A 53,437-nucleotide genomic window follows, 5' to 3' on the forward strand; every position below is an offset into this window, starting at 1 on the left:
CAGGTGGCCCGCCAGGCCCTGACCGGCGGGCCGGCGGGCGCGAAGCTGCCGTACGTCGACTGCAAGGGCTGGGTCGACGAGCTCGAGGTGCTGGTCGCCGAGATCAGCGGGCGTGACCTCAGCGAGTTCGGCGACAGCGAGACCGTGGTGGACGACGGTGAGGTGTCGGGTGTGGAGCGGATCGCGCCGGAGACCGTCGCCGCGCTCGCCGACGTGGACGACGCGCGGCTGCGCGCGTACGCCGAGGACGAGCTGCTGGAGGAGTGGGAGACCGGCCGCATCACCGCGCTGCGGGACCTGGCCCGGGAGGCGAGGCGGCTCGGCCATCAGCTGTATCGGTGGTCGTGCGTCTGAGCGCCGCGAACAGTTCCTCGCGCAGGGCGGGCGGCAGTTTGCGGCCCATGCGCGCCGGGCTCACCAGGGCCTGGTCGTCGTTGTCCACGCCCGCGCGGTCGGCGAGGTGGTTCAGCGCGAAGCGGGCCTCCTCGCGGTGCCGCTCGTCCGGCCAGCCGTCGACCAGGGGCAGCACCGCTTGCACCCGGTCGGCGATCCGGTCGAGGAGCGCGTAGCCGGGCGGTCCGGGAAAGCGCTGAGCCCGCAGGTCGATGTGGAGGAAGGCGACGTGCTCGAGCTCGGCGGCGGTGAAGTCGTTGCCCGTGAACGCGTTGCGCTCCCGGCCCAGCGCGTCGTGATCGCCATCCGGGCGGCCCCAGAAGTTCACGTTGTGCACCCGGCCGGTGAAGACGCAGTCGACGAACTCGGCCTCGAAGGTGGCCGTCTGGTCCCGTAAGCGGGACCGGTCGAACCGGCATCCCTCGAATCGGACGTTGCCGAAGTACGTCTGCGCCGGGAAGCGGGTGCGGCCGAACGTGCAGTTCCGGTAGACGGTCTGCGGCCAGGAGAGGCCGTCCCAGGGCCGGCCGTCGAGACCGGTGCCGGTGCTGCCCAGCAGGGGCCGCTCGAAGGCGACGCCGGAGAAGTCGCACCCCTCGAACTCGGTGCCGTATGCCAGGAAACCGGTGAAGCGGAGGCCGGAGAAGTCCACGTTCGACAGCCGGGCCCGGTCGAAGATCACGCCGCGGGAGTCGCCGGGGAAGCGCTGGTCGCGGAGCTCGCCGCGGATGACCTGGTCGTTCATGATGGCCGGCCCGGGGGGAGGCGGAGGCCGGCGAGGAGGAGGGCGACCAGGCGGCGGGCGTCGTAGCGGGGGTCCTTGCCGGCGCCGATGCACAGGTTGCCGACGCCGCGCATCAGCTCCAGGGCTCCGATGTCGGTGCGGATCTCGCCGGCTCGGGCGGCGGCCGCGAGCAGGTCGGCGCAGACCGGGACGAGCCGGTCGAGGAAGTAGGCGTGCAGGGCGGCGAACGTGGTGTCGTCGGACTGCAGCGCCTCGGCGAGGCCGTGCTTGGTGACCAGGAAGTCGACGAACAGGTCGATCCAGCGGGTCAGCGCGGTGTGCGGGGAGTCGCTGCCGGCGAGCAGGGCGGGGCCCGCCTCGGCGCAGGCTTCGACCTGGTGGCGGTAGACGGCGACGATGAGCTCGGCCCGCGTGGGGAAGTGGCGGTAGATCGTGCCGACGCCCACCCCGGCCCGGGCCGCGATGTCGCGTACGGGCACGTCGACGCCGGAGGCGATGAACGCCTCGGCGGCCGCCTCCAGGAGCGTCTGCTCGTTGCGCCGGGCGTCGGCCCGTTTGCGGGGGGCTGTCGACTTCGATCCGTTGCCTGTGCCGGCCACTGCGCTGCTGCCTCCATCACCCGTCTTGCTAAACGGAACGCTGATCCGTATATTCATAAGCGGAACGCCGATCCGCTTGGCTCATGATGCCAGATCAGGCGCTCTTTCGCCAGGCCACACCCGTGCCGGCGACCTTCAGCCTCCCCAGGAGAGACCCATGTCCCGACCCGTTCCCGTCCTCTCGCTGCGCCCCGTGCCGCTGCCCGCCCCGCATCGGGGCGACGACCTGCACGTACGGGTGTCGGCCCCGGTGACCGGCGGCGATCTGCCCGTGATCGTGTTCTCGCACGGCTTCGGCGAGTCGCTGGACGGATACGCCCCGCTCGCCGACCACTGGGCGGCGCACGGCTTCGTCGTCGTCCAGCCCACCCACCTCGACTCGCGGAGGCTCGGCCTGACGCCGGACGACCCGCGCCAGCCGGAGATCTGGCGCCTGCGCGTCGGGGACCTGCAGCTCGTCCTCGACCGGCTCGACGTCCTCGAAGCCGCCGTCCCCGGCCTCGCGGGCCGCCTCGACCACGGCCGCGTCGCCGTCGCCGGCCACTCCTGGGGCGCCCAGAGCGCCAGCATGCTGCTGGGCGCCCGGGTCCTCGACGCCGGCGGCGTCCCGGGCGAGGACCTGACCGACCCCAGGGTCAAGGCCGGGGTGCTGCTCGCCCTGCCGGGCACCGGCGGCGCCGACCTGACGCCGTTCGCCGCCGAGCACTTCCCGTTCATGAACCCGGACTTCACCGGGATGACCACGCCTGCCCTGGTGGTCGCGGGCGACAAGGACCAGTCGGCGCTGACCGTACGGGGACCGGAGTGGTTCACCGACGCCTACGCGCTGAGCCCGGCGCCCAAGAGCCTGCTCACCCTGCACGGGGCGGAGCACTCGCTGGGCGGGATCTCCGGATACGCCGTCACCGAGACGACCGACGAGAACCCGGAACGGGTCGCCCTGATCCAGCGGCTCACCACGGCCTACCTGCGCGGCGCGCTGCACCCGGGCGACCCCGCCTGGCAGGCGGCGAGCGCGGGCCCGCTCGGCCGGATCACCTCCAAGTGACGGGAGCCCCCGCCGCCATGACCAGTTTCGGGATCATGACCGCGCCCATGCAGGTCGGCTACGACGACGTCCTGCGGGTCTGGCGGGAGGCCGACGCCGTCCCGGAGATCGAGCACGCGTGGCTGTTCGACCACCTGCTGCCGATCGGCGGCCCCCTGACCGGGCCCGCCTTCGAGGGCTGGACGCTGCTCGCGGCGCTCGCCGCGCAGACCCGGCGGCTGCGCGTGGGCGTGCTGGTGACCAGCAACCGCTTCCGGCCGCCCGCGATGCTGGCCAAGATCGCCGCGACGGTCGACGTCGTCTCGGGCGGGCGGCTCGACTTCGGCCTCGGCGCGGGCTCGCGTCCCTCCCACCCGCTGGCCCGGCGCGAGTACGAGGCGCACGGCCTGCCGTTCCACGACTTCGCCCACTCGATGGAGAGCCTCGCCGAGGCGTGCGCCGTCATCCGGCGGCTGTGGACCGAACCGGAGCCGTTCGACTTCGACGGCCGCCACGTCCGGCTCACGGGAGCCTTCTGCAACCCCAAGCCGGTCCAGCGGCCCGGCCCGCCGATCGTGCTCGGCGGGCGCTCGTCCGCGCTGCTGCGCGTGGCCGCCGAGCACGCCGACGTGTGGAACGTCCCGGGCGGCGACCTCGGCGACGCCGTCCGGCGCGGCGCGCTGCTGGACCGCTACTGCGCCGAGCTGGGCCGCGACCCGGCCTCGATCACCCGCTCGATCCACCTGCCGGTCTCCTACGACCGGCCCGGGGAGACCCGGGAGGCGATCGGCGAGGCGGTCGCCGCCGGGTTCGGGCACGTCGTGCTGGGGCTGCCCGCCCCGTACCCGGACGGCGTCGCGCGGTGGGTCGCCGACGAGCTCGTCACCGCGACGACCGGCCGCGTCTAACCGGCGAGTAGCCGACAAGGGCGGCGACCGCGTCGCCGAACGGCGCGCGTTCCCGGCGAGATGCCCGACGGATGGCGGATGTCCCGGCGGGCGACGGCGGTGAGGATGGGCCGCATGGATCCCGACTCGCCGCCGCCCCGCCCGGACGGGCGGCAAGCACGCTCCGGCCCGACGATCACCCCGATCGACCTCTACGCCTCCGCCGTCCACCTCGGACAGGGCGGTGAGATCCACACCGGCGATCCGGACGCGGACCCCGGCCGGGACTGGTGGCGCCTCACCGCCACCTACGCCAGGTCCGGCGACGACCGACTCGGCCGCTGGACCGTCCACCCCGAGGCCGAGACCGTCGTCTCCTGCCTCATCGGGAAGATCCGCCTGTACGTGCGCCCGGAACGGCCGGGGGAGTGCGAGGAGGTGGTCAGGCTGGTGGCCGGCACGGCCGCCATCGTCCCGCGCGGGCGGCGGCACCGCGTCGAGCCCGACATCCCCAGCGACGTCCTGACCGTCACGCTCCCGCATGGCAGTCTGTGGGAGAACCAGACCGGACCGGTCGCGAAGGGGTGACGAGCGCGGCATGCGGGTGACGATGGCGACCGACCCCCACGCGGGCCGCGCGAACGAGGACTTCACCGGCGCCGTCCCGGCCGCGGCGGTGCTGGTCGACGGCGCGGGCATCCCCGGCGCCGGACCGCTCTGCCGCCACGGCGTCGCCTGGTACGCCGCCCGGCTGGGCGGCGGCCTGCTCACCCTGCTCTGGCACGCGCCGGGGCGCGGCCTGGCGGACCTGCTCGGCGAGGCCATCGAGCAGGTGACCGGCGAGCACCGCGACACCTGCGACGTCACCTCCCCGATCAGCCCGTCGGCGGCCGTGGCCGTCCTGCGCCTGACCGGCGGCCGGGCCGAGCACCTGGTGCTCGGTGACGCGACCGTCGTGCTCGACCGCGCCGGCAGCGCGCCGCTCGTCGTCACCGACCCGCGCGAGGTGGTCATCAGCAGCCGGTACGAGGCCGCGCTGCGTGACGTCCCCGAGGGGAGCGACGAACACCGGCGCATCCTGGGCGACCTGCGCGCCCACCGCAACCGGCCGGGCGGCTTCTGGGTGGCCAAGGACGACCCCCGGGCGGCGGCCGAGGCGGTCACCGGCTCCTGCCCGGTCGCCGGGCTGACCGGCGCGGCGCTGCTCAGCAACGGCGCGAGCCGCATCGTGGACCGCTTCGCCCTCGCCGGCTGGCCGGAGGTCATGGCCGCCCTCGCGGCGGACGGCCCCGGCGCGATCATCGGCCGCGTACGGCAGGCCGAGGCGCGCCACGCCGTGGCGGCCGACGACGCGACCATCGCCTACTGCACCGCCCTGGACGCCCCCTGACCGCCACCCGTACACGAAGGCCCTGGGGGAAGCGTCGGCCCACAGTGGCAGACGGCTAGGAGCAGGCTCCCACAGCCCGACCCTTCTTGGTGCTGAGGAAACCCGGCGGAAGGGCAGGGAGGCTGGGAAGCATGATCGCCAAGACCTTGGGGCTGGCCCTCGCCGCGGCCCTGCTGCCCGCTGCCCCTCCCCCTCCGACCGGCCTGCATGAGTGCGCGACCGCGACCACCCGCTGCGACGGCAGCATCGAGGTCCCCCTCAATTGGGAGAGCCCCTCCTCCGAACGCATCTCCGTGGCCTTCACCTTCATCCCGGCCAAGAACGCCGACGGCACGGTGGCGGCCAACCGCGGGGGGCCACAGCCGGCTCTGCCGGAAATACCCACGATCCAGCAAGTCCTCGGGCCCGTCCTGGACCGGAAGAACCTGCTGGTCATGGATCCGCGCGGGATGGGAAAGTCCTCGCCGCTGCTGTGCCCGGGAGCCGACCCCTTCAAGCCGGCGACGATCGCCGCCTGCGCCAGGAGCGTGGGCCCGCGGGGCGCCTACTTCACCGCCGACCAGGCCTCACACGACCTCGACGCGGTACGGCGAGCGCTCGGCCTGGGAAAGATGAGCTACTTCGGCAATTCCTACGGCACCCTGTACGCCCAGGCGTACGCGGCCAGGTACCCGGACAGCCTGGACGCCGTCTTCCTGGACAGCTCCATGGTCATCGGCGGCGACGGCTACGTGGACCGGAGGTTCGACGCCCGGCTCGACTACCTCGATCTCGTCTGCGGGCGGTCGAAGGCATGCGACGCGCTGCCGGGCGAAGCCTCCGGCACATGGACGAGGCTGGTGGACCGCCTGCGCAAGCGGCCCGACCCGGAGGTGACGCTGCACCAGGCACTCACCCTGCGCGAGCCGGCCGAAGCGGTGCTCGGCCGGGAGAACGTCGCAGCCGCACACGCCTACCTCAACGGCGACCCGGCCCCCCTGCGCCGCCTGGCCCGGCTGACCCCCAATGCCATCCCGCCGTTCGACCCGCCGTGGCTTGCGGGGCATGTGGCCTTCCGCTGCGGCGACGGCTCGTTCCCCTTCGACCGGCTGGCGTCGGCAGCCGAGCGTCAAGCGCAGGCCGAGCGGCACTACGAGCGGGAGCGCCCGATGGCGCCCTTCAGGCCCACCGACGTCTTCGCCACCGATGCGATCGCCGCCCAGGAGTGGTGCGTCAACTGGCCGACTCCGCGCCACAGCCCGCCGCTCCCGCGAGGAAAGGCGCTGCCCAGCCTGCCCATCCTGGTCGTGGCAGGGGACTTCGACGTCGAACGCCCCGCCGAGGTGGCGCGTTCGCTCCGGGTCTTCCCGAACGCGACCGTGATCCGTATCCCGTTCGGGATTCACGCGCAGTCCTTCCTCCCGTCGCCGATGGGTGAGTGCATACGCGGAATGCTGCGTACCTTCCTGACCACCAAGCGGGTGGTCGACCAGAAGTGCGCCGGTGAGAACTACCGCGCCGTCGGCGCCTTCCCGCGGGAGCTCAGGGACGTGGCACCGCACCCGGCAGGCGAACTCAGCCCGAGCCGGCGGCGGATCCTCGCGGCCGCCTTCGCCACCGCCGCCGACGCCACCGCCCGCCGCAATCCGCACGCCTTCTACTACTTCGGGCGGCCGAGCGAGCCGGGCCTGCGCGGCGGCCAGGTCACCTTCGGCCAGGACATCACCCTCGACGGCGTGCGGTTCGTACGCGACCTGAAGGTCAGCGGCCGGGTCGCCCTCACCCCGGACGGCCACGCGAACGCCACCCTCACGGCCGAGACCGGCGGACGCACGCACGAGGTGACGCTGTCCTGGACGGCGTTCTCCACACGGCAATCCGTATCCGGCACCTTCGACGGCGCCCCCTTCGAGTAGGGCCCGCACCGGTCACGCCCGGCCGGACCTCACATCCCGCGCCGCCGTCCCGTCAGGTGAGAGACAGCCTGGAACGGCAAGGAGACGCACATGGAAGCCAGATTCGACTACCTCGGCAACCCGGTCGGGGCGAAGTTCGCCAAGTACATCGTCGCGGCGGGCAAGGCCGCGCTCGAGTCGTCGCTGCCCGCCACGACGCAGGAGCTGGTCAAGATCCGCGTCAGCCAGATCAACGGCTGCGCGTTCTGCGTCGACATGCACACCAAGGAGGCGACGGCCGCGGGGGAGAGCCCGGTGCGGCTCCACCTCGTGGCGGCCTGGCGGGAGGCGACGGTGTTCACCGACGCCGAGCGCGCCGCGCTGGAGCTGGCCGAGCAGGGCACCCGCATCGCCGACGCGGCCGGCGGGGTCGGCGACGACGTCTGGGCGAACGCCGCCAAGCACTACGACGAGGACCAGCTCGCGGCCCTGGTGTCGCTGATCGCCCTGATGAACGCCTTCAACCGGATGAACGTGATCGTCCAACAGCCCGCCGGCGACTACCAGCCGGGCCAGTTCGGTCACGCCTAGCCCGTCAGGCGTCGAGCAGCCGCCAGGCGGTGAGGGCGAGGCTGGCCCTGGTCAGCCCGGTCGGCTCGGTGAGGTCGATGCCCAGGGTCCGGCCGAGCTGCTCGATGCGGCGGGCGACGCTGCTGTGGTGCAGGTGCAGCAGGTCGGCGGCGCGGCGCAGGGAGCCGGTGGCGCAGTAGGCGTCCAGCGTCTCCAGGTCCTCCGGGGTCTCGGCCACGCGGATGATCGCGCTCACGTCGGCGTTGCCGCGGGCGGCGTCCCGGGAGATCTCGGCCAGCAGCGCCAGCGCGCCCAGGTCGTCGTGGTGGACGACGGGCCGGCGCGGCGTGGTGAAGCGCAGGGCGGTGCGGGCCTGCTGCCAGGACCGGTCGAGGCTCTCGGTGCCGCCGATGCCCGCGCGCACGCCCTCGGGGACCCGGGCCGGGTTGACGGTGGTGGCCAGGATGACGCCCACGTCGGCCAGCGGCGCGGCCTTGACCGGGCGGGCCGGGCAGATCGCGCCGCCGACCTTGTCCAGCGGGAGGTGCGAGCGCACGGCGAGCACGTGCACGGGCTGCCCGGCGGCGAACCCCAGCAGGCGCAGCGCCCTGGCCCTGGCGGCCTCGTCGCTGTCGGGGCTGATCGCCAGCTCGACGAGCGCCGGGTCGGCCATCGTGGTGCGGGCCGGGCCGTACCTCTCGACGACGGCCATGACCGCGATGCCGAGCCGGTCGAGCAGCAGGTCGTCGAGCGAGCCCGGCAGGCCGGGCGGGCCGGGACGCTCCAGCCACACCGCGCCGATCTCCTCCTCGTCGAGGACGAGCGGCGAGGTGATGGACGCGGGGGCGGGCGGGCCGGACGCCGGCCTGCCGTCGGGGCCGAAGCGGATCACCCGGCCCGTGTCGTGCAGCCGGATGCCGACCACGCACTCGGCCAGGCCGGCCGAGGCGCGGGCGAGCGCGGGGAGATCCACCCGGCGGCGCATCAGCGTGTCGTAGAACATGACGACCCGGATCGCCCCTCCGGCTTCCGCGTCGAGCTGCGACAGTCGTACGGCCAGTGCCTCCATGCCCCAAGCGTATGCGCCGATCGGCGGGCGATTCGGAGGAGATGCCCGACAGATGGCGGATGAGGGCAGGGGTCACCGGCTGTGAGGATGACGGCATGGATCCGGAACTTGAAGCGTTCATCCCGTTGATTCCCGACGCTGACCTGACCGACCCGGTCGCAGAGCGCGGGAAGCTCGCCGCGCTGGCCGCGTCGGTGCCGCCGCCGGACACCTCGGAGATGGAGATCGAGGACCTCGCGGTGCCCGCCGATCCTGACGTGCCGGTGCGGATCTACCGTCCCCGCCATGCCGAGGGCGCCGTCCTCTGGATGCACGGCGGCGGCTGGGTCATGGGCAGCGTGGACACCGAGCATCCGTGGGCGGCCCGGCTCGCGGACGCCTCCGGCGCGGTGGTGATCTCGGTGGGCTACCGGCTGGCGCCGGAGAATCCGTTCCCGGCGGCGCTGGACGACGTGTACGCGGTGCTGAAGTGGACGGCCGAGCACGCGGCCGAGCTGGGCGTCGACCCGGACCGGATCGCGGTCGGCGGGCACAGCGCCGGCGGCGGGCTCGCGGCCGGGGTGGCGCTGCGCTCGCGTGACGAGCAGGGGCCGCCGATCCGGTTCCAGCTTCTCAACCAGCCGGGGCTCGACGACCGGCAGCAGACGTGGTCGCAGCGCAACTTCACCGACACGCCCTGGATGAACCGCGACAAGGTCGCCATCGCGTGGCGGCACTACCTGGGCTCCGCCCCCGCCACCCCGTACGCGGCCCCGGCCCGGGCGGACGACCTGTCCGGCCTGCCGCCCGCCTACATCGCCAGCGCCGAGCTGTGCCCGAACCGCGACGAGAACATCGAGTACGCCTCGCGCCTGCTCCAGGCGGGCGTCTCGGTCGAGCTGCACCAGTGGTCGGGCACCTTCCACGGGTCCCAGGCGATCGTGTCGGCCGAGGTGTCGCAGCGGCAGATCGCCGAGCTGGGCGCCGCGCTGCGCCGCGCGCTGGCCGGCTGACCCGCTGGAAGCGTACGAGGACGGGAGAAAGATGACGATCACCGGTCTCGCCCGGGAGAGCGAGCGGCCGGAGCCGCTGCTGCGCCCGCACGCGGGGAGCTTCGCCGCCGTCGTCCTGTTGCAGGTCGTCGGCGCCGTCGCGGGGCTGGCGCCGCTGCTGGCGGTCGCCGAGCTGGGCCGGGTCCTGCTGTCGCCGGGCCCGGTCGACAGCGGTCACGTGTGGTTCGTGGTGTTCGCGGGGGCGGCCGGCCTGTTCGTGCGGCTGCTGTTCACGGCCGCCTCGTCCGGGCTCGGGCACGTCCTGGACGGCCGGGTGCAGCTCACGCTGCGCCGCAGGCTGGCCGAGCGGCTGGGCCGGGTGCCGATCGGCTGGTTCTCCCGCCGCCGCACCGGCGAGCTGGCGAAGGTCGTGGGCGAGGACGTGGCCGCCGTGCACCCGTTCATCGCGCACGCCCCGGGCGAGCTGGTCTCCGCGTTCGTGGTGCCGCTGGTGTCGCTGGTCTACCTGTTCACCGTCGACTGGCGGCTGACGCTGATCACGCTGATCCCGGTGGTGCTGGCGATAGCGCTGGTGCCGCTGCTGATGCTGCCCGCGCGCACCCGCGAGCAGGAGGAGTACGACGCGGCGATGGGCCGGATCGCGAACTCCGTCGTGGAGTTCGTGCAGGGGATCGCGGTGGTCAAGGCGTTCGGCGGGGCCGAGCGCGCGCACCGCAGGTTCCTGACGGCCGCCGACGACTTCGTCGCCACCTTCAACCGGTGGGTGCGCGGCATGTCCGCGGTCGCCGCCGGGATGCAGGTGGCGCTGTCGCCGCCGTTCGTGCTGCTGGTCGTGCTGACCGGCGGCGCGGCGCTGATCGCGTCCGGGAGCATGGCGCCGGCGGATCTGCTGCCGTTCCTGCTGCTCGGGCTGGGGCTGACCGCGCCGGTCGCGGCGCTCGGCCACGGCTTCGACGACCTCCAGGCCGCCGGGCGGGCGGTCGCCAGGATCAGGGACGTGCTCGGCGTGCCGCCGCTGCCGGAGCCCGCCCGCCCGGTCGTGCCGCAGGGGCACCGGGTGGAGCTGCGGGACGTGCGGTTCGGGTACGAGGACGGGCGGGAGGTGCTGCGCGGCGTCGACCTGGTGCTGGAGCCCGGCACGGTCACCGCGGTCGTCGGGCCGTCGGGCAGCGGGAAGTCCACGCTGGTGCGGCTGCTGCCGCGCTTCTTCGACCCGGCGCACGGCGCCGTGCTGCTCGGCGGGGCCGATCTGCGCGACATCGGCAGCCGGGAGCTCTACCGGCGGGTCTCGTTCGTCTTCCAGGACGTCCGCCTGCTGCGCGCCTCGGTCGCGGACAACATCGCGCTGGCGGTGCCGGAGGCCGCGCACGAGGACGTGGTCCGCGCCGCCCGGCTGGCCGGCATCCACGAGCGCGTCCTGGAGCTGCCGCGCGGCTACGACACGGTGCTCGGCGAGGAGGCCGAGCTGTCGGGCGGCGAGGCGCAGCGGATCTCGATCGCCCGCGCGCTGCTGGCCGACGCGCCCGTGCTGGTGCTCGACGAGGCGACGGCCTTCGCCGACCCGCAGACCGAGCAGGCGGTGCGCCGGGCGCTGGCCGGGACGGCGGGCAAGCGCACGGTGCTGGTCATCGCCCACCGGCTGGAGACCGTCGCCGACGCCGACACCGTCGTGATGCTGGAGGACGGCGTGATCGTCGAGCGGGGCAGCCCGGCCGAGCTGCTGGCGAGCGGCGGCAGGTTCGCCGCGTTCTGGCAGGCCAACCGCACCGGCCCCCACCCCGCCGGACCCGACCTCGTCGGACCCGGCCTCATCGGACAAGGAGACGAGCCCGCATGATCCGCATGCTGCTGCGCGTGCTGGGACCCGAGTACGCGCGGGCGATGCGCCGCACGGTCGCCCTGATGACGATCACCGCGGTGGTCGAGGGGCTGTCCTACGCGCTGCTGGTGCCGGTGCTGGCGGCCCTGCTCGGCGGCTCGCCCTCGGACGCCTGGCTGTGGCTGGCCGCGTTCGGCGCCGCGGTCGCGGCCTACGCCGGACTGCGTTACACCAGCGACCTGGCCGGCATGCGCGTCGGGACGACGATGCTGCGCGGCATGTACCACCGGCTGGGCGAGCACCTGGCCAGGCTGCCGATCGGCTGGTACGGCGCGGGCCGCGTCGGCGAGGTGTCGGTCCTGGCCAGCCGGGGCCTGCTGCAGGCGATGGGGGTGTCGGCGCACCTGCTGGCGCCGTTCGTCTCGGCCCTGGTGACGCCGGTGACGATCGTGGTGGTGATCCTGGCGTTCAACTGGCAGCTCGGGCTGGCGGCGCTGGCCGCGGCCCCGGTCGTGGCGGCCATCCAGGCGTGGACGGCGCGTTCGACCGCCGCCGCCGACGCCGACCGGCACGAGCGTGACAAGGAGGCCGCCGGCCGCGTCATCGAGTACCTCCAGGCCCAGCCGGTGCTGCGGACCGGCGGCCGGACCGGCGAGCGTTTCGAGGCGCTCGACGCCGCGCTGCGCGAGGTGCAGGGGGCCTCGCGGCGCACCGTGCTGGCGACGCTGCCCGGCGCGGTCGGGCTGACGCTGACCGTGCAGGCGATCTTCACGGCGGTGCTGGTCCTCGGCGCGTACCTGGCGCTGGGCGGGGGTGTCGGCGCGGCCGAGGTCCTGACGATCCTGGTGCTGGCCGCGCGCTGCGCCGACCCGCTGCTGTCGCTGTCGGACATCGGCGGCAAGCTGCGCGGCGCGCGGGCCGAGCTGGTCAGGCTCGACGCGGTGCTGCGTACGGAGCCGCTGCCGGAGCCCGCCGAGCCGGTGCTGCCCGAACGCCACGACCTGGAGTTCGACGCCGTCACCTTCCGGCACGGCGGCCGTACGGTGATCGACGGCCTGTCGCTGAAGGTGCCGCAGGGGCAGCGGCTCGCGGTCGTGGGCCCGTCGGGGGCGGGCAAGAGCACGCTGCTGCAGCTTCTCGCCCGGTTCCACGACGTGGACGCGGGCGCGGTGCGCCTGGGCGGCGTGGACGTGCGCGAGGTCAGCACCGAGGCGCTGATGGCGCGGATCGCCATCGTCTTCCAGGACGTCTACCTCTTCGACGGCACGATCGAGGAGAACGTCCGGCTCGGCCGTCCCGGTGCGAGCGAGGCCGAGGTGCGGGCGGCGGCGACGGCGGCGCGGCTGGACGAGGTGATCGAGCGGCTGCCCGGCGGCTGGGCGGCGCACGTCGGCGAGGGCGGCGCGCTGCTGTCGGGCGGCGAGCGCCAGCGGGTGTCGATCGCGCGGGCGCTGCTCAAGGACGCGCCCGTGGTGCTGCTGGACGAGGTGACCTCGGCGCTGGACCCGGTGAACGAGGCGGCCGTGCACGAGGGGATCGAGCGCCTGATGGCGGGCCGGACGGTGGTGATGGTGGCGCACCGGATGCGGACCGTCCAGCGCGCCGACCGGGTCGCCTTCCTGGACGGCGGCCGCGTCGTGGAGGAGGGCGGCCACGACGAGCTGCTGGGCCGGGGCGGCCGGTACGCGGCCTTCTGGGAGATCGCCGCCGCCCTGCCCGGCCCCGCGCGGGGCTAGCCGGTCACAGGCCCGCGCGGGCGATGATCGCCTCCACGACCTCGCTCTTGGCGTCGGCGTAGTTCTGCACGTACTTCCAGGTGCGCCGGGCGAGGTCGCGCTTGGTGCGGGCGTACAGGTCGCGGTCGTCGTCGTGCTCGCGCAGCCAGTCGCGGAAGCCGAGCATGCGGCGCGTCTCGGGGCAGTCGTCGGGCAGCACGTGCAGGTTGACCGGCATCTCACTCTCGTGCAGCTTCAGCACGCGGTGCTCGAACCAGTCGGGTTCGCGGATCGTCAGAACGTAGCCGATCGACTCCAGCGGCGGGACGTACGCGGCCTCGTCCGCCGGGTCGGCCACGATCAGCAGCAGGTCGAGGATGGGCTTGGCGGGCAGGCCGGGCACCGAGGTGGAGCCGACGTGCTCCAGCAGCAGGACGGTGTCGCCGAGTGCGGCGCGGATCGCCGCGGCGGTCCGCGCGTAGCGGGCCGGCCAGGCGGGGTCGGGGTCGTCCAGCTGGATCGTCGCGTTGTGCAGGGCCGGGGTCGTGACGTGGGCGCGGGCGATGTCCTCGTCGGACTGCGCCCCCTCGGGCGGAAGATCGTTCACGGGGGTCCATTCTTCCGCTCCTCGGCCCGGATCCGATCCCGGACAAAAATGGAGTGCACTCCAAGTTTGGAGTTCGGTTAAACTTCCTCGGCATGACCGAAGGGTTGCGGGAGCGCAAGAAGCGGCAGACGCGGCAGCGGATCTCCGAGGTGGCGATCGGCCTGTTCGTGGCGCGCGGCTTCGACCACGTGACGGTCGCCGACGTCGCGGCGGCGGCCGAGGTGTCGGTCAACACCGTCTACAACTACTTCCCGGTCAAGGAGGACCTGGTGCTGCCGCCCGACCAGGCGTCGCCGCGGCGGCTGGCCGACATCGTGCGCGAGCGGCCCCCGGGCACGGACGCGGCCGGGGCGATTCTCGGCCGACTGCGCCAGGAGGTGCGTGACCGTGACCGCAAGCTGGGCCTGACGGGCGGGTTCGGGCGCGTCTTCGAGATGATGCGGGCCGCGCCGACGCTCACCGCGCGGCTGGAGGACCTCGGCCGCCGGATGACCGACGAGCTGGCCGCCACGCTGGCCGAGGAGACCGGCGCCGCGCCGGGCGACCCGCTGCCGCGCGTGGTGGCCTGGCAGCTCGGGTCGTTCCACGCGATGGTCTTCGCCGAGATCGGACGGCGCACGGCCGGGGGAGAGGGCCCCGACGCGATCGCCGGGGCGGTGCTGGAGCTGCTGGACGCGATCGAGGACGTGCTCGGCGAGCGCGTCCTCGGTTACGCCGTGAGAAAGGACTGATCCATGTTCCGGGTGACGATCTCCGGGAAGTTCGGCGAGCTGGACGAGGCCGGCCGGGCCGCCGTGCTGGGGGCGGCCGACCTCGCCTTCACCGAGGCGGGCACGTTCAGCCATGACGCCGGGCTGACGGCGTTCACGTTCCGCTGCCAGGTGCCCGCCGGGCCGGACGACGGCGAGCCGGAGGCGGTCGCGGCCGCCGTGGCCGCCCTCGACGCGTACGCGGTGCCGTACCGGGTGCTGCGGGTGGCCGCGACCGACATGCGCGACATCAAGGTGCGCCGCCGCTGAGGCGTCCGGCCGGCGCCCGTGCTCAGGCGGTCACCTTCTCGATGAAGGCCGCCAGGTTGCCGCGGGTGCGGGCGATCTTCTCGGTCACGGTCAGCGTCTCGTCGAAGTCGCCGCCCACCGCCTGCTTCCTGCCCCGCGTGTAGAGGGAGCAGGCGAGGTCGCCGCAGAGATACTGGCCGACCGTGTTGCCCAGGCGGCCGGCCTCGCCGGTGCGGCGGGCGGTCATCAGCGCCACGTTGCCGCCGGCGAGGGTGGTCAGGCAGAGCGAGCACATGCTGCGGGAGGTGAAGCCGCGCCCGGTGGCGGGGGTGGCCCGCAGCGCGATGCCGACGAGGCCGCCGTCGTCGCGTTCGGCGACGAGATAGCCGCGGTCGGGGGCGCCGGGATCTCGCCAGCCGAGGAAGTCGAGGTCGTCCCACGGCTGTTCGGCCAGGTCGCGGGGGATGCCGAGGCGCTGGGCCTCGCCCTTGGAGCAGTTGACGAACGACCTGCGGATGTCGCGTTCGGTGATGAATTTCATGGCTTCCAGGCTAATACAATTAGGCAAATCGTTAATTTGTTTAGTTGACGGAGGACGCATGGCTCGCGCGATCATCACCGCCGAACGGCTCGCCCTGGCGGCGGCGGAGGTGGCCGACGAGATCGGCTTCGAGCACGTGACCGGGTCGGCGGTCGCGCGCAGGCTGGGCGTCAAGGAGCCGAGCCTGTACGCGCACATCGCCAACGCCCGCGAGCTGAAGGTGCGGGTGGCGCTGCTGGCGCTGGAGGAACTGGCCGCGCGGGCCGCCGGCGCGCTCGCCGGGCGGGCGGGCAGGGACGCGCTGGTGGCGTTCGCCGACGCCTACCGCCGTTACGCCAGGGAGCATCCGGGCCGCTACGCCGCCGCCCGGTTCGAGCTCGACCCCGAGACCGCGGCGCGCAGCGCGGGGCCCCGGCACTCGGAGATGATCCGGGCGCTGCTGCGCGGCTACGACCTGCCGGAGCCGGACCAGACCGACGCGGTGCGCTTCCTGGGCGGGGCGATCCACGGCTACGTGAGCCTGGAGCTGGCGGGTGGGTTCCAGCACACGCCAAGGGATGCCGACGCCTCCTGGGCCTGGGCGCTGGACACGCTCGACCTCGCGCTGAGGTGCCGGTCCACCGGCTAATCAAGTTTGACTAATGAAGGAGGCCGCGGCTACGCTCCGTCCGATTAGTCAAACTTGACTAGCAAAGGAGGGGACGTGCCTGCGATCGTCGCGGAAGGGCTGCGGAAGACGTACGGCGAGAAGAAGGCCCTCGACGGACTGACCATGACCGTGCCGAGCGGCACCGTGCACGGGGTGCTCGGCCCCAACGGGGCCGGCAAGACCACGTTCGTCCGCACGCTGGCCACGCTGCTGCGCGTGGAGGAGGGCAGGGCGCGCGTCGCCGGGATCGACGTGGCCGAGCGCCCGGCCGAGGTGCGGCGGCGGATCGGGCTGCTCGGGCAGAGCGCGGCGGTGGACGAGGACCTGTCCGGGCGGCAGAACCTCGAGCTGTTCGGCCGCCTTTACCACCTGGGGGCGCGCCGGGCGGCGGCGCGGGCGGCCGAGCTGCTGGAGCGGTTCGGGCTGGCCGACACCGGCCGCAAACCCGTCCAGGCCTACAGCGGCGGCATGCGGCGCCGCCTGGACCTGGCGGCCTCGCTCATCGTCGAGCCGAGCGTGCTGTTCCTGGACGAGCCGACCACCGGCCTCGACCCGCGCGGCAGGACCGAGGTGTGGAATGCGGTCCGCTCACTGGTCGGCGGCGGCACCACCGTGCTGCTGACCACCCAGTACCTGGAGGAGGCCGACCAGCTCGCCGACCGGATCTCGGTCATCGACCACGGCCGGGTGATCGCCGACGGCACCGCCGACGAGCTCAAGGCCAAGGTCGGCGGCGACCGCGTCGACGTGGTCGTGCACGACGCCGCCCTGCTGCCGGCCGTCGCCGGCGTCCTGGCCGGGGTGCCCGGCGCGGGCGCGGTCGAGCTCGACGAGGACCGGCGCAGGGCCAGCGCGCCGGTCGCCGACCGGATGGCGGCCCTCAGCCACCTGGTGCGGGCCCTGCACGAGGCCGGCATCGAGGCCGAGGACCTGGCGGTGCGCCGCCCCACGCTGGACGAGGTGTTCATGCATCTGACGGGAGAGCGCTCATGAGCCTGCGCTGGTGGCTGATCGACTCCTGGACCATGACGCGGCGCGAGCTGGCCCGCTGGGCGCGCCACCCGTGGGGGGCGGTGATCTCGCTGACCTTCCCGGTGATGATGCTGGTGATGTTCGCCTTCTTCATCGGCGGCGGCATGCAGGTCGCGGGCGGCGGCGACTACAAGGAGTTCCTGGTCCCGGGCATGCTCGTGCTGACCATGGCCTTCGGGCTCGAGAGCACGATGACCGCGATCGCCCAGGACCTCGGCAAGGGCGTCCTCGACCGCTTCCGGTCGATGCCCATGGCGCCGTCGGCGGTGCTGGTCGGCCGGGGCGTCGCCGACATGCTCGAGTCGATCGCCGGCCTGGCCGTCATGATCGGCGCCGGCCTGGCCATCGGCTGGCGCTGGCACGGCACGCCCTCCCAGGCGGTCGCCGCGATCGGGCTGCTGCTCCTGCTGCGGTTCGCGATGCTGTGGTGCGGCATCTGGCTCGGGCTGATCGTCGGCAGGCCGGACCTGGTCATGGCCGTGCAGATCCTGGTGTGGCCGGTCGCGTTCAGCTCCAGCGCGTTCGCCTCGCCGGAGACCATGCCCGGCTGGCTCGGCACCATCGCCGACTGGAACCCGATGACGGCCAGCGCCACCGCGGTGCGCGACCTGTTCGGCAACCCGGGCGTGGCCAGCACCTCGTGGGCCGCCGAGAACGCCCACCTGCTGGCCGTGCTGTGGCCGCTCGTCCTGCTGGCGATCGCCTGCCCGATGGCGGCGGCCCGCTTCCGCGGCCTCAGCAGGTGACCTCGCCGGGGCCCTCCTGCGAGAGGGTCCCGGCGAACGGGTCGCCCTCCTCCCCGGCGAAGGCGTACGCGCCGCCCTCGACGCGGGCGATCAGGTCACCGGTCCAGCGCACGCCGTCGTCGGCGGCGGTCACCCACAGGTGCATGATCTCGCCGATGTGCCCGTGCTGGCCGGGGCCGTCCTCGGGCGTGTAGTGGGCCGTGACGGAGCCGCGCCACTCCTCCAGTGCGGCGATCCGCTGCCGCAGCAGCGCGACGACCTCCTCCCGGGGCAGGTCGACCATGAACCCGACCCCGGCGGCCAGCAGGTCGCTCTCGCCGGGCGTGGTCAGCGACCGGCGCAGCAGCGAGAAGTATTCGGCGGCGCCCTTCTCGGTCACCTCGTACTCGGTGCGGGGCGGCCCGCCAGCGGTGCTGGGCGCCGTCTCGTACGCGTGCAGCAGCCCCTGCTTGGCCATCTGCTTGAGCGCGTGGTAGATGGAGCCCGGTTTCGTGTGGGCCCACCGGTCGGCCCCCCAGAACTCCAGGTCGTTGCGCACCTGATAGCCGTGGGCGCGCCCGCGCAGCCGCACCGCGCCCAGCACCAGCAGCCGGATCGCCGACATCGCCGCACCCTCCTCTAATCAACTTTGACTAGTCTAGAGGGTCGCGGGCCCGGCGCAGGAAGGCGCGTTCGGCCTCGTTGCCCGTGCCGGCGAGCGCCGCGTCGTACTCCCGTGCCGCCTCCGCGTCCCGGCCCAGGCGGCGCAGCAGGTCGGCCCGTACGGCGTGGAAGACGTGGTAGCCGTCCAGGTCCAGGTCGTCCACCAGGGCGAGCGCCGCCCCGGGCCCGGCGACCTCGGCCACCGCGACGGCCCGGTTGAGCGCCACGACGGGGCTCGGCGCGAGCGCCATGAGCTGGTCGTACAGCGCCACCACCTGCCGCCAGTCCGTCGGCGGCTCGCTGTGCACGGCGTTGATCGCCGCCTGGATCTGGTACGGCCCCGGCCGCCCCCGGCGCAGGCACCGCCGGACCAGTTCCCGGCCCTCGGCCGCCAGGGCGCGGTCCCACAGACGGGGATCCTGGTCGGCGAGGCGGACCGGCGTCCCGCCGGGCGCGGTGCGGGCCGGGCGGCGCGACTCCAGCAGCAGCATGAGCGCCAGCAGCCCGATCGCCTCCGGCTCGTCCGGCATGAGCCCGGCCAGCAGCCGGCCGAGCCGGATCGCCTCGGCGCACAGCTCCTCGCGCACCAGCCGGTCGCCGGACCGGGGCAGGTAGCCCTCGTTGAAGATCAGGTAGATGACGGCCAGCACGGGCTCCAGCCGTTCGGGCAGGTCGGCCTCGCGCGGGATCCGGTACGGGATCCGCGCGTCACGGATCTTGCCCTTGGCGCGGACCAGGCGCTGGGCCATCGTCGGCTCCGGCACCAGGAACGCCCGGGCGATCTCGGCCGTGCTGAGCCCGCCCAGCAGCCGCAGCGTGAGCGCGACCTGGGCGGGCCTGGCCAGCGCGGGATGGCAGCAGGTGAAGATCAGCCGGAGCCGGTCGTCGGGCACGGGTCCCTCCTCCGCCGGCGCGTCACCGGCGTGCAGCAGCGCGGCCTGGGCGTGCTTGTCCTGCCGCGCGGCCTCGCGGCGCAGCCGGTCGACCGCGCGGTTGCGGGCCGTGGTGATGATCCATCCGGCCGGGCTCGGCGGCGTCCCTTCGGCGGGCCAGCGCCGCACCGCGACCGTGAAGGCGTCCTGGACCGCGTCCTCGGCGATGTCGATGTCGCCGAAGACGCGGACCAGGACGGCGACCGCGCGCCCGTACTCCTGGGCGAACACCCGCTCCACGCTCACTGGAACGGACGCACCTCGACCGGCAGCGTGGTGACGGCGGCGAGCCGGCGCCCCCAGGCGAGGGCGGCGTCCAGGTCGGGCGCCTGGATGACGGTGAACCCGCCGAGGTGCTCCTTGCCCTCGGTGTAGGGGCCGTCGGTCATGAGCACGTCGCCGCTCTTGGGCCGCAGCACGGTGGCGGTGCCCGGCGGGTGCAGCCCGGCGGCGAACACCCACGCCCCGGCAGCGCGCATCTCGTCGTTCAGTGCCTCGAGGTCGCGGACGATCGGCTCCAGGACCTCCGGCGGGGGCGGGTCGCCGTCGGGCTGGTAGATGCTGAGCAGGTACTTCTGCATGTTGTCCTCCTTCACCCCTTATACGAATGACTCCTGCCCGGATCGACACCCCGCGCCGGGTCAGCGCAGGAAAGCCGCGACGACCTCGGCGAACCGGCCGGGGTCGTCCACCCACGGGTAGTGGCCGGCCCCGGCCTGGACGACGTGCGAGGCGGCGGGGAACAGGCGGGCGTACTCGGCCGTCGCCCGCGGGGGGCTGTTCAGGTCGTGCTCGCCGGCCAGCACCAGCACCGGGCCGCGCCGGGCGGCGAGCGCGGCCCGGGTGCGCGGCGGGTCGAAGGCGCCCTCGGCCGCGAAGGCGGCGGCGATCGCCGGGTCGGGCGGCCGGGAGGCGGGGTGCTCGCGCGCGGCGGCGTCCCAGCGGCCCCACAGGAAGGGCGTGATGGCGTCGCGGTCGCCGCCCCGGCCCTCGATGATCGCCTCCAGGGCGGCGAACGCGGCGGGGAACCACGGCTCGGCCTTCCTGCGCAGGGCGAGCTCGCGCCGCGTCGCGCCGGTGACGGTGATGCCGGCGGCGGCGCAGCCGGGGGTGATCAGGGCCAGCCTGCCGACGTTCGCGGGGTGGCGGGCCGCGTAGGTCACGGCGACGTTGGCGCCGCCGGAGTGGCCGAGCAGGTCGAGCCGGTCGAGCCCGAGGTGCTCGCGCAGGGCCTCGAGGTCGTCGCTCTGGCGGTCGCAGCGGTAGGAGGCGGGGTCGGCGGGCCTGGCGGAGCGGCCGGTGCCGCGCGGGTCCAGCAGGACGAGCCGCCGGTGCGCGGACAGGCCGCCGAGGTCGCCGAGGTAGCCGGCGTCCGTGGGGCCTCCCGGGACGCAGACGAGCGGGTCGCCGGTCCCGGAGGTGCGGTAGGCCAGCCGGGTGCCGTCCGGCGCGGTGAAAGTGGGCATGACCCAGGACTCTGACGCATATAACCGATTTATACAACCAGGTTATGATCTGTGGCATGACGCTGACCGAGGAGCAGGCCGGGCGGATGATCGCCGACATGAACGACGTCATCCGCGCGGGCGACGACATGCGCAGGCTCCGCGCCGAGATGATCGTGACCCTCGCCGGCCTCGGCTGGACCCAGGACCGGATCGCCCAGCTCACCGGCATGAGCCAGCCCGCCGTGAGCAAGCACGTCACCAAGCTGCGGGCCGCCGAGCCGCGTCCGCCGCTGGACCTGACGCTCGACCAGCACGACGTCCCCTGGCTCGAAGGCCGCCTGTGGGGCCTGGCCGAGCACATCGCCGAGACGTGCGACGGCGCCCGCTGCGCCCGTCACGTCCACGCCGTCGCGCGCGGCAGGAAGCGCTTCACCCCCCAGCACGTCGACGAGCTGCGCCGCCTCGTGGAGGAGGACCTGCGCCTGCACCGGGAGCGGCTGCCCGCGGGCTGCCGGGCCGCCTACGACCGGATCAGCCGCGGCCTCGACCTGCCCGCGCGCGTCACCGCCCCCGCCCCCGCGTCGGTGCGGCGCGCGCTGGCCCGGGAGGTGCAGCGCAGCCGGCTGCGCGGCGAACCCTGAGCCAACGGCCGGCGAACATCCGCGATCACCCCTTGGCCGGCCCGGCCGCGTGTTCCATCGTCCTTGCTGAGCGAACGTCCTGCATCGGAAGAGAGGGAACATGCGCATCGCACGGGCACTTCTCGCGATCGGAACGGCGGCCGTCCTCACGGCCGGAGCCACCACGGCGGCCCGGGCCGCCGACTACCCGCAAACGCGCTACGACGTCCAGTACGGCAACTCCTACGTCAAGGGCAACCTCATCTGGTACAACCGCTCGGTCCGGGTCGGCGGCGAGCTGCGGGCCGCCTCCGGCTGCCGCGACGTCGTCTACACCGCCTACGTGAACGACACGATCGTGTCGCGCGAGGTCAGGAGCGCCTGCAACGGCACCGTCGGGCACGGCTTCACCCTGGAGGCCGACGTCCGGGGCGGTGCCACCGCGGTCTTCGTCGACCTGTGGGAGAACGGCCAGCTGCGCGCCTGGTCCATCTGCGGACGCGGCGGCTGCAGCTGACCTTCGTCTCCTGGTGTGGTCAGCCGCGGGGCCGCAGCAGCCCCGCGCGGGCCTGGATCTCGGCCGTGGCCGCGTCCAGGCCCTCCGCCAGCGTGGTGTTGCCCTCGTAGGTGACCCCGGCCGGGACGGCGTCGCTGCCGGCGGGGTCGGCGTCCCAGAAGTTGCCCCGGTAGACGACGTTCTCCAGCGGCGGCGACACCTGCAGCACGGCGGTGCTGTCGGCGCCGGTGACGACGTTCTCCTCGACGGTGACCCAGGCGGCGCCGTAGTCGGTGTAGAGGCCGAAGTTGTACGGGGTGCGGGTGTCCTTGACGACGTTGCCCCGGATCTGGGCGCCGTCGTCGTGCGAGCTGCCCTGCGGGCCGGACAGGTAGAGGCCGCCGCCGTCGGCCAGGACGCTCATCGTGCCGGTGGTGAGGTTGCGCAGGAGCCGGGTGCCGCGGCCCGGCCCGGCGACGATGCCGCAGTGCGGGACCTCGCGGACGTGGTTGTGGGCGACGGTGCAGCGTTCGGTGCCGAGCAGGGCGATGCCGGGGGAGCCGGAGTGGTCGAGGCCGATGTGCTGTACCAGGTTGTCCTCGATGAGGGTGTCGTGGCCGCCGGTGACGTTGACGGCGGAGGCGGACAGGGTGTCGAAGTCGCAGCCGCGCACGACGTGCCGTTCGCCGCCGGTCAGGCCGAGCGCGGTGGCGCCCAGCCGGGTGAAGCGGCACCGCTCGAAGCGGACGTCGGCGCCGCCGTCGACGGTCACGCAGGCGGGGATCGTCGCCGAGCGGGACGGCACCGTGACCCACGCCTGCCCCTCGACGAGCACGACCTTCTCGACCGGGCCGCCGTCGTAGTGGCCGTTGCCGTGGTAGTGCAGGAAGCCTTCCGGGCCGCTGGGCCGCAGCCAGGTGGCGTCGGCGAAGGTCAGGCCGCGGAAGGTGACGTCGCGGGAGCCGGTGACGCGCAGCAGGGTCTCCAGGGCGGGGGCGACGATCCTGGGCCGCTCGCCGGGGCGGGGCAGGTAGCGCAGCACGTGGTGGCCGGGGCGGGAGCGGTCGAGGACGAACGTGCCGGGCTCGGTGAGGAAGGCGGCGTCGTTCTCGATCCTGGTGGGCAGCGCGGGGCCTTCCTGGGTGTGCTCCTCCCAGGTGAAGTTGTACAGCTCGACGGCGCGGGCGAAGGCGGGCTGCGCCATCGTGACGTGGGTGCGTTCGCCGTCGGAGGTGACTTCGGCGACGCCGATGCGGGCCTCGGTCCACGGGTAGACGCCCCGGTAGACGAACTCGACGTCGGCGGGGCTGTGCCAGTCGAGCGGGCTGTCCGTGACGTAACCCGTGACGGTTCTGGTGGCGTCGCCGGGCAGGGCGTCGATGCCGGCGCGTTCGGCCCGGCGGAGGACGCCTCCGGTCTCGACGTAGAGCTGCCGGGTGTCGAGGTCGCCGACGTCGGCCGTCCAGACGCCGCCGGCCACCTGGCCGGTGATCTCCCGGCCGCCGCTGATGACGGCCTGCTCCTGCTCGGCGGTGCCGTAGCCGTGGGCCTGGACGGTCAGGCGGGCGTCGTCCTCGGTGAGTTCGAGCGGGGCGGCGAGGGTGTGGGTGCCGGCGCGCAGGCAGATGACGACGTCGCCGGTGAGCTCACGGGCCGCGCCGACGGCCCGGCCGAGGGTGGCGAAGGGACGCTCCAGTGTGCCGGGGGCGGCGTCGTCGCCGTGCGGGGAAACGTACAGGATTTCGTTGTTTATGGCGTACACGGGTATATACCCTAAACCATGAGCGAAGCAGTTGATCCGGACCGCGGGGTGGAGCTCCTGTGGGACGAGGGGCCGGGGGCCGGGCTGAGCCTGGGCCGGATCGTCCGCGCCGCCGTCGAGGTCGCCGACGCCGAAGGGCTGGCCGGGCTGTCGATGCGCAAGGTCGCCGAGCGCCTCGGCTTCACCACCATGTCCCTCTACCGGCACGTCCCCGGCCGCGCCCACCTGGTGGACCTGATGCGCGACGCGGTGATGGCCGGGCTGCCGGCGCCCGAGGGGGAGGGCTGGCGGGCCCGGCTGGAGTCGTGCGCCCGGCAGGGCTGGGAGCTGCGCAGACGCCATCCGTGGCTGGCGGAGATCCGGGGCAGCAGGCACGTGCCCGGGCCCAACGCGGTGGCCTACTACGAGGCGATGCTGAGCACGGTCGCCGGCACCGGACTCACCCCGGCCGAGATGATCGCCGCGGTCGGGCTGGTGGGCCGGTTCGTGGACGCCGAGGCGCTGGTGCTGGCCGAGACCGCGCACGCCGAGCGCAGCAGCGGCGTGAGCGAGGAGGAGTGGTGGGGCTCGCGCGACACGCTCTTCGCCCGGCTGGACCGCTATCCGACGCTCACCCGGCTGTGGGAGGAGGGCGGCTACGACCACCCGGAGGACCCGTTCGAGTTCGGGCTGGCCCGGTTGCTCGACGGCATCGAGCTGCTCATCACCGCCAGACGTGACGAAAGGCGTGACGAAACCCGGTGTCAGGTGTGCGGTGAACCGGTGGAGCAGCCGGAATCGGGGCGGCCGCGCGCGTACTGCTCCCGGGCCTGCCGCCAGCGCGCCTACCGGCAGCGCAAGAGCGGCGCCTAACCCACGTACCGCAGCTCCGCCGGCGGGGGCGGCAGCGGCCCCGCGTGCCCGGCCTCCCACGACTGCAGGAAGTAGGCGACGAGCCGCCGCGACGCCGCCGCGGCCGCGTCCCCTGCCCCGGCGACCACCGCGCCGTTGGCCATGAGCAGCAGCATGAGATCCGCCAGGACGAAATCGGCGCGCAGCCGGCCGGCGGCCTTGGCCCGCCGGATGAGCTCGGCCAGCTCGTCCTCGGCCTCGGCGCGCTTGCGCTCCAGGTCGAACGCGCCCGGGAAGGCCGTCAGGAACGCGGCGGTGAACCCCCGGTCGACGACCTGCATCGCGCACACCTTCTCCACGGCCGTGCGGAAGCCGCGCCACGGGTCGTCGTCGGCCAGCGCCTCGCTCAGCGCCCCCACACACATCGCGAGCTGGTCGGCGAACACCTCGGTCACCAGCGACTCCCGCGTGGGGAAACGCCGGTAGAGCGTGGCCGTGCCGACCCCCGCCCGGCGGGCGATCGCCGCCATCGGCACGTCGATGCCGCGCGTGGCGAACAGGTGGCGGGCGGCCCGCAGGATCCGGCCGCGGTTGCGCGAGGCGTCGGCGCGCAACATCCGAGACGAACCGTCGGACATGTCTCTCACATTACCCGTAAGTGGGCGGTAGCGTCCGGTTAGCTGGCTAGCCTCCCAGCCATGACGAACATGCGCGCCGCTCTTTTCGACCGTTACGGGCCCCCCGAGGTGCTCTACGAGGGCACGCTGCCCCGCCCCGAGCCCGGCCCCGGCGAGGTGCTGGTGCGGGTGCACGCCGCCAGCGTCAACGGCGGCGAGTCGTACGGCCGGGCCGGGCGGGTCAGGCTGGTGACCGACACGATCGAGCGCGGATTCCCCAAACGTGTCGGGCTCGACTTCGCCGGCGAGGTCGCCGCCCTCGGCCCCGGCGTCTCCGGGCTCGCACCGGGCACCCGCGTGTGGGGCGGGCTGCCGCGCACCTTCGGCAGCGCCGCCGAGTACGTCGCCGTCCGCCCCCGGCAGCTCGCGCTCGCGCCCGCCGGGCTGGACCTGGTCGAGGCCGCCGCCCTGCCCGGCGTGGGCACGACCGCGATCACCGCGCTGCGCGACAAGGCACGCCTGCGGGCGGGGGAGCGGCTGCTGGTCCGGGGCGGGAGCGGCGGGGTCGGCAGCGTCGCCGTCCAGCTCGGCCGGGCGCTCGGCGCGCACGTCACCGCGCTCGCCGGGACCCGCAGCCTGGATCTCGTCCGCGAGCTCGGCGCCGACGAGGCCCTGGACTACGCCACCACCGAGCCCGCCGCGCTCGGCCCCTTCGACGTGATCCTCGACACCGTCGGCACCCGCCTGCCCGACTTCCGGCGGCTGCTCGCGCCGGGCGGGCGGATGGTGGCCATCGCCTTCGACATCGACCGCCCGCTCGCGTCGCTGGCCGCGATCGCCGCCTCGACCGTGTACGGGCCGCGCCGGATGCGGTTCTTCAGCGGCAACCCCAAGCACCGGCTGTTCGCCGATCTCACCCGCTACGTGGAGAGCGGGGCGATCCGCCCGGTCGTGGACACGGTCTTCCCGCTCTCCGGCATCGCGGCCGCCCACCGGGCCCTGGAGACGGGCGGCGTACGCGGCAAGATCGTCATCCGCGTCGTGTGACCTGCCGGGCGGCCCGGCCCCAGGACCCCGGCCCCCTTGCCGCGCGCAGGGTGGTCGCGCAGGAACGCGGTGACCAGCTCGCGGTACTCCTCCGGCCGGTCGAGGGGGATGGCGTGGCCGGCACCCTCGACGGCGCGGAAGACGGCGCCGGGCAGCACGGCCGCGTACTCGCGGGCGACCGCGGGCGCCAGGTAGTCGCACGAGCCGCGCAGCACCAGCACGGGCGCGGTGACCCGGCGCAGCGCGGGCCGGGGGTCGGCGACCTGGCGGGCGTCGCGGCCGGTCATGACGTTGGCCCAGAACCCCACCCCCGGCGGCCTTTCCCGCACCGGCTGCCCCGGGCAGCCCGCCCGCAGGTCGAGGCCGCCGACGAGGGAGCCGAACTCGCCGTCCATCGTCTCGTCCGGCAGCAGCGCGCGGGCGGTGCGCGGCCCGGCGACCTCGACGAGCGCGGCGGCCAGCAGCAGGCGCGGGTGGTGCTCCCACAGCAGCCGGTTCTGGTCGCGTAGCCCGCTCTCCGTCATGTGCCGGTTGCCGGGGTACGCCGGAGCCCAGATCGGTCCCGGCGAGGCCACGATCGCGGCGGCGGCCCGGTCCGGGTGCGCGGCCAGGTAGGCGGCGACGAGCGTGCCGCCCCAGGAGGCTCCGACCAGCACGACGCGCTCGGCGCCGATCGCGGCCCGGACGGCGTCCAGATCGGCGACGTGCCGGGCGACCGTGTAGCCGCGTGCGTCGGGCAGGCGGCTGGACAGGCCCGCGCCCACCTGGTGGTAGGCGTACACGTCGAAGCCCTCGGCGGCGAGCGCGAGCGCCGGGAGCGGCCGGTCGGGGTCCGGCGCGCCGGGCCCGCCGTGCACGAGGATCGCCGGGATGCCCGTGGGCTCGCCCCGGGCCGGGGTGCGGGTGTAGGCGATGCGCGAGCCGGTCGGCAGGTCCCAGTAGCGGGTGCCGGGCGCGGCCGCGATCGGCCGGTCCGGCGGCCCGCCGGACAGCAGGCCCGCGACGGGGACGGCGACGGCCGCCAGTTCCACGACGGCGACCGCGATCGGCGCCCAGCGCCGCACCCGCGGGCCCGCGACCCGGCGCAGCGCGGCCCGGCACAGCCACCAGGTGACGCCCGCCAGCGCCAGTGCGGCCGCTGTCACCGCCACGTACCGGTTGCCGCTCGCCTCGGCGGCGGCCCACAGCGCGCCCAGCCCCGCCACCAGGCCGAGCAGGACCGCCACGACCAGGAGCAGCCCGGCCACCGCCCGCGCCCCCGCGCCCGTCCGCCTGCTGCCGGCTAAGTCCCCGGAATCGTCCATGTCACGGCAACGTCTGATCATGCGGCTTTTCTCCGTCACCGGGCGCCGGCGAGGAAGGCTCCGCGTCCCGGGCCCAGGCGGGGCCTCCTGGGAGAGGCCGGTGCAGGATCGCCCGCGCGCGGGTAAGAGCTCGTCGGAGGGGAGGCGGCACGGTGCTGAGCGACGGCGAGCGCATGCTGGGCGGGCTCCTGCGTGCCAGCCACACGGCCACCCTGGAGGACACCGTCCCCCTGATCGCCGGCCACGCGGCCCTGTCCGGCTTCACCCACACCAAGGTGTACGTGAGCGACCTGCGGCAGCTGACGCTGGTGCCGCTGCCGGGCCAGGTGGACGCCCGGGGCGTGCCGCTGACGCCGGTGTCGATCGACACCACGATGCCGGGGCGGTCCTTCCGCGACGTGGAGGTCGTGCGGGCCAAGGCCGAGGACGAACCGGCGGCCGTGCAGCTGTGGGTGCCGCTGATCGACGGCACCGAGCGGATCGGCGTGCTCGGCGCCACGGTCCAGACCGTGGACGAGACCGTCGAGTGGCGGGCCAGGCAGCTCGCCTCGCTGGTCGCGCTCATCCTGGTGAGCAAGCGGGGCTCCAGCGACTCGTGGGCGGCGCTGGTGCGCGGCGAGCCGATGCTGCTGTCGGCCGAGGTGCTGTGGAACCTGCTGCCGCACGGCAGCTTCGCCAACGACCGGGTGGTGTTCAGCGCCGCGCTGGAGCCGGCCTACGAGGTGGGCGGCGACGCCTACGACTACGGCATCGCGGGCGACAACCTGCATGTGTCGATCTTCGACGCGATGGGGCACGACCTGTCGGCGACGCTGACGGCGACGATGGCGATCGGCGCCTGCCGCAACAGCCGGCTCGCCGGCAAGGATTTGCTGGCCACCAGCGAGGGGATCGACGCGGCGATCGGCGAGCAGTTCGGCCGCACCCGGTTCGCCACCGGCATCCTGGCCGACCTGGACATGGACACCGGCGAGCTCACCTGGATCAACCGCGGCCACCATCCGCCGCTGGTGGTGCGGGACGGCCGGCTGGTCGCCAGCCTCGACAGCGAGCTGCCGTCGCCGCCGATGGGGTTCGGGCTGGGCCTGTCGTCGGGGCTGGAGCGCTATCAGCTGCAGCGCGGCGACCGGCTGCTCCTCTACACCGACGGGATCATCGAGGCGCAGAACCCCGCCGGGGAGCAGTTCGGGCTGGAGCGGTTCGTGGACTTCATCGTGCGCCACGAGGCGGGCGGGCTGTCGGCTCCCGAGACGCTGCGCCGCCTGATCAACTCGATCCTGGACCACCAGCGCGGCCGGCTCCAGGACGACGCCACGGTGGTGACGGTCGAGTGGCAGGCCGACCGGCAGGCCACGATGACCATCTGAGCGCCACGGCCCGCTGGACTTTGCCCCTGGGGGAAGGTCCAGCATGTCCGATGTGGAACTACTGACGATCGGCGCGTTCGCGCGTGCCGTGCGCCTGTCGCCGAAGGCGTTGCGGCTGTACGACGAGCTCGGGCTGCTGCGGCCCGCCCTGGTCGACGGGGAGTCGGGATACCGCTTCTACGATCCGGCCCAGGTGGAGCGGGCCCGGCTGATCGCCTGGCTGCGGCGGCTGGGCATGCCGCTGGCCCGCATCCGCGAGGTGTGCGACCTGGAGCCCGGCGCCGCCGCCGAGGCGGTCGCCGATCACTGGGCGCGGGTGGAGGCCGAGACGGCGGCCCGGGGCAGGCTGGCGACGTTCCTCGTCGACCACCTGTCCGGCGGGGGCGCCGCCGCCGACCACACCGTGGGCGTCCGTTACGCGGCCAGGACCGCGTCCGGGCTGGTGCGCACCAGCAACGAGGACGCCGCCTACGCGGGCGCCCGCCTGCTGGCGGTGGCCGACGGGGTGCGCGGGCCGGGCGGCGAGCTGGCCAGCGCGGCGGCGATCGAGGCGCTCAAGCCGCTGGAGACGCTGGCCGTACCGGAAGGGGACCTGCTCGGCGCGCTCGCCGACGCGGTCGCCAGGGCCGGTGAGGCGATCAAGGAGCTCGCCGGCCCGGGTGAGGCGTCCGCGCGCGGGCCGGCGACCACGCTGACGGCGCTGCTGCGGTCGGGGTCGCGGCTGGCGCTGGTGCACGTCGGCGACACGCGCGCGTACGTGCTGCGCGGCGGCGAGATGTTCCGGATCACCCACGATCACACGCTGGTGCAGGCGATGGTCGACGAGGGCAGGCTGACGCCGGAGGAGGCGGCCTCGCACCCGAGCCGGTCGATGCTGGCCCGCGCGCTGACGGGGGAGGGCGGGACGGAGCCGGACCTGTCGCTGCACGCGGCCGAGGCCGGGGACCGCTACCTGCTGTGCTCCGACGGGCTGTCGGCCGTGGTCGCGCCCGATTCCCTGCACGCGGCGCTGGCGGGCGCCGACGGCCCGGAGGCGGCCCTGGACGCGCTGCTCGCCCTGGCGTACGCGGCGGGCGCGCCCGACAACATCGCGTGCGTCGTGGCCGACGTGGTGGCGTTGTGAGCCGCTTCGCGCTGGACCGCCGGCCGCTGGCCGTCCCGGCGTTCCGGCGGCTGTGGACGGCCTCGGCGGTGTGCGCGGTCGGCGGGTCGTTCAGCGTGGTGGCGGTGCCGGCGCAGCTGTTCGCGATGACGGGCTCGTCGGCGGCGGTGGGCGCGGCGGCCGGGGTGTCGTTCGGCGCGCTGGTGACGGCGTCACTGTGGGCGGGGGCTCGGGCTGATGTGATGGACCGGCGGCGGCTGCTGCTGGCGGCGCACTGCGGACTGGCGCTGACGTACGCGGGGCTGTGGGCGCAGCAGGCCGCCGGGCTGAGGTCGGTCGCGGTGCTGCTGGCGCTGGTGGCCTGCCAGGGCGCCACGTTCGGGACGATCATGGTGACGACGGGCGCGGTGGTGCCCCGGCTGGTGCCCGCCGGGCTGCTGGCCGCCGCGAACAGCCTGAGCTCGCTGGCCCGCTACTCCGGCTCGGTGATCGGGCCGCTGCTGGCGGGCGTGCTGATCCCGGTGACGGGGCTGGGCTCGCTCTACCTGTTCGACGCGCTCGCGCTGCTGGCGGTGGTGTGGGCGGTGTTCCGGCTGCCGCCGATCCCGGCTCCGGAGGGCGGCAGGGGCTCCACGCCCGCCCAGGTGCTGGCCGGGTTCCGCTACCTGGCGGGCAACCGGGTGCTGGTGGCGGTGCTGGCGGTGGACCTGGCCGCGATGGTGTTCGGGATGCCGTCGGCGGTCCTGCCCGAGCTGGCCGGCACGGTGCACGGCGGCCCGGCGGGCGGCGGCGTGGAGCTGGGGCTGCTCTACGCGGCCTACCCGGCGGGGGTGTTCGCGGCGGGGCTGCTGTCGGGGACGTTCACCCGGGCGCGGCGGCAGGGCGCGCTGATGGCGTGGGCCGCCGCCGTGTGGGGGGTGACGGTGGTGCTGCTCGGCCTGGCCGGGCAGCTGTGGCAGGCGCTGGCGGCGCTGCTGCTCGGCGGCGCCGCCAACTTCCTGCTCAGCACGTTCCGCAACGCCATCACCCAGGCGCACACCGACGACGCCGTGCGCGGCCGGGTCCAGGGCTCGCTCACGGTCGTGCTCGTCGGCGGCCCGCAGATCGGCAACCTGCTGCACGGGACCGCCGCGGCCGCGTACGGGCCGCAGGTGACGATCTGCGCCGGCGGGCTGCTCACGGTCGCGGCGGTGGCCCTGATCGCGCGGGCCGCGCCGGGGCTGCGGCGTTACGCGGGCTGATCAGCCGCCGTTCAGCACGGGGACGAGGTGTTCCTCCTCGTAGTCGAGGTGGGCCTCCAGCTCGGCGGTGAGGCGCGCGACCTCGGCGAGCACGTCGCCGCCGCCGCTCGCCACGACTTTCTGCAGCTCGTCCACGAGCTCCTGGATGACGCGGTGCTCCTCGCGGAGCCGGGCCAGCACGGGGGCGAGGTCGGGGCGGGCGCCGTCGAGGTGCGGGAACATACGGGTGTCCTCCATCGTGTGATGGAAGTGCAGTCCCTGGCACAGGTTGAGGCAGTTGATGCGCAGTTGCGCGCCCAGGCCGGCGCCCGACTCGGCCACCTCCTCGCGGATCAGCGCGAGCTCGCGGCGGAAGGCGTCGTGGACGACCTTGAGGAAGTCGCCGCCGCGCAGGTCGGGCGGGCCGCCGGCGGTCTGGGTGAGGGCGACGACGGGCAGCGTGCGCCCGGACTTCGTCTCGTAGTCGGCCCAGGCGGGGTCGGCCTCGACGGCGCGGGCGAAGATCTCGTCGCGCTCGGCGCCGTCCAGGACGACCGCGGTGGCCTCGTACGTGAACGCGCCGTCCTCGACGGTGACGCGCGGGTCGGCCAGGATGTTGTGGAACCAGGCGGGGTGGCGGGGCGAGCCGCCGGCCGAGGCGATGACGAAGATCCGGCTGTTGCCCTCGTCGGCGAGGTAGCCGAGCGGGGTGGTGTGGCGGGCGCCGCTCCTGGCCCCGGTGGTGGTGAGCAGGATGAGGCGGGCCCCTTCGAAGGGCGGGCCGACCCTGCCGTTGCTGGCGCGGAACTGGTCGATGATGGACTGGTTGAAGCCGTTGGGCATGCTGAAGCTCTCTGTCAGGCGTGCGGGAATGCCGGTGATGAGGGGGCGCGCGGGCGCGGTCGGATCAGGCGCTGCCTGTGAGCTGTGAAGTCACGGTATCGTCCCCCTGCTGTCACGGCCTCCATGCCCCCGCCGTCCACCGGGCGACGACACGCGACCTGCCGGATCATTACACGCGGCCTCACCTCAGCTGTCAACATCACCACTATCGCGGACAAACCACCCCTATAGTGGACAACATGGATGGCGTTCTCTCCACCGGCCTGTCGATGGCCGAGCTCGGCGCCCGCGTCCGCGCCGAGCGCCGGGCCCGCGGGCTGTCCATCGACCGGCTGGCCGAGCTCAGCGGCATCAGCCGCAGCATGGTCTCCGAGGTCGAACGGGGCGCCAAGACCCCCAGCGTGCTCGTCCTGGACCGGCTGGCCACCGCCCTCGGCACGTCGATCGCGCGGCTGCTCGACGAGCCCGTCCGCGAGGTGCCGGCCGTGCTGCGGCACGCCGAGCAGCGCGTGGTGCGCGACCCGTCCGGATGGGAGCGCCGGGTGCTGTCACCGGTGCTGCCGAACGTGGAGTTCGAGTTCATGCGCACCACGATCGGGCCGGGCGTCGACGCGGGGGAGTTCGCCGCGCACGCGCCAGGCTCGCGCGAGTACGTCGCCGTCGAGTCCGGCAGCCTGCGCCTGACCGTCGACGACCGGGCCCACGTGCTGCGCGCCGGCGACTCGGCCTACTACCCGGGCGACCGCCGCCACGCCTTCGCCAACGACGACGACGCCACCGACTGCGTGTACTACCTGGCCATGGAGCTGGGCGGGCCCGCCGTCACGCACCACGACCAGCGAACGGAGACCCACCATGGATGAGCTGCGCCACGCCGCGGGCCGCGCCGCCGGCCTCGCCGCCGACCACCTCGGCGGCCTCCGCGAGGAGCCCGTCTGGCGGCCCGTCGCCGACGCCGACCGCCTCTGGCTCACCGGCCAGGACCTGCCCGGCACCGGGCGCGGCCTCGACGAGCTGCTCGACGACGTCCAGGCCCGGGTGCTGCCCTACCCGATGGGCAACGGGCACCCGCGCTTCTTCGGCTGGGTCAACTCGCCGCCCAACCCGGCCGGCGTGCTCGTCGAGCCGCTGGCCGCCGCGCTCAACCCGAGCTGCGCGGGCGGCGACCACGCCGGCCCGCTGCTGGAGCGCACGGTCGTGCGCTGGCTGGCCGGCCTCGTCGGCTTCCCGCACCGGCCCGGCGGCGGGCTGCTGACCAGCGGCGCCTCCATGGCGACGATCATCTGCCTGGCCACCGCCCGGCAGCGCGCCGCCCTCGCCGACGGCTGGGACGTGCGCGAGGAGGGCCTGTCCGGCCGCCCGCCGATGGTCGTGTACGTGTCCGCCGAAGGGCACAGCTGCCTGCGCAAGGCCGCCGAACTGCTCGGCATCGGCTCCCGGCGCATCCGCACCGTCCCGGTCGACGCCGCCTACCGGATGGACGTGGCCGCGCTGCGCTCGATGGTCGCCGAGGACGTGGCGGCCGGGCTGCGGCCGTTCTGCGTGGCGGCGAGCGCGGGCACCGTCAACAGCGGCGCAGTCGACCCGCTCGCCGACATCGCGGCCGTCGCCGCCGAGCACGGGCTCTGGTTCCACGTCGACGGCGCCTACGGGGCGCTCGGCGTGCTGGCCGACCCGTCCGCCTTCGCCGGTCTCGAGCTGGCCGACTCGCTCGCCCTCGACCCGCACAAGTGGCTCGGCGTCCCCGTCGGCTGCGGCTGCGCGCTGCTGCGCGACCCCGCCGAGGCGCGTGCCGCCTTCAGCCTCGTCCCGTCGTACCTGGTGGACGAGAACGCCGACGAGCTGGGCTGGTTCGCCGAGTACGGGCCCGAGCAGACGCGGCCGTTCCGCGCGCTGAAGACGTGGGCGACGATGTCGCACCTTGGCCGCGACGGCATCGAGCGCCTGGTCGGCCACACCACCCGGCTGGCCCGCACGCTCGGCGCGATGGTCGAGGACGCCGCCGACTTCGAGCTGATGGCGCCCGTCGTCACCTCCATCGCCGCCTTCCGCTACCGCCCGGGCTCAGGCGATCCCGACCTGGTGAACCGCGCCCTCCCGGCGGCCGTGCAGCGGCGCGGGGTCACGTTCCTCACCGGCACCCGGCTGGGCGGCGCCGACGCGCTGCGCGCCTGCGTCCTGAGCCCCGCCACCACCGAGGATGACCTGGCGGTGCTGCTGCACGAGATCCGCACCGCCGCCAAAGAGCTGACCGGTTTGCCGGGCTCCGCGGGGCTCCGATAGTGTCGCAGCCGAAAATCGAGGAGGTGAGACCCATTCCCGCTTGTTCCGTCCGGGTGCTCTCACCTCACGCGGCCCGCCGTTCCTGAGGCGACCGGGAGAGCGCCCCGTTCATCCCGAAAGGCGCTCATGTCACTCTCTCCGCCCGCCGTCGTCGCCCGCCTCCGTGCCGCGGGCTGCGTCTTCGCCGAAGACGAGGCCCGCCTGCTCGCCGGCGCGGCCCGCACCCCCGCCGCGCTCGACGCCCTCGTCGAGCGCCGCGCCGCCGGCGAGCCCCTCGAACACGTCCTCGGCTGGGCCGAGTTCCGCGGCCTGCGCGTCGCCGTCGACGCCGGCGTCTTCGTGCCGCGCCCGCGCACCGAGTTCCTCGTCGAGCAGGCGATCGCCCTCGCCGCACCCGGCACGGTGGCCGTCGACCTGTGCTGCGGCACCGGCGCGCTCGGCGCCGCCCTGGTCGCCGCCGTCCCGGGCACCGAGCTGCACGCCGCCGACCTCGACCCGGCCGCCGTCGCCTGCGCCCGCCGCAACCTGCCCGCCGACCGCGTCCACGAGGGCGACCTGTACGAGCCGCTGCCCCCGGACCTGCGCGGGCGGATCGGGCTGCTGCTGGCCAACGTGCCGTACGTGCCGACCGGGGAGATCGGGCTGCTGCCCGCCGAGGCGCGGCTGCACGAGGCGCGGCTCGCGCTCGACGGCGGCGCCGACGGGCTGGACGTGCTGCGCAGGGTGGCCGCCGGGGCGCCCGGCTGGCTCGCCCCGGGCGGGCATCTGCTGTTCGAGACCAGCGACCGCCAGGTCCCGCCCGCCCTGGAGGCCGTCGCCCGCCACGGCCTGGCGCCGCGCGTCGCCCGCTCCGACGCATGGGCCGCCACCGTGATCATCGCCACCCGCCCCCGCTGACCCCCCACGACACCGGCCCTTCCACCGGCCACCGACCACCCGGCGGCGTCGCCCTGGTGGGCGGTGTCAGGCCGTTCGGGTGGTGTCCTGCTGGGCGCGGACTTCGTTCAGGCGGCGGGTCAGGTAGCGGCGTTCGGGGGTGGTCGGCGCGGAGCCGAGGGCTTCGCGGTAGGCGTCGGCTGCCTCGCCGGGGCGGCCGAGGCGGCGGAGGAGGTCGGCGCGGGTGGCGGGCAGCAGGTGGTAGCCCGCGAGCGCGCCGGACTCGCGCAGCCGGTCGGCGAGCGCGAGCCCGGCCGCGGGCCCTTCGGCCATGCCGATGGCGACCGCCCGGTTCAGCTCGACCACCGGGGAGGGCACGAGCCGGGCGAGCCGGTCGTACAGGGCGGCGATCTGGGGCCAGTCGGTGTCGGCGGCCGTGGGGGCGGTGCCGTGGCAGGCGGCGATGGCGGCCTGGATCTGGTAGGGCCCGGCCCGCCCCTGGCGCAGGGCGTCCTCCAGCAGCCGGACGCCTTCGCCGATGCGGTCGGCGTCCCAGCGGGAGCGGTCCTGTTCCTCCAGGGGCACCAGCGCGCCGTCGGGCCCGGTGCGGGTGGCGGCGCGGGCGTCGTGCAGCAGCATGAGCGCGAGCAGCCCCTTGGCCTCGGGCTCGCCGGGCAGCAGTCCGGTGAGCAGCCGGGCCAGGCGGACGGCCTCGCCGCTGAGCCCGCGCCGGACGAGGTCGTCGCCGCCGCTGGCAGAGTAGCCCTCGTTGAACAGCAGGTAGAGCACGCCCAGGACGGAACGCGTCCGTTCGGGGAGCAGGTGGGCGGGCGGCACCCGGTAGGGGATGCCGGCCTGGCGGATCCTGCGCTTGGCGCGTACCAGCCGCTGCGACATGGCCTCCTCCGACACCAGGAAGGCCCGCGCGATCTCCGCCGTGGTGAGCCCGGCGAGGGTGCGCAGGGTGAGCGCCACCCGCTGTTCGAACGGCAGCGCCGGGTGGCAGCAGGTGAACATCAGCCGCAGCCGGTCGTCGGGCACGCCGCTGTCGTCGGCGTCGCCGCCGTCGCCGTCCGGCTCGGACTGCGGGGCGAGCAGGGCGGCCTGGCGGAGTTTGGCCGCCCCGACTGCCTCGCGGCGCAGCCGGTCGGTGGCGCGGTTGCGGGCGGCGGTGGTCAGCCACGCGCCGGGCCTGCGCGGGACGCCGTCGCGGGGCCAGTGGCGCAGCGCCTGCGCGAAGGCGTCCTGGGCGCATTCCTCGGCCAGGTCCCAGTCGCCGGTCATGCGGATGACGGTGGCGACGACGCGCCCCCATTCCTCCTGGAACGCCCGGGTGACGGCCTCCTCGACGTCCTGCACGCTCCGACCCTAGCCCGCCACTTTATACCGGGTTTGACTTATATAAGCTGCGACTGAAATAGTGAGGTCGTGCATGCATTCGACGTACTCGGTGACCCGGTCCGGCGCCGGATCCTGGAGCTGCTCGCCGACGGTGAGCGCAGCTCCGGCGAGGTCACCGCCGTCATCCAGCGCGAGCACGGCATCTCCCAGCCGGCCGTCTCGCAGCATCTCAAGGTGCTGCGCGACAACGGCTTCGCCACCGTGCGCGCCGAGGGCACCCGGCGGCTCTACGCCGTCGACCCGGAGCCGCTGCGCGAGGTCGACCGGTGGCTGGAGCGCTTCCGCGGTTTCTGGAGCCAGCGCCTCGACGCCCTGGCGACGGAGCTGGCCCGCGGCAAGCGCGCCCGCCGCGCCGCCGGCCCGCCCGAGCCGACCACGCCCGGGCCCACCACGAAGGAAGAGTCCGCATGAACATCATCGACGAGGTCACCCGCGCCCACCGCGCGGTGACCGAGAAGGGCGAGACCAAGTCCGTCGTCCTGTCCCGTCACTACGACGCCGCGGCCGAGGACGTGTGGGACGCCCTCACGACGGCCGAGCGGATCAGCCGCTGGCTGCTGCCGATCAGCGGCGACCTGCGCCTGGGCGGCACGTACCAGCTTGAGGGCAACGCCGGCGGGGAGATCCTGGCCTGCGAGCCGCCCGAGCTGCTGAGGGTGACGTGGGTCTTCGGCGACGCGCCCGCCTCGGAGGTCGAGGTGACGCTGGCGCCCGACGGCGACGGCACCCGTTTCGAGCTGACGCACACCGCCGTCGTGGCGGCGGAGTTCTGGTCGCGGTACGGCCCCGGCGCGGTGGGGGTGGGCTGGGACCTGTCCGTGCTCGGCCTCGCCATGCACCTGGCGGGCCTGCCGATCCCCGACCACGAGCACTTCCACGAGACCGAACAGGGGCGCGCCGCCATCGTCGCCAGCAGCCGGGCCTGGGGCGAGGCGCACCTCGCCTCGGGCGCGGACGCCGGGCTCGTCGCGGCGGCCACCGAGGCGACGACCGCCTTCTACGCACCGGAACCGGAGTAGTCGATGTCCCAGAAAGTCACCACCTTTCTCATGTTCGAGGGCAAGGCCGAGGAGGCCATGACCTTCTACGTGTCGCTGTTCGACGACGCGGAGATCGTCGCCGTCACCCGCTACGGCCCGGGCGGGCCCGGCGCGGAGGGCAGCGTGCTGCACGCCACGTTCCGGCTGGCGGGGCAGGAGTACATGGCCATCGACAGCGCGGTGCGCCACGACTTCACGTTCACGCCGTCGATGTCGCTGTACGTGCAGTGCGAGTCGGCGGACGAGATCGAGCGGCTGTACGCGGCTCTGTCGGAGGGCGGCGCGGCGCTGATGCCGCTGGGCGACCACGGCTTCAGCAAGCGCTTCGGCTGGGTCAACGACAGGTTCGGCGTGTCCTGGCAGCTCAACCTGGCCTGAGGGGCGGGTCAGACGAGGCTCTGGCCGCCGTCGACGGGGATGACGGCGCCGGAGACGTAGTTGTCCGACATCAGGAAGATCGGGGCGGCGGCCGCCTCGGCGGGGGTGCCCAGGCGGCCGGGCAGGAAGGCGCGGCCCGCCTCGGCCACGGCCTCGTCGGTGGCCGCGCCCAGCGCGCCGCGGGCCAGCGGCGTGTCGAACACGCCGTAGCGGACGGCGTTCACGCGCACCCGGCGCGGGGCCAGCTCGACGGCCAGCGCCTTGGTGAGGGCCTCGACGGCGCCGATCGCGGCGACGGCGGCGGCCATGCCGGGCAGCGGGCGGGTCGCGTAGAGGCCGGAGGTGAACGTGATGGAGCCGCCGGCGGGCAGGCGGGGGGCGGCGGCGCGGGCGACGGCGTAGGCGCCCCAGAGCCGGCTGTCGACGGCGTCCTGCACGTCGGCGCGCGGGGTGGCGTCGAGCGGGCCGACCTGGAAGCCGCCTGCCGTCACCAGCACGTGGTCGATGGGGCCGGCCTGCTCGAAGACGCGGTCCAGCTCCCGCTCGTCGCCGGCGTCGGCGGCGATCCCGAGCACGGGGTCGTCATGCGTGGCGCCGGGGACGGCCAGGCAGTGGGCGACGGCGGCGTCCAGGCGGGCCTTGTCGCGGGCCACGAGGACGACGCGGGCGCCGAGCGAACGCAGCAGCTCGCCGGCGGCCAGGCCGATGCCGGAGCTGCCGCCGATGACGAGCACGGTGCGGCCGGCGAGCGCGGCGGGCAGCGGGGTGCTGACGGGCATGGGGGCGACGGACATGGTGGTCTCCTTCAGTAATAAACCATCTGGTTGGTTTAGATCGTGGCGTGATTCGGCCTGCATGTCAACCGGATGGTTTAATTCCTTCCATGACGTACGACGCCGAGGCGACCAGGCAGCGGATCTTCGCCGCGGCCAGCGCGGAGTTCGCCGAGCATGGCCTGGCCGGGGCCAGGATCGAGCGCATCGCGACCGCCGCGCGCGCCAACAAGCAGGCGATCTACCTCTACTTCGGCAACAAGGAGAAGCTGTTCGGCGCCGTGGTGGCCGCGCAGTTGCAGGAGATCTGCCACACGCTCGACCTCGACCCGCGCAAGCTGCCCGAGATCGCCGGCCAGCTGTTCGACCGCTACCAGGAGAACCCGGACCTGGTCAGGCTGCTGCTGTGGGAGGCGCTGGAGTCGGGCGACGGCCCGGTGCCGGGCGAGGGGGAGCGCGTCGAGGGCTACCGCGCCAACGTCCGTGCCCTGATGGAGGCCGGCATGCCCGACGAGCGGCGGGCGCGCGACTGGCTGTTCACCCTCATCGGCCTGGTCGCGTGGAACTTCTCGGTGCCGCAACTGCGCCGCCTGATCCTCGACGAGCCCGACCCCGCCGAGGCGCTGGCCCGCCGCCGGGCCGCCGTCATCGAGCTGGCCACCGCGATAGCCGACCGGCTTTGACCAGTTCTGTTGATGCGTAACACATTGTTGGGGGTACGTGGCTGATCGTAATGATCGTCCCTTACGTACGGAGCTCTTGATGCGCATCCGCAGGACCCTGGCCGCCGCCGCGGCCACCACCGCAGCCGCGGCGGGCCTCGTCCTGGCCGCCCCGGCGGCCCACGCCGACCCCGCGCCACAGTGCTGCGTGATCACGACCACGGCCACCGCGCCCAGCACGGCCCTGCTCCTCAGCCTGCTCGGCCTGCCCGCGGCGGCCCTGCCCAAGGGACAGATCGGCCTGACCTGCAACCCGATCCGCGTCATCGCCGCCACGATCGCCGCCACCTGCGCGACCGTCGCGGTGATGTGCGAGAACAACTCCTTCAGCGGCGTGATCGCGCTCGGCTGCCGCGCCCTGACCCCCGAGGAGATCGCCCAGCTCCCCAACCCGCCCAGACCGGCGCCCTGACGGTGCAACACCTGGCGCCCTCCGGCCGTCTCAGTCGGGATGACCATGACAGGAGGGCGTGGGCGTGCAGGACGAGGAGCTGTTCGAGCGGTTCGTCGCCGACCGGGTGGACGTGCTGCTCCGCTACGGCTACGTGCTGACCGGCAATCCGCACGACGCGGCCGATCTGGTGCAGGAGGCCCTGGTGCGGTTACGCGGAGCGTGGGAGCGGGTGCGGCGCAAGCACGACCCGGAGGCGTACGTCAAGACGACGATGAGCCGGCTGCACGTCAACGCCTGGCGGCTGCGGCGGCGCGAGCACGTCACGGCCGAGCCGCCCGACCGGACCTGGCGGGACCGGCCGTACGAGGGGTCGCCGCTGTGGGACACGCTGGCGCGGCTGCCGCGCCGCCAGCGGGCGGTGCTGGTGCTGCGCTACTACGAGCAGCTGAGCGACGCCGAGATCGCCGTCGTCCTGGGCATCTCGCGCGGCACGGTGCGCAGCCAGGCGTCGCGGGCCCTGGACAAGCTGCGCGGTGACGTCCCCGCGATCGTCGAGAGCCTGGGGAGCGTGACGTGAGCGCCGAGCTGGAACGGCGGCTGCGCGAGGAGTTCGCGCGGGCGGCCGGGCACGCGCCGCGGCCGGCGGCCGACCTGCGGACGCGGATCGAGGCGGGGCACCGGCGGCGACGGCGCAGGGGGTCCGTGCTGTCGGCGGCGGCCACGGTCGCGGTGCTGTCGGCGGTCGCCGCGGTGATGGTCCCGCCGGGCGAGCGCGTCGTGGCGGCGCGGCCCTCGCCGACGTTCGCGCCTGCCACACCGGCCGCGCCGCGGGCCCACCCGGTGCCGCCGCCCGTCGAGAAGGTGTGGCCGGGCGTGGTCCGCACCGTTCCCGAGAAGCTGCCGAACGGGCAGCCCATGCGGCCGGAACGGTACCTGGACGACCGGTCGCTGCTGGTGCGGACGGAGGACGTCGACAGGATCGACGCGCTGTGGGCCTACGACGTCAGGAAGCGGACCGCCCGCCGGCTGGTGGACGTGCGCTCGCCGCGCGGCACCGTGGTCACCTCGCCGTTCGTCGCGGTCGGTGAGGGGCTGCTGGCCTGGTGGACGCTGCGCCGCCACGCGGGCGTGCGCGTGGTGGAGATCTGGACGGCCCCGGTCACCGGCGGCACGCAGCGCCAGGTCGCCACGCTGAAGGACGCCCCGCAGGGCATCGACCTGGAGATCGCGGGCGGCCGGCTGGTGTGGTCGCCGTGGGGCCGCGAGGGCGTCTACCGGATGCCGCTGACCGGCGGCAGAGCCGAGCAGGTGGCCGGCTCGGCCGGGCACACCCTGCTGGCGTGGCCGTGGGCCGCCCGCCCCAGGCCCGGCAACCGGCCGACCAAGGAGGCCGCGTTCGGCGGCCTGGTCGATCTGCGCACGGGGGAGCGCAGCCGGGCGTCCGTCGCCGGAGGGGTGTGCGCGGTCACGTGGTGCGTGCACGGCCGCACCGCCTCCCGCCGCGACGGCGGCGGCAGGCGTGAGCTGCCGGGCCCGACCATGATGTCGGTGCCCGCGCTCGACCGCTTCGTGGTGGTCTCCCACGAGCGGACGAGCGAGGTGCTGTACGACCTGGCCACCGGGAAGTCGGGAACGCTGGGTCCGACCGTGTACAGCCCGGTCCTCGACTACCGGACGCCCGGTCTGCTCGTCTACGCGCGGGACGGCGAGCAGGTCGTGGTGGATCTGAAGGCGATCAGGTGAGCAGGGCCGACGGGTCGCGTTCCGGCGGCCCGTCAGGCCACCAGGCGCCGTCGCGGCGGGCGAACGGGTACCAGCGGCCGTCGCGGCCGTAGCGCAGTTGCCGGTCGCCGACGGTCCACTGGTTGCGCCAGGCCTCGACCATCGGCGGCTCGCCCTCCCAGCCGGCCTCCAGCAGCGCGCGGGCGCGGGCCAGGTCCTGCTTGGGCGGCGTCCACGGGCTCTCGAGCGCGTCCAGGCCACCGGCGCCGCCGTGCCGCCAGGCGGCCACCGCCGCGTCGAGGCCCAGGTCGAGCCCGAACTCGGCGGACAGGCGTACCCGGTCCTGGTATTCGGTGAGCGGCGTGGACGCGCCGGTGAGGAGCAGTTCGCGGGCCCGGGAGGCGGCGGAGGCGGCGAGCACCTCCAGCGCGGCCACGTCGACGCCGGGGGCGGGCTCCAGGCCGAGCGGCGTGAACGTGACGTCCAGCGGCGGCGGGTCGGGCAGCGGCGGGACGCCGAGCGCGTAGGCGTCGGCGACGGGGACGCCCTGCGGGGCGGTGGCGGGCACGTCGCGGCGCTGGAGCCCGTCGATGAGCTCGCGCTCGCCGCGCCCCCGCAGGAGCAGCAGCACGAACGGGTCGTCGTCGAGCAGCCAGGACGCCTGGTAGCACAGGGCGGCGGCGTGCTTGCACGGGTGGCCCCAGTCGGGGCAGGAGCATTCGGGCTCCAGGTCGCCGACGGTGGGCAGCAGCGGCACGGCGGCGTCCTCGGCGGCCTCGACCAGGTCGTGCGGCATGTCGCGGTCGAGCAGGGCGGCGATGTGCCCGGCCTTGGCGGCGACCTGGTCGAGGAAGCGTTCCCAGGCGGCGTCGGTGAGCTGTTCGACGCGGACGACGGTGTCGTACTCGTGCTCGGTGACGGCGGCGAGCCGGCCGGGGCTGACGGTGATGGGGCCGACCTGGCCGGTCTTGGCGTAGGCGCGGCCGTTCTTCAGCAGCGTGTGGTCGAGGGAGGTGTCCTCCAGCGCCTTGATCCAGGCGCGGCCCCACCAGGAGGTGGCGAAGCGGGCGCCGGTCCGCTGCGGGGGGAAGGCGGCGAAGCCGCGGGCGTCGGTCATCTCAGCTCCACGAGGGCGGCGAGTTCGGCGTCGGTCAGCTCGGTGAAGGCGGCCTCGCCGGAGGCGAGCACGGCGTCGGCCAGGGAGCGCTTGGCGACGAGCATCTGGGCGATGCGGTCCTCGATGGTGCCTTCGGCGATGAGCCGGTGCACCTGGACGGGCCGGGTCTGGCCGATGCGGTAGGCGCGGTCGGTGGCCTGGTCCTCGACGGCGGGGTTCCACCAGCGGTCGTAGTGGATGACGTGGTCGGCGCGGGTGAGGTTGAGCCCGGTGCCGGCGGCCTTGAGCGACAGCAGGAACACCGGGGCGGCGCCGTCCTGGAAGCGCCGGACCATCTCCTCGCGGCGGGCGACGGGGGTGCCGCCGTGCAGGAGCTGGGTGCCGACGCCGCGCGCGGACAGGTGCTTGTCGAGCAGGCGGGCCATCTGGACGTACTGGGTGAACACCAGGACGGCGCCGTCCTCGGCGACGATGGTGTCGACGAGCTCGTCGAGCAGCTCCAGCTTGCCGGAGCGGCCGGGCAGGCGCGGGTCGGCCTCGTGCAGATACTGGGCGGGGTGGTTGCAAATCTGCTTGAGCCCGGTGAGCAGCTTGACGATGAGGCCGCGCCTGGCCATGCCCTGGGCGCTCTCGATCTGCGTCATGATCTCGCGCACGACGGCCTCGTACAGGCCGGCCTGTTCGGTGGTGAGCGGGACGGGGCGGTCGGTCTCGGTCTTGGGCGGCAGCTCGGGCGCGATGCCGGGGTCGGACTTGCGGCGGCGCAGCAGGAACGGGCCGACGAGGCGGGCCAGCCGTTCGGCGGTGGCCTTGTCGCCGGACTCGACCGGCTTGGCCCACCGGGACCGGAAGCGGGTGAGGGGGCCGAGCAGGCCGGGCGTGGTCCAGTCGAGGATGGCCCACAGCTCCGACAGGTTGTTCTCCACCGGGGTGCCGGTCAGGGCGACGCGGGCGGCGGCGGGGATCTCGCGCAGCGCCTTGGCGGTGCCGGAGGCGGGGTTCTTGACGTGCTGGGCCTCGTCGGCGACGAGCAGCCCCCAGGGGTGCTCGCCGAGCCGGGCGGCGTCCAGCCGCATGGTGCCGTACGTGGTCAGGACGAAGCCGTCGTCGGCCAGGGTGCGCTGGGCGCCGTGGTAGCGGCGTACCGGGACGCCGGGGGCGAACCTGGAGATCTCCCGCTCCCAGTTGCCCATCAGCGAGGCCGGGCAGACGACGAGTGTGGGTCCGGTGCCCTGGCGGGTGAGGTGCAGGGCGATGAGCGTGATGGTCTTGCCCAGGCCCATGTCGTCGGCCAGGCAGCCGCCGAGGCCGAGCGAGGTCATCCTGGCCAGCCAGCGCAGCCCCTGGAGCTGGTAGTCGCGCAGCGTGGCGGCCAGGCCGGGCGGCGGACCGACGTCGGCGGGCTCGGCGAGGCGGTCGCGCAGCTCGCTCAGCCAGGCGCTCGGCTCGACGGGCACGTGCTCGCCGTCGACCTCGACGGTGCCGGTCAGCGCGGCGCCGAGGGCGTCGAGCGCGGTCATCGGCTTGAGGTGGCTGCGGACCTTGCGGGCCACGCCGGGGTCGATGAGGACCCACTGGTCGCGCAGCCGGACGACGGGCCGGTGCGTCTCGGCCAGGTGGCCCATCTCGGCGGCGGTCAGCCGTTCGCCGCCGAGGGCGAGCTGCCAGTCGAAGCTGGTCAGGTGGTGTCCGCCGAGGAAGGAGGGCAGGTCGGAGGGGGCGGTGTCGCGCAGGCCGACGGCGGCGCGCGCGGTCAGGCCGCTGACCAGGGACTTGGGCCAGTGGACCTCGACCCCGGCGGCGTCCAGGCGGGTGGCGGCGCCGGAGAGCAGCTCTTCGAGGTCGGCGTCGCTCAGCGGGAGCTCGTCGGGGACGGCGCTTTCCAGCAGCCGTTCGAGGCGGGGCCAGGCGCGGGCGGCGCGGCGGATGGCCAGGGTGGCCTCGATCCTGGCGCGCCCGCCGAGGCCGGGGTCGCGGCCTTCCCACAGGTCGGCGGCGTCGACCACGAGCGAGGGGTCGGCGAGGCTGTGGAGCTGCATGACGGCGCGGAACTCGCCGCGTGCGGGGTCGTCGGCCTCCAGGCGCAGCGACAGCCGCACACCGGAGTCGAGCCCGGCCGACACCTCTTCGGCCCAGGGGCGCAGGCGGGGCACCTTGACGGGGCGGGCGGCGGCGTAGGCGGTGGTGCCGGTGGCCCGGACGGCTCCGGGGGAACGCGGCATGGCGTCGGCGACCGCGTCCAGGAACGCCCGCACGTGGCTTTCGGCATCGGCCAGGCGCGGCTCGGCGCCCGTCCCCGCGTCCGGCCCCGTCCCTGCCTCTTCCCCCGTCCCCGCGTCGCCGGTCGCGGGAAGGGGGACGGCGCGGGCTTCGGCGGGCATGGCGTCGGCGAGCTCGCGGATGCGGCGGGCGTCGGCGGCGTCGAACGGGCCCGCGCGCCAGGAGTCGTGGTCCTGGCCGGTGACGCCGGGCAGGACGCGGCCGCGGGCGACGAGCTGCAGCGCCACCAGGGCGGCGGCTCCCCAGAACCGGGCGGCGGGGTGGGCGGATTCGTCGGCGCGGGCCCTGGCCAGCGCGGCGACGGCGTCGGCCACGGGGACGCGGGTGGCCGCGACCTCGTGGGTCCCGTCCGGGCGGGCGACGGTTAGGGTGGTGTCGCCGCCGGGGTCGAGGAAGGCCATCCGCCCGCTCCTGGGGGGATCGCCGGGCTCGAAGACGACCGCGTGCCGTACCGAATCCTGTGGAAGACTCACGACCGTACAGTGTACGGTACGTATGGGTGTGGTTTTCCGCACCCAACCTCGGCAGCGATCCTCATCCCAGGTAGAGTTGATCTTCCGTACCCTTATGCGCATGGTTGATTGGGTAGTGGAGTTGATGGACGCCCTCGGAGCGCCGGGGGCCGGAATCGCGATCGCGCTGGAGAACCTCTTCCCGCCGTTGCCGAGCGAAGTGATCCTGCCGCTGTCGGGGTTCACGGCCAGCAAGGGGTCGATGGGTCTGGTCGACGCTCTGATCTGGACGACGCTCGGCTCGGTGGTGGGGGCGCTGGCGCTCTACGGGGTGGGAGCTCTGCTGGGCCGGGAGCGGACGCTGGCGATCGCGGGCAAGCTTCCGCTGGTGAAGATCTCCGACATCGAGAAGACGGAGGCGTGGTTTCTCAAGCACGGCAAGAAGGCGGTGTTCTTCGGGCGGATGATCCCGATCTTCCGCAGCCTCATCTCGATCCCGGCCGGGGTCGAGCGGATGCCGCTGATGCAGTTCACGCTGCTGACGCTGATCGGCAGCGCGATCTGGAACACGGTGTTCGTGATGGCCGGCTACCTGCTGGGCGAGAACTGGCACCTGGTGGAGACGTACGCGGGCATCGGGTCGAAGATCGTGCTCGGCCTCGTGGCGCTGGCGGTGCTGGTCTTCATCGGCGTACGGCTGAGCGAGCGCCGCAAGGGACGGCATGCGGCCGGTCGTTGAGGGCGCGCGGGTCGCCGGCAGGGTGGCTCTGGGCGCGCTCACCGCGCCGGTGGAGCTGATCTTCCTGCTGGTGGCGCCGTTGCTGGGAGGACGGGCGGACGGGGCCGCCCGCCGGCTGGCCGCGCTGGAGGCCAGGCGGCTGCGGCTGGAGGTCTCGGAGCTGGACGCGCTGGTCCAGGGCGACCGGGACCGGCTGCTGCGCTATCTGGCCGCCCGGGCGCCCGTGGGGGTGCTGGGCGGGCTGGTGCTGTTCCTGGTGGGTTTCGGCGTCAAGAGCGTCGTGGCGCTGCTGTGGAGCTGGGGGCACGGGGAGCCGTTCGACGGGATGGCGCCGTCGTGGACGATCGGCGGTTACTTCCTCCTCGTCGGACTTGTCGCACTTTTTTCGCTCTTGTCGGGCCTGGTGGGCGTGCACGTCCTCGAACGCTGGCTGGCAAGCCGGCTGCTGGCCGGCGACCGCACGCTCGCGCTGGAGCGCCGCATCGCCGAGCTGGCCGAGAGCCGGGCGGGCATCGTCGCGGCCGTCGACTCCGAACGGCGGCGGATCGAGCGTGACCTGCACGACGGCCTGCAGCAGCGGCTGGTGGCGCTGTCGATGCTGATCGGACGTTCCCGCCGGGGGCGTCCGGAGCTGCTGGACCAGGCGCACGACGAGGCGCAGCGGGCGCTGGCCGAGCTGCGCGAGGTGGCCTGGCGGGTCTACCCGAGCGGGCTCGACACGTTCGGGCTGGGTGAGGCGCTGGCCGGGGTGTCCGAACGGGCCGGGGTGCCGGTGCGGGTGTCGTGCGAGCTGGCGGAGCGTCCGCCGATGGCGGTGGAGACGGCGGCGTACTTCGTGGTGAGCGAGGCCGTCACCAACGCGGCCAAGCACGCGTCGGCGACCCTGGTCGAGGTGGACGTGCGCCGCGATGGCGGCATGCTCGTCGTGCGCGTACGAGATGACGGGACGGGCGGCGCGAGCGCCGCCGGCGGCGGCCTGTCGGGACTGGGACGGCGGGTGGCGGCGCTGGACGGCGTCTTCGAGGTCGACAGCCCGCCGGGCGGGCCGACGCTGGTGACGGCGGTGCTGCCGTGCGGGTGATCCTGGCCGAGGACTCGACGCTGCTGCGCGAGGGCCTGGTGCGGCTGCTGCTGGAGGAGGGCCACGAGGTGCCCGCGGCCGTCGGCGACGGCGAGGAGCTGGTGGCGGCCGTGGCGGCGCACGTGCCGGACATCGTGGTGGTGGACGTGCGGATGCCGCCCACGCACACCGACGAGGGGCTGCGCGCGGCCCTGGAGATCAGGCGGCGCTGGCCGGGCGTGCGGGTGCTGGTGCTGTCGCAGTACGTGGAGAAGAAGTACGCCACCGAGCTGATGAGCGCGGACGTGGCGGGGGTCGGCTACCTGCTGAAGGATCGCGTGGCACAGGTGGGCGACTTCCTGGACGCGCTGGAGCGGGTGGGCGCGGGGGGCGCGGCGTTCGATCCCGAGGTGGTGCGGCAGTTGCTGGCGCGCACGACGCAGGTGGATCCGCTGGCGCGGCTGACCGCGCGTGAGCGCGAGGTGCTGGAGCGGATGGCGCAGGGGCTGACCAACGCCTCGATCGCGCAGGCGCTGCACGTGTCGCAGAGCGCCGTGGAGAAGCACGTGAACTCGCTGTTCGACAAGCTGAACCTGTCGCACGCCACCGGCTACAGCCGCCGCGTGCTGGCCATCCTGCACTTCCTGGAGTCCTAGACCCTCCCCGGAGCCGCCTCCGGGGAGTGCTTCAGGCGCCTTGACAAATTTTTTTGTCGGCTGCAGGATGGAGCCCACCCGAGAAGGAGGTTCCTCCATGAGGAAGATCATCGCCGGCCTGTTCGTGTCGCTCGACGGCGTCGTCGAAGCGCCTCAGACCTGGCATTTCCCCTACTATGACGAGGACATGGGCCGGTCCGTCGGCGCGCTCATGGACCGGGGCGAGGCCCTGCTCCTGGGCCGCGGCACCTACGAGGAGTTCGCCGCGCACTGGCCGCATCAGAACCCGGACGAGGATCCGATGGCCAAGCTGCTCAACGACATCCCCAAGTACGTGGTCTCCACCACCCTGGCCGACCCCGCCTGGCACAACACCACGGTCGTCGGCTACGACCAGGTGGCGGCGCTCAAGCGGGAGCCGGGCGGCGACATCGGCATGAGCGGCAGCCCCGCGCTGGTGCGCTCGCTGCTGCGCGACGGGCTGCTGGACGAGCTGCACCTGCTCGTGCACCCGCTCGTCGTGGGCGGCGGCCAGAAGCTGTTCGACGACGCGACCGGGCGGGTCCCGCTGCGGCTGACCTCCTCCACCACGTTCGGCACCGGCGTGCTGGACCTGACCTACGAAAGGGTCTGACATGGCCGGCAAGACCGTCTGCGAGAAGCTGCTGATCAAGCCCGGCGCCTCGGTGTGGATCTCTCACGCCGAGCACCGGCCGCTGCTGGACCCGCTGCCCGAGGACGTGACCCTGGCCGCCGGGCCCGGCGAGGCGGGGGTCGCGGTGCTGTTCGCCTCCGGCGCGGACGAGGCGCGCCGGCTGCTCGACGAGCACCGCGACGGGCTCACCCGGCCCGCGGTGCTGTGGGTGGCCTACCCGAAGGGCAACAAGGCCGACGTCAACCGGGACACGCTCTGGCCCATCGTGGGCGAGTACGGGCTGCGCCCCAACGGGCAGGTGGCGGTGGACGAGGTGTGGTCGGCGCTGCGCTTCCGGCCGCTGAAGGAGGGCGAGCCGCCGTTCACGGGCGGGCGCTCGTGACCGCCGGCAGCCACGTGCCCGGCCCTGGCCTGGCCCTGGAGATCATCGTCAGGATCCTGGTGTGGCTGGCCCGTGACGGCGAGCGGCAGGCGGCCATGCTCGGCCGCGGCCGGCTCCCGGTCGACGAGCTCGCGCTGGAGTACGACGGCGCGCTGGCGACGCTCTGGGTCCTGAAGGAGGCCCGGACCCTGAGCCCGGGCGTCATCGGCGAGCTGGAGCGCCTCGACCGCCGCCTGGAGGCGATGAGCGGGGAGGAGAACGCGCGCCTGTGGACCCCCGCCGCCCTGTGCGAGGCGGCGGAGTGGGCGACGGTGCGGGAGCTGGCCCGGGAGGTCCTGGCCGACGTGGAGCGCGAGACGGGGATCCGCGGCGAGGCCGTGGCCCGGGAGTCGATCTGACCCCGCCCGCGCTCCTTGTCAGCCGGTGTGCAGGATCCGGAAGCGGCCGGGGTGTCCGGGGTCGCGGTCGGCGACCTGGACGGGCGGCCACGCCCACTGCCGGACGTTGATGCCCGGCACGTCGGAGAACCGGATCGTCCCCCGGGTGCCCTCGACGTCCACGTGCGGCCAGGCGTCGGCGATGCGCGCCCGGTCGGCGCCGTGGGAGCGCAGCACGCCGGCCAGCACGGTGATCGTGTCGTAGCCCTCGAAGGCGACGAAGGACGGCGTTTCGGCCAGCTGTTCGCGCAGGGCGGTCTCGACGCGGGCGCCGAGCGGGGTCAGCCGCTCGGGCAGGTAGCGCAGGAACGGTATCGCGGCGCCGTCGCCGCCCAGCGCGGCGGCCCAGCCGGCGAACTCCGGCTGTCCGGCCGGGGCGCCGATCAGGAGGCCGGCCAGGCGGGGGTCGCGGCGGACGGCCCGGACGATCGGCACGGCGGGCTCGGGGGTGCCGACCAGGAGCAGCAGGGCGGTGGCGCCCTGGGCGGCGAGTTCGTCGCACGCGGCGGCGGGGGTGAGCGCGCGCATGTCGAGCTCGGCGAGCGTGCCGCCGCGCGGTGTGAGGTGCTCGCGGAGGATGCGGGTGCCGGAGGCCCAGTACAGGGTCGGCTCGGTGGCCACGGCGACGCGGCGGTGGCCGGCGCCGAGCAGGAAGTCCGCGTAGATCCGCCAGCCGTGGGACTGGGCGGGCGCCAGGCGCGCGACCGTTTTCGCGGGCTGTTCGGTGAGCGCGTCGAGGACCGCCGACGAGCAGAGGAACGGCAGGCCGAGGGCGTCGGCCCGGGTGGCGGCGGCGCGCGCGACGACGCTGTGGTACTCGCCCGCCACGGCGGCGACGCCGAGACCGGCCAGCTCCTCCACGGCGGCCTCGGCCTTGCCCGGGTCGGCGGCGGTGTCGCGGACGAGCAGTTCGAGCGGCCGTCCGGCGATGCCGCCGTCGTCGTTGACGTGGCGGGCGGCCAGTTCGAGCCCGGCGAGCAGGTGGCGGCCCGCCTCGGTCCAGCCGGGCCGGGTCAGCGGGACGAGCGCGCCGATCCGGACGACTGACCCGTCGATCCGCTCCGCCTGCGATGGTGGCGTGTCCATGCGTGGTGTCTCCCGTGTGCAGATTGTCTGCATTATGCCGGGATCTCCGGTCCAGCATCGGCCCGGCGCCGCGCACGCCGTCTAGTCGTGGCCGCCGAGGTAGGCGTGCAGGCGGGCGGCGGCTTCGAGCATGGCGGTGGCCCGTCCGGTGAGCTCGGCCTGGCGGTGGGTGATGGCGGCGCGCAGCGCGGCGCTGCCCCCGGTGCGGCGCAGCCCGTCCAGCACGAGCCTGATCTGCGGGAACGGGTAGCGGCCCTGGCGCAGGATGGCGACCATGCGGGCGTCGCGGACGTCGGCCGGGCCGTAGGTGCGGTAGCGGGTGCCGTGCTCGCGGCGGGGTTTGAGCAGCCCGGCCGACTCCCACAGCCGCAGGGCCGAGGCGCGCACGCCGAGGTGGGCGGCGACCTCGCCGATGCGCAGGCCGGAGCGGGGCGCCTGGGTGGTGTCCTGCCCGGCGACGGCTTCCAGCGCCTCGCCGGTGGCGCGCAGGGCCAGGCGCTGCTCGTGCAGCTCGGCGTGGCCGGCGTCGATGAGCGTGAGGGCGACGGGCACCTGGCCGTCGTGGACGGCCTGCATGATGGCCCGGGCCAGGTCGCGGCCGAACCCGGCGGCCAGCGCCTGGTAGGCGAGCAGGGCGCGGCGGTGGCGGGCGTCGAAGCGGCGGTAGCCGGCCGGGGTGCGGGGCGTGGGCGGCAGGATGCCCTCGTCGGCGTAGTTGCGGATCTGCTGCGTCGACACGCCCGCCAGCCGGGCCAGGTCGATGGGCCGCACCGCACCTCCAGGGTTACGTCAGATTTTAAGGTTAGCCAGTGAAAACCCAGCAAATCTCGCCAAAAGTCTATATCGGCACTTTAATGGCAAACTTGAAGCCATGAATGGCGGAAGCTCACCTGCTCACGATCACACCGCGGCCGACAGCCACGACCACATCCAGGTCCGGGGCGCGCGCGAGAACAACCTCACCGGCGTCTCCCTCGACATTCCCAAGCGGCGGCTCACCGTCTTCACCGGGGTCTCCGGCTCCGGCAAGTCCTCGCTGGTCTTCGAGACGATCGCGGCGGAGTCACGCCGGCTGATCAACGAGACCTATACGGCGTTCCTGCAGGGGTTCATGCCGAGCCTGGCGCGCCCGGACGTCGACGCCCTGCACAACCTGAGCGCGGCGATCATCGTCGACCAGGAGCGGATGGGCTCCAACGCCCGCTCGACCGTCGGCACCGCGACCGACGCGTACACGATGCTGCGCATCGTCTTCAGCCGGATCGCCACCCCGCACGTCGGCCCGCCGATGGTCTTCAGCTTCAACCTGCCGGCCGGGATGTGCCCGGCGTGCGAGGGCCTGGGCAAGATCACCGACATCGAGGTGGACGAGCTCGTCGACCGGTCGCTGTCGCTGAAGGAGGGCGCGATCAAGGTGCCCGGCTACGGCGTCGACACCTGGCCGTGGCAGATCATCGTCGGCTCCGGCTTCTTCGACCCCGACCGCAAGCTGGCCGACTACACCGAGACCGAGTGGGCCGACTTCCTGCACAAGGAGCCGGTCAAGGTCAAGGTGGGCGCCAGCAACTTCACCTACGAGGGCCTGGTCCCCAAGGTGCGGCGCAGCTTCCTGGGCAAGGACCGCGAGTCGATGAAGGGGCAGACGCGGGCGTTCGCCGACCGGGCGGTGCAGCTGACCACCTGCCCCGACTGCAAGGGCACCCGGCTCAACGAGGCGGCCCGCTCGGCGACGATCGACGGCGTCGACATCGCGGCGTGCTCGTCGATGCAGATCAGCGACCTGGCGGCGTTCGTCGCGGGCATCTCCGACCCGACGGTGGGCCCGGTGGTGCAGGGGCTGCGTGACACGCTGGAGTCGCTGGTGGAGATCGGGCTGGGCTATCTGAGCCTGGACCGGGAGTCCTCGACGCTGTCGGGCGGCGAGGCGCAGCGGGTGAAGATGGTGCGCCATCTCAACTCCAGCCTGACGGACGTCACGTACGTGTTCGACGAGCCGACGGCGGGCCTGCACCCGCACGACATCCAGCGGATGAACGACCTGCTGCTGCAGTTGCGCGACAAGGGCAACACGGTGCTGGTGGTCGAGCACAAGCCGGAGACGATCAGGATCGCCGACCACGTGGTCGACCTGGGACCGGGCGCGGGCGCGGCCGGCGGCACGCTGTGTTACGCGGGCGACCTGGCGGGGCTGCGCGCCTCGGGGTCGCTGACCGGCCGCTACCTGGACCACCGGGTCACGCTGCGCGAGTCGGTGCGGCAGCCGTCGGGGTGGCTGCCGATCCGCGGCGCCACCCAGCACAACCTGCGTGACGTGAGCGTGGACCTGCCGGCGGGCGTGCTCACGGTCGTCACCGGGGTGGCGGGGTCGGGCAAGAGCTCGCTCATCCACGGCAACCTGGCGGGCCGCGACGGCGTGATCGTGGCCGACCAGTCGCCGATCCGCGGCTCGCGGCGCAGCAACCCGGCCACCTACACCGGCGTGCTCGACCCCATCCGGGCGGCGTTCGCGAAGGCCAACGGGGTCAAGCCGGGCCTGTTCAGCGCCAACTCCGAGGGGGCCTGCCCGGCGTGCAAGGGCATCGGGCTGATCTACACCGATCTGGCGATGATGGCCGACGTGGCGACCGTGTGCGAGGAGTGCGACGGCAAGCGGTTCACGCCGCAGGTGCTGTCCTACACGCTGCGCGGCAAGAACATCAGCGACGTGCTGGGCATGTCGGTGTCGCAGGCGCGCGAGTTCTTCACCTCGGGGCCGGCGCGGGCGATCCTGGACCGGCTGGAGGCGGTGGGGCTGGGGTACGTGGCGCTGGGCCAGCCGCTGACGACGCTGTCGGGCGGTGAGCGGCAGCGGCTGAAGCTGGCCATCCACATGGCGAAGAACGGCACCACGTACATCCTGGACGAGCCCACCACGGGCCTGCACCTGGCGGACGTGGACCGGCTGCTGGCGCTGCTGGACCGGCTGGTCGACGACGGCAACACGGTGATCGTGATCGAGCATCACCAGGCGGTGATGGCGCACGCGGACTGGATCGTGGACCTGGGGCCGGGCGCGGGTCACGACGGCGGCCAGGTGGTCTTCACGGGCACGCCGGGCGAG

The 53,437-nt window shown here is 74.1% G+C and carries 57 protein-coding genes and 1 pseudogene (2 of these 58 cut by a window edge); 39 read left to right on the plus strand and 19 right to left on the minus strand.

Features of this window, described 5'->3' with window-relative positions; all coding sequences use genetic code 11:
• Positions 1-354: the 3' portion of a hypothetical protein gene (locus ACBI99_RS20550; protein ID WP_375073094.1), read on the plus strand. It extends 39 nt beyond the left edge of the window; only the last 354 of its 393 coding nucleotides appear in the window; its start codon lies off the left edge, out of view; it ends in the stop codon at positions 352-354.
• On the opposite strand, the gene ACBI99_RS20555 is transcribed toward ACBI99_RS20550, so the two are convergent.
• The gene (locus ACBI99_RS20555; RefSeq protein WP_375073095.1) at positions 281-1,138 is read right to left on the minus strand and encodes a pentapeptide repeat-containing protein; all 858 of its coding nucleotides are present in this window, start codon (positions 1,136-1,138) and stop codon (positions 281-283) included. The genes ACBI99_RS20550 and ACBI99_RS20555 overlap by 74 nt on opposite strands.
• Positions 1,135-1,737, minus strand: coding sequence for a TetR/AcrR family transcriptional regulator (locus tag ACBI99_RS20560; protein ID WP_308126183.1), 603 nt, complete (start codon positions 1,735-1,737; stop codon positions 1,135-1,137). The genes ACBI99_RS20555 and ACBI99_RS20560 overlap by 4 nt, the downstream gene beginning before the upstream one ends.
• 157 nt (positions 1,738-1,894) lie before the next feature.
• On the opposite strand from ACBI99_RS20560, the gene ACBI99_RS20565 reads away from it, so the two are divergent.
• From ACBI99_RS20565 to ACBI99_RS20590, 6 genes are all read left to right on the plus strand, one after another.
• A complete protein-coding gene (locus tag ACBI99_RS20565; protein WP_375073096.1) occupies positions 1,895-2,785 on the plus strand; it encodes an alpha/beta hydrolase family protein in 891 nt (296 codons plus the stop codon).
• A gap of 17 nt (positions 2,786-2,802) precedes the next feature.
• Positions 2,803-3,672 (plus strand): LLM class flavin-dependent oxidoreductase, encoded by an 870-nt coding sequence (locus ACBI99_RS20570; protein WP_375073097.1) that lies wholly within the window; start codon positions 2,803-2,805, stop codon positions 3,670-3,672.
• 114 nt (positions 3,673-3,786) lie between these two features.
• Complete coding sequence (locus tag ACBI99_RS20575; protein WP_375073098.1) at positions 3,787-4,239, plus strand: cupin; 453 nt, start codon at positions 3,787-3,789, stop codon at positions 4,237-4,239.
• Between the two features lie 10 nt (positions 4,240-4,249).
• Complete coding sequence (locus ACBI99_RS20580; protein WP_375073099.1) at positions 4,250-5,041, plus strand: integrase; 792 nt, start codon at positions 4,250-4,252, stop codon at positions 5,039-5,041.
• 131 nt (positions 5,042-5,172) lie between these two features.
• The gene (locus tag ACBI99_RS20585) at positions 5,173-6,936 is read left to right on the plus strand and encodes an alpha/beta fold hydrolase (RefSeq protein ID WP_375073100.1); all 1,764 of its coding nucleotides are present in this window, start codon (positions 5,173-5,175) and stop codon (positions 6,934-6,936) included.
• Between the two features lie 90 nt (positions 6,937-7,026).
• The gene (locus tag ACBI99_RS20590) at positions 7,027-7,506 is read left to right on the plus strand and encodes a carboxymuconolactone decarboxylase family protein (RefSeq protein WP_357592862.1); all 480 of its coding nucleotides are present in this window, start codon (positions 7,027-7,029) and stop codon (positions 7,504-7,506) included.
• Positions 7,507-7,510: 4 nt separating this feature from the next.
• On the opposite strand, the gene ACBI99_RS20595 is transcribed toward ACBI99_RS20590, so the two are convergent.
• Positions 7,511-8,554: a helix-turn-helix domain-containing protein gene (locus ACBI99_RS20595; RefSeq protein WP_357592864.1), complete on the minus strand. Its 1,044-nt coding sequence runs from the start codon at positions 8,552-8,554 to the stop codon at positions 7,511-7,513.
• A 95-nt stretch (positions 8,555-8,649) separates the two neighbouring features.
• Between ACBI99_RS20595 and ACBI99_RS20600 the strand changes: the two genes are divergently transcribed.
• From ACBI99_RS20600 to ACBI99_RS20610, 3 genes are read left to right on the plus strand one after another with little or no spacing between them, the layout of a single operon-like run.
• Positions 8,650-9,546 (plus strand): alpha/beta hydrolase, encoded by an 897-nt coding sequence (locus tag ACBI99_RS20600; RefSeq protein WP_357592866.1) that lies wholly within the window; start codon positions 8,650-8,652, stop codon positions 9,544-9,546.
• A gap of 31 nt (positions 9,547-9,577) precedes the next feature.
• On the plus strand, positions 9,578-11,383 hold the full coding sequence (locus ACBI99_RS20605) for an ABC transporter ATP-binding protein (protein ID WP_375073101.1): 1,806 nt from the start codon (positions 9,578-9,580) through the stop codon (positions 11,381-11,383).
• Positions 11,380-13,101, plus strand: coding sequence for an ABC transporter ATP-binding protein (locus ACBI99_RS20610; protein WP_375073102.1), 1,722 nt, complete (start codon positions 11,380-11,382; stop codon positions 13,099-13,101). Before ACBI99_RS20605 ends, ACBI99_RS20610 begins: the two co-directional genes overlap by 4 nt.
• A 4-nt stretch (positions 13,102-13,105) precedes the next feature.
• On the opposite strand, the gene ACBI99_RS20615 is transcribed toward ACBI99_RS20610, so the two are convergent.
• Positions 13,106-13,687 carry a GrpB family protein gene (locus ACBI99_RS20615; RefSeq protein WP_375073103.1) on the minus strand — a complete coding sequence of 194 codons (582 nt, stop codon included), beginning with the start codon at positions 13,685-13,687 and terminating at the stop codon, positions 13,106-13,108.
• Positions 13,688-13,779: 92 nt separating this feature from the next.
• On the opposite strand from ACBI99_RS20615, the gene ACBI99_RS20620 reads away from it, so the two are divergent.
• Together ACBI99_RS20620 and ACBI99_RS20625 are read left to right on the plus strand one after the other, a co-directional pair.
• Positions 13,780-14,418 carry a TetR/AcrR family transcriptional regulator gene (locus tag ACBI99_RS20620; protein WP_375073104.1) on the plus strand — a complete coding sequence of 213 codons (639 nt, stop codon included), beginning with the start codon at positions 13,780-13,782 and terminating at the stop codon, positions 14,416-14,418.
• A 3-nt stretch (positions 14,419-14,421) separates the two neighbouring features.
• A complete protein-coding gene (locus ACBI99_RS20625) occupies positions 14,422-14,706 on the plus strand; it encodes a DUF6204 family protein (RefSeq protein ID WP_219517702.1) in 285 nt (94 codons plus the stop codon).
• Between the two features lie 22 nt (positions 14,707-14,728).
• Here ACBI99_RS20625 and ACBI99_RS20630 read toward each other — a convergent pair whose 3' ends face one another.
• Positions 14,729-15,226, minus strand: a complete 498-nt coding sequence (locus ACBI99_RS20630; protein ID WP_375073105.1) for an FBP domain-containing protein — start codon at positions 15,224-15,226, stop codon at positions 14,729-14,731.
• A 58-nt stretch (positions 15,227-15,284) separates the two neighbouring features.
• Between ACBI99_RS20630 and ACBI99_RS20635 the strand changes: the two genes are divergently transcribed.
• The 3 genes from ACBI99_RS20635 (at position 15,285) to ACBI99_RS20645 (ending at position 17,653) form a co-directional block, all read left to right on the plus strand.
• Positions 15,285-15,854, plus strand: a complete 570-nt coding sequence (locus ACBI99_RS20635) for a TetR-like C-terminal domain-containing protein (RefSeq protein ID WP_219517704.1) — start codon at positions 15,285-15,287, stop codon at positions 15,852-15,854.
• Between the two features lie 75 nt (positions 15,855-15,929).
• Complete coding sequence (locus ACBI99_RS20640) at positions 15,930-16,868, plus strand: ATP-binding cassette domain-containing protein (protein WP_308126185.1); 939 nt, start codon at positions 15,930-15,932, stop codon at positions 16,866-16,868.
• Positions 16,865-17,653 (plus strand): ABC transporter permease, encoded by a 789-nt coding sequence (locus tag ACBI99_RS20645; protein ID WP_375073106.1) that lies wholly within the window; start codon positions 16,865-16,867, stop codon positions 17,651-17,653. The genes ACBI99_RS20640 and ACBI99_RS20645 overlap by 4 nt, the downstream gene beginning before the upstream one ends.
• Here ACBI99_RS20645 and ACBI99_RS20650 read toward each other — a convergent pair.
• From ACBI99_RS20650 to ACBI99_RS20665, 4 genes are read right to left on the minus strand one after another with little or no spacing between them, the layout of a single operon-like run.
• Positions 17,643-18,257: a PadR family transcriptional regulator gene (locus tag ACBI99_RS20650; protein ID WP_375073107.1), complete on the minus strand. Its 615-nt coding sequence runs from the start codon at positions 18,255-18,257 to the stop codon at positions 17,643-17,645. The two genes, ACBI99_RS20645 and ACBI99_RS20650, sit on opposite strands and share 11 nt — an antisense overlap.
• A gap of 28 nt (positions 18,258-18,285) precedes the next feature.
• Positions 18,286-19,473, minus strand: coding sequence for a sigma-70 family RNA polymerase sigma factor (locus ACBI99_RS20655; RefSeq protein ID WP_357592875.1), 1,188 nt, complete (start codon positions 19,471-19,473; stop codon positions 18,286-18,288).
• The gene (locus tag ACBI99_RS20660) at positions 19,470-19,808 is read right to left on the minus strand and encodes a YciI family protein (RefSeq protein ID WP_219517708.1); all 339 of its coding nucleotides are present in this window, start codon (positions 19,806-19,808) and stop codon (positions 19,470-19,472) included. The genes ACBI99_RS20655 and ACBI99_RS20660 overlap by 4 nt, the downstream gene beginning before the upstream one ends.
• A gap of 60 nt (positions 19,809-19,868) precedes the next feature.
• Positions 19,869-20,693: an alpha/beta fold hydrolase gene (locus tag ACBI99_RS20665; protein ID WP_219517710.1), complete on the minus strand. Its 825-nt coding sequence runs from the start codon at positions 20,691-20,693 to the stop codon at positions 19,869-19,871.
• A 56-nt stretch (positions 20,694-20,749) separates the two neighbouring features.
• On the opposite strand from ACBI99_RS20665, the gene ACBI99_RS20670 reads away from it, so the two are divergent.
• Positions 20,750-21,316, plus strand: coding sequence for a hypothetical protein (locus ACBI99_RS20670; protein WP_219517711.1), 567 nt, complete (start codon positions 20,750-20,752; stop codon positions 21,314-21,316).
• Between the two features lie 100 nt (positions 21,317-21,416).
• A complete protein-coding gene (locus tag ACBI99_RS20675; protein ID WP_375073108.1) occupies positions 21,417-21,812 on the plus strand; it encodes a hypothetical protein in 396 nt (131 codons plus the stop codon).
• A gap of 19 nt (positions 21,813-21,831) precedes the next feature.
• On the opposite strand, the gene ACBI99_RS20680 is transcribed toward ACBI99_RS20675, so the two are convergent.
• The gene (locus ACBI99_RS20680) at positions 21,832-23,553 is read right to left on the minus strand and encodes a right-handed parallel beta-helix repeat-containing protein (RefSeq protein ID WP_375073109.1); all 1,722 of its coding nucleotides are present in this window, start codon (positions 23,551-23,553) and stop codon (positions 21,832-21,834) included.
• A gap of 18 nt (positions 23,554-23,571) precedes the next feature.
• Here ACBI99_RS20680 and ACBI99_RS20685 point away from each other — a divergent pair, with 18 nt between their 5' ends.
• Positions 23,572-24,405, plus strand: a complete 834-nt coding sequence (locus ACBI99_RS20685; RefSeq protein ID WP_219519833.1) for a TetR/AcrR family transcriptional regulator — start codon at positions 23,572-23,574, stop codon at positions 24,403-24,405.
• Here ACBI99_RS20685 and ACBI99_RS20690 read toward each other — a convergent pair.
• Positions 24,402-25,022 (minus strand): TetR/AcrR family transcriptional regulator, encoded by a 621-nt coding sequence (locus ACBI99_RS20690; RefSeq protein ID WP_219519836.1) that lies wholly within the window; start codon positions 25,020-25,022, stop codon positions 24,402-24,404. The two genes, ACBI99_RS20685 and ACBI99_RS20690, sit on opposite strands and share 4 nt — an antisense overlap.
• Positions 25,023-25,091: 69 nt before the next feature.
• Here ACBI99_RS20690 and ACBI99_RS20695 point away from each other — a divergent pair, with 69 nt between their 5' ends.
• Positions 25,092-26,048 (plus strand): NAD(P)-dependent alcohol dehydrogenase, encoded by a 957-nt coding sequence (locus ACBI99_RS20695; protein ID WP_219519839.1) that lies wholly within the window; start codon positions 25,092-25,094, stop codon positions 26,046-26,048.
• 89 nt (positions 26,049-26,137) lie between these two features.
• Here the strand turns inward: ACBI99_RS20695 and ACBI99_RS20700 are convergent.
• Positions 26,138-27,373 (minus strand): annotated as a pseudogene (locus ACBI99_RS20700) (alpha/beta fold hydrolase); the annotation flags it as partial.
• A 131-nt stretch (positions 27,374-27,504) separates the two neighbouring features.
• On the opposite strand from ACBI99_RS20700, the gene ACBI99_RS20705 reads away from it, so the two are divergent.
• Genes ACBI99_RS20705 through ACBI99_RS20715 form a run of 3 tightly spaced genes read left to right on the plus strand, consistent with a single transcriptional unit; the run spans position 27,505 to position 31,062 of the window.
• Positions 27,505-28,719: a PP2C family protein-serine/threonine phosphatase gene (locus ACBI99_RS20705; protein WP_375073110.1), complete on the plus strand. Its 1,215-nt coding sequence runs from the start codon at positions 27,505-27,507 to the stop codon at positions 28,717-28,719.
• Between the two features lie 52 nt (positions 28,720-28,771).
• Entirely contained in the window at positions 28,772-29,842 is a 1,071-nt protein-coding gene (locus ACBI99_RS20710) for a MerR family transcriptional regulator (RefSeq protein WP_308126117.1), read from the plus strand.
• Complete coding sequence (locus tag ACBI99_RS20715; RefSeq protein WP_375073111.1) at positions 29,839-31,062, plus strand: MFS transporter; 1,224 nt, start codon at positions 29,839-29,841, stop codon at positions 31,060-31,062. The genes ACBI99_RS20710 and ACBI99_RS20715 overlap by 4 nt, the downstream gene beginning before the upstream one ends.
• Here the strand turns inward: ACBI99_RS20715 and ACBI99_RS20720 are convergent, their stop codons facing one another.
• Positions 31,063-31,884, minus strand: a complete 822-nt coding sequence (locus tag ACBI99_RS20720) for a nitroreductase/quinone reductase family protein (protein WP_375073112.1) — start codon at positions 31,882-31,884, stop codon at positions 31,063-31,065.
• Between the two features lie 239 nt (positions 31,885-32,123).
• On the opposite strand from ACBI99_RS20720, the gene ACBI99_RS20725 reads away from it, so the two are divergent.
• The 3 genes from ACBI99_RS20725 to ACBI99_RS20735 all read left to right on the plus strand — a co-directional run bounded on the left by ACBI99_RS20725 (position 32,124) and on the right by ACBI99_RS20735 (position 35,064).
• Positions 32,124-32,747, plus strand: coding sequence for a helix-turn-helix domain-containing protein (locus ACBI99_RS20725; protein ID WP_375073113.1), 624 nt, complete (start codon positions 32,124-32,126; stop codon positions 32,745-32,747).
• Positions 32,740-34,167 (plus strand): pyridoxal phosphate-dependent decarboxylase family protein, encoded by a 1,428-nt coding sequence (locus tag ACBI99_RS20730; RefSeq protein ID WP_375073114.1) that lies wholly within the window; start codon positions 32,740-32,742, stop codon positions 34,165-34,167. The genes ACBI99_RS20725 and ACBI99_RS20730 overlap by 8 nt, the downstream gene beginning before the upstream one ends.
• Before the next feature lie 126 nt (positions 34,168-34,293).
• Positions 34,294-35,064, plus strand: coding sequence for a putative protein N(5)-glutamine methyltransferase (locus ACBI99_RS20735; RefSeq protein ID WP_219514509.1), 771 nt, complete (start codon positions 34,294-34,296; stop codon positions 35,062-35,064).
• A 66-nt stretch (positions 35,065-35,130) separates the two neighbouring features.
• Here ACBI99_RS20735 and ACBI99_RS20740 read toward each other — a convergent pair whose 3' ends face one another.
• Positions 35,131-36,402 carry an RNA polymerase sigma factor gene (locus ACBI99_RS20740; protein WP_375073115.1) on the minus strand — a complete coding sequence of 424 codons (1,272 nt, stop codon included), beginning with the start codon at positions 36,400-36,402 and terminating at the stop codon, positions 35,131-35,133.
• Positions 36,403-36,471: 69 nt separating this feature from the next.
• Here ACBI99_RS20740 and ACBI99_RS20745 point away from each other — a divergent pair, with 69 nt between their 5' ends.
• The 3 genes from ACBI99_RS20745 to ACBI99_RS20755 are packed head-to-tail and all read left to right on the plus strand — an operon-like array spanning position 36,472 to position 37,862.
• On the plus strand, positions 36,472-36,855 hold the full coding sequence (locus tag ACBI99_RS20745) for a helix-turn-helix transcriptional regulator (protein WP_219514564.1): 384 nt from the start codon (positions 36,472-36,474) through the stop codon (positions 36,853-36,855).
• Positions 36,852-37,463 carry an SRPBCC family protein gene (locus tag ACBI99_RS20750; RefSeq protein ID WP_364183787.1) on the plus strand — a complete coding sequence of 204 codons (612 nt, stop codon included), beginning with the start codon at positions 36,852-36,854 and terminating at the stop codon, positions 37,461-37,463. The genes ACBI99_RS20745 and ACBI99_RS20750 overlap by 4 nt, the downstream gene beginning before the upstream one ends.
• 3 nt (positions 37,464-37,466) lie before the next feature.
• Positions 37,467-37,862, plus strand: a complete 396-nt coding sequence (locus ACBI99_RS20755; protein WP_375073116.1) for a VOC family protein — start codon at positions 37,467-37,469, stop codon at positions 37,860-37,862.
• Positions 37,863-37,870: 8 nt separating this feature from the next.
• Here ACBI99_RS20755 and ACBI99_RS20760 read toward each other — a convergent pair whose 3' ends face one another.
• Positions 37,871-38,656, minus strand: coding sequence for an SDR family NAD(P)-dependent oxidoreductase (locus tag ACBI99_RS20760; RefSeq protein ID WP_375073117.1), 786 nt, complete (start codon positions 38,654-38,656; stop codon positions 37,871-37,873).
• 89 nt (positions 38,657-38,745) lie between these two features.
• Between ACBI99_RS20760 and ACBI99_RS20765 the strand changes: the two genes are divergently transcribed.
• From ACBI99_RS20765 to ACBI99_RS20780, 4 genes are all read left to right on the plus strand, one after another.
• Complete coding sequence (locus ACBI99_RS20765; RefSeq protein ID WP_219514573.1) at positions 38,746-39,318, plus strand: TetR family transcriptional regulator; 573 nt, start codon at positions 38,746-38,748, stop codon at positions 39,316-39,318.
• 79 nt (positions 39,319-39,397) lie between these two features.
• On the plus strand, positions 39,398-39,769 hold the full coding sequence (locus tag ACBI99_RS20770) for a hydrophobin family protein (RefSeq protein ID WP_219514576.1): 372 nt from the start codon (positions 39,398-39,400) through the stop codon (positions 39,767-39,769).
• A 58-nt stretch (positions 39,770-39,827) separates the two neighbouring features.
• Positions 39,828-40,328: a SigE family RNA polymerase sigma factor gene (locus ACBI99_RS20775; protein ID WP_308126118.1), complete on the plus strand. Its 501-nt coding sequence runs from the start codon at positions 39,828-39,830 to the stop codon at positions 40,326-40,328.
• Positions 40,325-41,494 carry a hypothetical protein gene (locus ACBI99_RS20780; RefSeq protein WP_375073118.1) on the plus strand — a complete coding sequence of 390 codons (1,170 nt, stop codon included), beginning with the start codon at positions 40,325-40,327 and terminating at the stop codon, positions 41,492-41,494. The genes ACBI99_RS20775 and ACBI99_RS20780 overlap by 4 nt, the downstream gene beginning before the upstream one ends.
• On the opposite strand, the gene ACBI99_RS20785 is transcribed toward ACBI99_RS20780, so the two are convergent.
• Both ACBI99_RS20785 and ACBI99_RS20790 read right to left on the minus strand, forming a co-directional pair.
• A complete protein-coding gene (locus ACBI99_RS20785; RefSeq protein WP_219514593.1) occupies positions 41,487-42,590 on the minus strand; it encodes an SWIM zinc finger family protein in 1,104 nt (367 codons plus the stop codon). The genes ACBI99_RS20780 and ACBI99_RS20785 overlap by 8 nt on opposite strands.
• Positions 42,587-45,343 carry a DEAD/DEAH box helicase gene (locus tag ACBI99_RS20790; RefSeq protein WP_375073119.1) on the minus strand — a complete coding sequence of 919 codons (2,757 nt, stop codon included), beginning with the start codon at positions 45,341-45,343 and terminating at the stop codon, positions 42,587-42,589. Before ACBI99_RS20790 ends, ACBI99_RS20785 begins: the two co-directional genes overlap by 4 nt.
• Before the next feature lie 100 nt (positions 45,344-45,443).
• Between ACBI99_RS20790 and ACBI99_RS20795 the strand changes: the two genes are divergently transcribed.
• The 6 genes from ACBI99_RS20795 to ACBI99_RS20820 all read left to right on the plus strand — a co-directional run bounded on the left by ACBI99_RS20795 (position 45,444) and on the right by ACBI99_RS20820 (position 49,212).
• The gene (locus ACBI99_RS20795) at positions 45,444-46,061 is read left to right on the plus strand and encodes a DedA family protein (RefSeq protein ID WP_219514597.1); all 618 of its coding nucleotides are present in this window, start codon (positions 45,444-45,446) and stop codon (positions 46,059-46,061) included.
• Positions 46,045-47,142: a sensor histidine kinase gene (locus tag ACBI99_RS20800; protein ID WP_375073120.1), complete on the plus strand. Its 1,098-nt coding sequence runs from the start codon at positions 46,045-46,047 to the stop codon at positions 47,140-47,142. The genes ACBI99_RS20795 and ACBI99_RS20800 overlap by 17 nt, the downstream gene beginning before the upstream one ends.
• Positions 47,133-47,777, plus strand: coding sequence for a response regulator (locus ACBI99_RS20805; RefSeq protein WP_375073121.1), 645 nt, complete (start codon positions 47,133-47,135; stop codon positions 47,775-47,777). The genes ACBI99_RS20800 and ACBI99_RS20805 overlap by 10 nt, the downstream gene beginning before the upstream one ends.
• A 97-nt stretch (positions 47,778-47,874) precedes the next feature.
• The gene (locus tag ACBI99_RS20810) at positions 47,875-48,411 is read left to right on the plus strand and encodes a dihydrofolate reductase family protein (RefSeq protein WP_219514608.1); all 537 of its coding nucleotides are present in this window, start codon (positions 47,875-47,877) and stop codon (positions 48,409-48,411) included.
• A 1-nt stretch (position 48,412) separates the two neighbouring features.
• Entirely contained in the window at positions 48,413-48,814 is a 402-nt protein-coding gene (locus ACBI99_RS20815; RefSeq protein WP_357592909.1) for a hypothetical protein, read from the plus strand.
• Positions 48,811-49,212, plus strand: coding sequence for a hypothetical protein (locus tag ACBI99_RS20820; RefSeq protein WP_375073122.1), 402 nt, complete (start codon positions 48,811-48,813; stop codon positions 49,210-49,212). Before ACBI99_RS20815 ends, ACBI99_RS20820 begins: the two co-directional genes overlap by 4 nt.
• 18 nt (positions 49,213-49,230) lie before the next feature.
• On the opposite strand, the gene ACBI99_RS20825 is transcribed toward ACBI99_RS20820, so the two are convergent.
• Both ACBI99_RS20825 and ACBI99_RS20830 read right to left on the minus strand, forming a co-directional pair.
• Entirely contained in the window at positions 49,231-50,337 is a 1,107-nt protein-coding gene (locus ACBI99_RS20825) for an ABC transporter substrate-binding protein (protein ID WP_375073123.1), read from the minus strand.
• Positions 50,338-50,418: 81 nt separating this feature from the next.
• Complete coding sequence (locus ACBI99_RS20830) at positions 50,419-51,108, minus strand: MerR family transcriptional regulator (protein ID WP_219514620.1); 690 nt, start codon at positions 51,106-51,108, stop codon at positions 50,419-50,421.
• A 100-nt stretch (positions 51,109-51,208) separates the two neighbouring features.
• Between ACBI99_RS20830 and ACBI99_RS20835 the strand changes: the two genes are divergently transcribed.
• Positions 51,209-53,437, plus strand: the 5' portion of a protein-coding gene (locus tag ACBI99_RS20835; RefSeq protein WP_375073124.1) for an ATP-binding cassette domain-containing protein. Its footprint extends 63 nt past the window's final position; only the first 2,229 of its 2,292 coding nucleotides appear in the window; the start codon lies at positions 51,209-51,211; the stop codon falls past the right edge of the window.

It is taken from the genome of Nonomuraea sp. ATR24 (genome assembly GCF_041950485.1).
In the GTDB taxonomy this organism is placed as follows: domain Bacteria; phylum Actinomycetota; class Actinomycetes; order Streptosporangiales; family Streptosporangiaceae; genus Nonomuraea; species Nonomuraea ceibae.

What these genes read in the sequence shown, in the direction of transcription:
- ACBI99_RS20755 (WP_375073116.1), top strand. Translation starts at nt 37,467, where the DNA reads ATGTCCCAGAAAGTCACCACCTTTCTCATGTTCGAGGGCAAGGCCGAG.
- ACBI99_RS20815 (WP_357592909.1), top strand. Translation starts at nt 48,413, where the DNA reads ATGGCCGGCAAGACCGTCTGCGAGAAGCTGCTGATCAAGCCCGGCGCC.
- ACBI99_RS20670 (WP_219517711.1), top strand. Translation starts at nt 20,750, where the DNA reads ATGACGCTGACCGAGGAGCAGGCCGGGCGGATGATCGCCGACATGAAC.
- ACBI99_RS20610 (WP_375073102.1), top strand. Translation starts at nt 11,380, where the DNA reads ATGATCCGCATGCTGCTGCGCGTGCTGGGACCCGAGTACGCGCGGGCG.
- ACBI99_RS20635 (WP_219517704.1), top strand. Translation starts at nt 15,285, where the DNA reads ATGGCTCGCGCGATCATCACCGCCGAACGGCTCGCCCTGGCGGCGGCG.
- ACBI99_RS20575 (WP_375073098.1), top strand. Translation starts at nt 3,787, where the DNA reads ATGGATCCCGACTCGCCGCCGCCCCGCCCGGACGGGCGGCAAGCACGC.
- ACBI99_RS20595 (WP_357592864.1), bottom strand. Translation starts at nt 8,554, where the DNA reads ATGGAGGCACTGGCCGTACGACTGTCGCAGCTCGACGCGGAAGCCGGA.
- ACBI99_RS20795 (WP_219514597.1), top strand. Translation starts at nt 45,444, where the DNA reads ATGGTTGATTGGGTAGTGGAGTTGATGGACGCCCTCGGAGCGCCGGGG.
- ACBI99_RS20675 (WP_375073108.1), top strand. Translation starts at nt 21,417, where the DNA reads ATGCGCATCGCACGGGCACTTCTCGCGATCGGAACGGCGGCCGTCCTC.
- ACBI99_RS20695 (WP_219519839.1), top strand. Translation starts at nt 25,092, where the DNA reads ATGCGCGCCGCTCTTTTCGACCGTTACGGGCCCCCCGAGGTGCTCTAC.
- ACBI99_RS20625 (WP_219517702.1), top strand. Translation starts at nt 14,422, where the DNA reads ATGTTCCGGGTGACGATCTCCGGGAAGTTCGGCGAGCTGGACGAGGCC.
- ACBI99_RS20585 (WP_375073100.1), top strand. Translation starts at nt 5,173, where the DNA reads ATGATCGCCAAGACCTTGGGGCTGGCCCTCGCCGCGGCCCTGCTGCCC.
- ACBI99_RS20690 (WP_219519836.1), bottom strand. Translation starts at nt 25,022, where the DNA reads ATGTCCGACGGTTCGTCTCGGATGTTGCGCGCCGACGCCTCGCGCAAC.
- ACBI99_RS20570 (WP_375073097.1), top strand. Translation starts at nt 2,803, where the DNA reads ATGACCAGTTTCGGGATCATGACCGCGCCCATGCAGGTCGGCTACGAC.
- ACBI99_RS20750 (WP_364183787.1), top strand. Translation starts at nt 36,852, where the DNA reads ATGAACATCATCGACGAGGTCACCCGCGCCCACCGCGCGGTGACCGAG.
- ACBI99_RS20555 (WP_375073095.1), bottom strand. Translation starts at nt 1,138, where the DNA reads ATGAACGACCAGGTCATCCGCGGCGAGCTCCGCGACCAGCGCTTCCCC.
- ACBI99_RS20725 (WP_375073113.1), top strand. Translation starts at nt 32,124, where the DNA reads ATGGATGGCGTTCTCTCCACCGGCCTGTCGATGGCCGAGCTCGGCGCC.
- ACBI99_RS20735 (WP_219514509.1), top strand. Translation starts at nt 34,294, where the DNA reads ATGTCACTCTCTCCGCCCGCCGTCGTCGCCCGCCTCCGTGCCGCGGGC.
- ACBI99_RS20760 (WP_375073117.1), bottom strand. Translation starts at nt 38,656, where the DNA reads ATGTCCGTCGCCCCCATGCCCGTCAGCACCCCGCTGCCCGCCGCGCTC.
- ACBI99_RS20605 (WP_375073101.1), top strand. Translation starts at nt 9,578, where the DNA reads ATGACGATCACCGGTCTCGCCCGGGAGAGCGAGCGGCCGGAGCCGCTG.
- ACBI99_RS20665 (WP_219517710.1), bottom strand. Translation starts at nt 20,693, where the DNA reads ATGCCCACTTTCACCGCGCCGGACGGCACCCGGCTGGCCTACCGCACC.
- ACBI99_RS20785 (WP_219514593.1), bottom strand. Translation starts at nt 42,590, where the DNA reads ATGACCGACGCCCGCGGCTTCGCCGCCTTCCCCCCGCAGCGGACCGGC.
- ACBI99_RS20800 (WP_375073120.1), top strand. Translation starts at nt 46,045, where the DNA reads ATGCGGCCGGTCGTTGAGGGCGCGCGGGTCGCCGGCAGGGTGGCTCTG.
- ACBI99_RS20720 (WP_375073112.1), bottom strand. Translation starts at nt 31,884, where the DNA reads ATGCCCAACGGCTTCAACCAGTCCATCATCGACCAGTTCCGCGCCAGC.
- ACBI99_RS20770 (WP_219514576.1), top strand. Translation starts at nt 39,398, where the DNA reads ATGCGCATCCGCAGGACCCTGGCCGCCGCCGCGGCCACCACCGCAGCC.
- ACBI99_RS20650 (WP_375073107.1), bottom strand. Translation starts at nt 18,257, where the DNA reads ATGTCGGCGATCCGGCTGCTGGTGCTGGGCGCGGTGCGGCTGCGCGGG.
- ACBI99_RS20630 (WP_375073105.1), bottom strand. Translation starts at nt 15,226, where the DNA reads ATGAAATTCATCACCGAACGCGACATCCGCAGGTCGTTCGTCAACTGC.
- ACBI99_RS20620 (WP_375073104.1), top strand. Translation starts at nt 13,780, where the DNA reads ATGACCGAAGGGTTGCGGGAGCGCAAGAAGCGGCAGACGCGGCAGCGG.
- ACBI99_RS20765 (WP_219514573.1), top strand. Translation starts at nt 38,746, where the DNA reads ATGACGTACGACGCCGAGGCGACCAGGCAGCGGATCTTCGCCGCGGCC.
- ACBI99_RS20825 (WP_375073123.1), bottom strand. Translation starts at nt 50,337, where the DNA reads ATGGACACGCCACCATCGCAGGCGGAGCGGATCGACGGGTCAGTCGTC.
- ACBI99_RS20600 (WP_357592866.1), top strand. Translation starts at nt 8,650, where the DNA reads ATGGATCCGGAACTTGAAGCGTTCATCCCGTTGATTCCCGACGCTGAC.
- ACBI99_RS20730 (WP_375073114.1), top strand. Translation starts at nt 32,740, where the DNA reads ATGGATGAGCTGCGCCACGCCGCGGGCCGCGCCGCCGGCCTCGCCGCC.
- ACBI99_RS20685 (WP_219519833.1), top strand. Translation starts at nt 23,572, where the DNA reads ATGAGCGAAGCAGTTGATCCGGACCGCGGGGTGGAGCTCCTGTGGGAC.
- ACBI99_RS20590 (WP_357592862.1), top strand. Translation starts at nt 7,027, where the DNA reads ATGGAAGCCAGATTCGACTACCTCGGCAACCCGGTCGGGGCGAAGTTC.
- ACBI99_RS20660 (WP_219517708.1), bottom strand. Translation starts at nt 19,808, where the DNA reads ATGCAGAAGTACCTGCTCAGCATCTACCAGCCCGACGGCGACCCGCCC.
- ACBI99_RS20580 (WP_375073099.1), top strand. Translation starts at nt 4,250, where the DNA reads ATGCGGGTGACGATGGCGACCGACCCCCACGCGGGCCGCGCGAACGAG.
- ACBI99_RS20810 (WP_219514608.1), top strand. Translation starts at nt 47,875, where the DNA reads ATGAGGAAGATCATCGCCGGCCTGTTCGTGTCGCTCGACGGCGTCGTC.
- ACBI99_RS20645 (WP_375073106.1), top strand. Translation starts at nt 16,865, where the DNA reads ATGAGCCTGCGCTGGTGGCTGATCGACTCCTGGACCATGACGCGGCGC.
- ACBI99_RS20565 (WP_375073096.1), top strand. Translation starts at nt 1,895, where the DNA reads ATGTCCCGACCCGTTCCCGTCCTCTCGCTGCGCCCCGTGCCGCTGCCC.